The sequence below is a fragment of the Vogesella sp. XCS3 genome (assembly GCF_020616155.1).
Classification (GTDB): Bacteria; Pseudomonadota; Gammaproteobacteria; order Burkholderiales; family Chromobacteriaceae; genus Vogesella.
In genome coordinates, this window is the sequence record NZ_CP085530.1 from 2,193,754 (window position 1) to 2,247,857 (window position 54,104).

Here is a 54,104-nt window from a genome sequence, read left to right on the forward strand (position 1 = left end):
ACCCGCTTGTCGCCACCCATGCGGGCCAGCAACACCCCCACCACCAGGGCAGGCATTTCCATCACCGCCAGAAACACCGTCAGTTGCGGCTCGGCCTCTACCCCCTGGCGCGCCAGATACGCACTGGCGACGGCAAACGTCACCACACTGACCGAGCCATAATGCGCTGCCGTAGCCGCCGCATCCGCCCGCCCCAGGCGCCAGCGCAATACGGCAAAAGCGACCAAGGTCAAACCGGCGCCCAGCAAGATCACGGCCACCACTTGCCACAGCACTGCGCTGCCAGTGAGCTTGGATAAAGCCACCCCGCCCTTCAGGCCGATGGCGATCAGCAAGAACACCGACAAGGTCTCGTATAGTGCAGGGGGGAGTTTGAGATCAGACTTGGCCAGCGCCGCCAGCAAGCCCAACACAAAAAACAGCACAACAGGATCTAGCGTCATCTGAACACCTTGCTTGATGAAGAGGCCACATCATAGCGTATGTAAAAATTCCGCCAACCCTATGAGGAATAGGCCTTTTCTGTCATGCGGCCAACCCTGCGGCCCGACGCATTGCACCCTCGGGACTTAAGCGCGCAATGGCGTGGCATCAAAATCCGGGTTGCGGCGCGAAGTCAGTACATGGTCGCGCCAGGCACCGTTCAGAAACAGATAATCCTTGGCCTCGCCTTCAATCGTAAAACCCAGCTTGGCCAGCAAGCGTGCACTACGCTGGTTTTCCGGCTGATAGTTGGCCTGTACACGGTGCAGGCCCAGGTCGCGGAAGGCAAACTGCACCACAGCCTCGACTGCCTCGCTCATCATGCCCTGGCCCTGGTAAGCTTGGTCGATGTTGTAGCCCAGGTGGCAAGCCTGGAACACGCCGCGCACGATATTGCTCAGGCTCACCGTGCCAATCACCTGCCCGGGCTGCTTGTCGTGCATCACCAGAAACATGGCGCCACGGCCCAGCTTGAAATCCTCGATGCGCTCGCGCAGGCGCATGCCCCAGAACAGCTCGGTAAAGTACATATCGCCGTGGGTGGGGTCCCACGGGGCCAGGTGCTCGCGGTTGCGCAGCTGGTAGTCGCGGACGGCGCGGGCCCAGGCCGCTTCCGGCGGCAAAAGCTGTAAACGGGCGGTGCTGAGCGCGGGCTGGCTACGGGCCATATGAGCTACTCCCTTGGCAGATTCGATAAAAGCGCAAGTATGCCACCAGTGCGGCGGGCGGGGATGAAAAAGCCCGCACAAGGCGGGCCGGGCAAGCGTCTGGCTGGTGCCAGGGCTTACTGTGCGGTCAGGCGCTCCAGCGCCTCGCGGTATTTGGCCGCGGTTTTCTCGCGTACGTCCAGCGGTACCGCCGGGGCTGGCGGTGCCTTGTTCCAGCCGGAAGCTTCCAGCCAGTCGCGCACGAACTGCTTGTCGAACGACGGTGGCGTGGTGCCTTCGGCGTAGCTGTCGGCTGGCCAGAAACGGCTGGAGTCCGGCGTCAGCGCCTCGTCCATCAGCACCAGGGTGCCGTCGGCGTCCAGGCCGAACTCGAACTTGGTATCGCAGATAATGATGCCACGCTTGGCTGCGAAGGCCGCAGCGGTCTGGTACAGCATGATGGCGGTGTCACGCACCTTGGCCGCCAGCTCGGCACCCACGATGGCTTCGCACTGGGCAAAGGTAATGTTTTCGTCGTGGTCGCCTACCGCCGCCTTGGTGGACGGGGTAAAGATAGGCTCGGGCAGCTTGCTGGATTCCTGCAGGCCGGCCGGCAGCGCAATGCCGCACACGGTGCCGGACTTCTGGTATTCCTTCCAGCCGGAGCCGGCCAGATAGCCGCGTACGACGGCTTCGATCATCACCGGCTTCAGGCGCTTGGCCACCACGGCACGGCCAGCCACCAGCGGCAGCTCGGCAGCGGCGACGACGTCTTCTACCTGGTCACCGGTCAGGTGGTTGGGCACCACGTCTTTCAGGGTGTCGAACCAGAAATTGGAAATGGCAGTGAGGATCTGGCCCTTGCCCGGAATCGGGTCGTCCAGGATCACGTCGAATGCGGACAGGCGGTCGCTGGCCACCATCAGCATGCGCTGATCGTCGATCTCGTACAGGTCGCGTACTTTACCCGAGTAGATTTTTTTCAGGCTGGTCAGTTGGGTCATGAAACTTCCTTCACAAAGCAAAAAGCGACGCCTTGTGGGCGTCGCCTGTTTTCATTACAAGGTGTCTTTCAGCGCGCGCGCCTGTTCCAGCGCGTCGTCTACGTTGGCCGCCAGCACACAGTAGTGCGCCATCTTGCGGCCTGGCCGGGCTTGTTTCTTGCCGTAGCTGTGCAGATGGGCGTTGGGCGCTTCCATCAGCACGGCCCAGTTCGGCTCGCTGCCGTCCTCGCCCCACACATCGCCCAGCAGGTTCACCATCACCACCGGCGATAGCAGGTCGGTCTTGCCGGGTAGCAGGCCGCACATGGCACGCACTTGCTGCTGGTATTGGTCGGTGACACAGGCATCAATGGTGTAGTGGCCGGAGTTGTGCGGGCGCGGTGCCATTTCGTTGACCACCAGGCTATCGTCGCCCAGTACGAAAAACTCTACCGCCAGCACGCCTACATAGCCCAGCGCCTCGGCTAGCTGCACCGCGTACTGCTGCGCGCGTGCGGCCAACTCGGGGGCAATGCGCGCCGGTACGATGGATTCGTCCAGAATGCCGTTCTTGTGGATGTTTTCCGATACCGGAAACACGGACACTTGCGCCGCACTGGTACGGGTAACAATGGCCGACACTTCCAGCTTCAGGTCCAACATTTTTTCCAGCACACAGGCCTGGCCACCCAGGTTGGCGTAGGCGGCGCGGGCTTCGTCGGCGGTTTTCACGCGCACCTGGCCTTTGCCGTCGTAGCCCAGGCGGGCGGTCTTGAGAATGCCCGGCAGGTAGGGCGACAGCTCGACCTGGATGTCTTCTACACTCTCGATCGCCAGATAGGGCGCGGTCGGCAGGCCGGCTTTGCCTACCCAGCTCTTTTCGGCAATACGGTCCTGGGCAATGGCCACGCAATCGCCGGATGGCGATACGCGTGTGGTTTTGGCCAACAGGCGCATGGCATCGGCGTTGACGTTCTCGAACTCGGTGGTAACCGCAGCGCAGCTGCGCGCCAGGGTGGCCAGCGCGTCAGCGTCGTCAAACGCGGCGCACAGGTGCACGTCGGCAAACTCGGCTGCCGGAGCGTTGGCATCCGGGTCCAGCACGGTTACACGGTAGCCCATACGTTTGGCGGCGGTAACAAACATGCGGCCCAGCTGGCCACCGCCGAGAATGCCCAGCATGGCTGGCGGCAAAATGGCGGCCATTACTGCACCTCCGGCAGGCTCATGGCCAGCACGGTGTCTTCTTGTTGCTTGCGGAAGGCCTTCAGTTTGGCCGCCAGCTCGGGGTTACCATTGGCCAGCATGGCGATGGCAAACAGGCCAGCGTTGGCCGCACCGGCTTCGCCAATGGCAAAGGTAGCCACGGGAATGCCTTTGGGCATTTGCACGATGGACAGCAGCGAGTCTTCACCACGCAGGTACTTGGACGGCACAGGCACGCCCAGCACCGGGATATGGGTCTTGGCGGCCAGCATGCCCGGCAAGTGGGCGGCGCCACCGGCACCGGCGATGATGGCTTTCAGGCCACGCGCTTCGGCGGTTTCGGCGTACTGGAACAGAAGGTCGGGGGTACGGTGGGCGGAGACGACGCGGGTTTCGAAAGCGATGCCGAAGTCTTTCAGAACGCGCGCGGCGTTTTGCATGACTTCCCAGTCGCTATTACTACCCATCACGATGCCAACTTCGATCATGGAGGCTGATTCCGTCAAGAAGGGGAAAAAACGGAATTTTACCTGATTTGGCAAGGGCTTGCCGCCGGGATTTACCTTCCACGGAAGCATCTTCCCGGCAAGACAAAGCCGGCATCCCTGTGGGAAATGCCGGCTTTCGATAACCGAGTCTACGCGTTGGCCAGGCTATAGCGTAGCCAACTGTTGCTGGGCACGCTGCGCAGCCGGGGTGCCCGGGTATTGCTTGATGAGCTTGCGCAGTGTCAGGCGGGCCTGGTCTTTCTGCTCCAGCTGCAGCTGGTTACCCGCCATCAGGCGCAGGGTTTCGGCGGCTTTGGGGTGCTTGGGGTATTGCTCGGCAAAGCGGCGCTGGATATCGATGGCGGCGCTGTATTGCTTCAGCGCAGTGTGCGCCACACCCATCCAGTAAGTCGCCTCCAGGCCCTGTTCGCTACCCGGATAAGCATCGGCCACGGCTTTCAGCAAAGGCAGCGATTTGGCAAAGTCGCGGGCACGCAGCACTTCCAGCGCCCGCGCCAGTGCGGCATCGGCGGGGTTGGCCGCAGCCGGCTCGGTGGCCGGCGCCTCGGCTTGCGGCTGGCTGGCATCGCGCAGCTGCTTCTCCAGCTTACCCAGACGCAGGTCGATGTCGTTATACAGGTCGTTCTGGCGCTTTTGCGTTTCGGCTACCTGGTGCTGCAATACCTCGTTCTGCCCGCGCAGCGTAGACATTTCGCCTTTCAGCAGGGTGACCTGGTTCACCAGGTCCAGCAGGCGCTGGTTGGCCAGCTTGGCCTCGACATCCGACAAGCGGGCACTGGCCTGCTGGCTGGAGCTGGCCAGCTTGCTTTCCAGGTCCAGACGCGCCTGCTCCAGGTCGGTGGTGGTGGCGCATGCACCCAGTACGATGGGCAACAACAGGGGGAACAGTCGGTTACGCATGGCAGTTCGGGCTTTGCTAAATGGATAACCCGGAAAGGTTGACGCCTTCCCGGGTGCAGGTCAAGCCAGCCGGCCTAGACAGTGGCCGCTTGCTTACTGGTAAACGAAGTCTGCGCGGCGGTTCTGCGCATGATCGCCGTCGGTGTTACCGGTCGCACGGGGTTTTTCCATGCCGAAGCTCACGGCTTCTACCTGCTCCGGCTTCACGCCCAGCACTTCCAGCGACTGTTTCACGCTTTCGGCACGGCGCTGGCCTAGCGCCAGGTTGTACTCGCGGCTACCGCGTACGTCGGTATTACCCTGTACCAGTACGTGCCCTTTGTACTTGCCCAGATAGGCGGCATGCGCTTCGACTACGCCCTTGTATTCGTCCTTGATGGCGGACTGGTCGAAATCAAAGAACACGCTCTTGCCATTCACCCCCGCATACGCAGCGGCCTCGGCACCCACCGCGTCTACCTGCGGCAGCGTCTGGGCCGGGTTCAGGCTGCTGCCCGCGCTACCGGCGGTGCTGGCGCCGTTACCGGATACAACGGTGGCACCGGCCGTTTTGGCACCATCAGCCGGGTTGCTGGTACTGGCGCAGGCACTGAGCAAAACCGCAGCTGCGGCTACGACGAAGGGTAAGACTTTCATGCGACGCTCCTTGTTCTGGCTGGCCGGGTATAGCCAGTGAAATTAATGCGGGTAAATCCTAAAGACTTTTGAACAAAACCAAAGTTCCGGTGTAGCACGCATCAAGGGTTGAATGGCCCCCAGGCAGCGTCCTGCACCTGGCCCTCCAGCACCCCTAGCTTGACGCGTCCCGGGTGCTGGATAGAGGCGGCGTACAGCACGCTACGGCCGCCTTCGTCGCTGGCGTACAGCACCATTTTGCCGTTGGGGGCAAAGCTGGGCGACTCGTCAAAAGCACTATTGCTGATCATGCGTGCATCGCCGGTGGCGAGGTCTTGCAGCATCACCTTGAAGCGCCCGGCTTCGCGGCGCACGTAAGCCAGCTGGCGGCCATCCGGCGAGAAAGCCGGCGACACATTATAGCTACCCTGGTAAGTCACCCGACGGACGGTCTTGCTGCCATCCAGCGGCTGGATATAAATCTGCGGGCCGCCGCTGCGGTCGGATACAAACGCAATCTGGCGGCCATCCGGGCTGAACACCGGCTCGGTATCGATAGCGTCGCTGTAAGAAAAGCGGCTCAGCCCGGTGCCGTCGGCATTGATGATGTACACCTGCGAGTTACCACTTAGTGTCAGTACGATCGCCAGCTTGCGGCCGTCCGGGCTCCAGGTCGGTGCCGAGTTGCTGCCCTTGAAGTTGGCCAGCAGGCGGCGCTGGCCGGTGGCCAGGTCTTGCACGTAAATGACGGGTTTCTTGTTTTCGAACGAGACATAAGCCAGGCGGCTGCCATCCGGGCTCCAGGCCGGTGAGATGATGGGCTCGGCCGAGCGCAGCACGGTCTGGGCGCGGCGGCCATCCACGTCGGCCACTTGCAGGCGCGACTCTTTGCCCTTCTGCACCACAAAAGCAATGCGGCTGGCAAACAGGCTTTTGCTGCCCAGCAGCGCCTCGTAAACCATGTCGGCGATACGGTGCGCGACATCGCGCAGCTGCGAGCTGTGAACATCAAACTCGGCGGCCAGCTTCTGCTCGCGCGGGTTGACGGTTTCGGCCCAGAAAGTCAGGCGCAGCAGGCCACCATCGAGCTTGCTGACTTTACCGTACAACACGGCACGGCTGCCGTTCTGCTGCCATGGCGCAGGGTCGAAAGCCTGTGGCGAGGCCGGCAGCACGGTGCCACCAGGCGGCTCCAGCAAGCCGAACAAGCCGGTCATGGCCAGATCGCTTTTGACGGTTTGTGTTACCGCCTCGGGCAGCCATTCTTCATTTTGCATGGGCAGAATGGTAAGCGGGTAACGGCTGCTGCCGCCGCCCACGATATCCACGGTCAGGTCGGCACGCGCCAGCGGTGCGGCCAACATCATGGCCAGCAGCAATACGCGCCAGCAGTAAGCAATGAGTCGGTGCAAGGCATTACTCCTTGGGGCGGAAATTAAGGGTGATACGGCGATAGTCGGCAAAGTCGGCACCTTTGGGTAACGGCGGGAAGCGCCGCACTTCGGCCAGTGCCGCCAATACCGCCTGGTCCCACGCCGCCGAGCCGCTACTGCGCAGGATACGCGTGCTGCGAATTTCCAGTGTCGGCAAGATGATGACCTCCACCGATGCCTCCGGGTTACCCTTGATACCGTCGGGTATCACGATATATGGGCGCACACGGTTCTTGATCGCCTCGCCGTACTGCTGTTTCTGGTCTGGCTGGCCGTTGGCCGCACCGGTTTTGGCGCCGGTTTTGGCCCCAGCCTGGTTTACCTTGCCCTGCCCGGGGCCGGGTGGCAAGGCATCCAGCTCGGCCAGCAGGTCGTCTGTTTTCACCGCCGCCGGTTTGGGGTTGGCCGCAGGTTTGGCTGCCGCTTTGGCAGCCACCGTGGTAACGGGTTTCACTGGCGGTGTGGGTTCCGGTTTGATCAGCTCCGGCTTGGTCTTAGCGACCGGCGGTGCTTTCTCGGCCGGTTTGCTTTCCGGCTGCGGCAGTTTCCTGGCGGGTTTGCCAGCCAGGACTTTGACATCGGCAGCCGGGTTCTCCTGCACCGGGGCAGGTGGCGGAGGCGGTGCCTTCGCGGCCACTGTCGGTGCCGGGGTTGGTGAGGGGGCTGGCGTAGCTACCGGTGCCGCTACCTGGCCGGCATTACCGGCCCATAGCTCTAGCGCCAGCGGTGGCGGCGTCTTGATCTGCTCTGGCGCGGCAGATAGCCACAGGCATAGCAGGACAGCCACGTGCAAGAGGGCGGACAGCAACCATGAAGCCGCACCAGGTTGGCGGGAGGCAATCATCAGCTACCCTGCTGGCGTACCGTGAGCGCGACACGCTGGATACCGGCAGCGTGCAGCTTGTCGGCCACCTTGACCACTTCGCTGTACTTCAGGTCCTGGTGCGCAGTCACCACCACCGGGCGGCCATCCTTCAGGCGCGCCTGCACCATGGCGATGAGCTCGTCCAGGTTGGCCGCAGGGTCACGCTTGCCGCCTTCACCGACAAAATAGGCGCCGCTGGCTTCAATGCTGATTTCCAGTGGCGTGGTCTCTACCTGGGCGGCACGGCTAACGCTGGGGACATCGATCACACCCGGGGTGAACATGGGGGCGGTCACCATAAAGATCACCAGCAGTACCAGCATCACGTCGATGTAGGGCACCACATTCATCTGGTTCATCATGCGGCGCGGGCGGCGTTGCAACATGGGCTTATCCTGTTTCAATAACATGCCGATGTTAACACCGGCGGCGGACTAAAAGGCGTGATTGACAGACCAGCCCGGAAACAGCGGGTTCCTGGCCACTGCCGTTTACAAACGGCGCAGCAGCGTCATGCCGTCACCCATGGGCAGGATGCACAGGCTGACACGCGGGTCGGTCAGCAGCCTGGCGTTGAATTCGTGCATGACATGCACGCTGCGCGGATGATCGGGCTGCGGTGCCACTACCCGGCCATTGAGCAGGATGTTATCGATGGCAATAATCCCACCCGGGCGCACCAGCTGCAGACAGGTTTCGTAATAGGCCGGGTAATTCTGTTTGTCGGCATCGATGAACGCCAGATCAAAGCTGCCCGCCCCACCCTGTTCCAGCAGCATGGCCAGCGTTTGTACCGCTGGTTGCACATACAAGTCGATGCGATCGGCCACGCCGGCTTGCTGCCAGTAATCCCGCGCGATGGTGGTGAACTCCACGCTCATGTCGCAGCACACGGTACTGCCCTGCTCGCCCATGGCCAGGGCAACGGTCAAGGCGCTATAGCCGGTAAAGGTGCCGATTTCCAGATAGCGGCGCGCGCCGGTGAGGCCAACCAGCCAGCGCAGGAATTGGCCCTGCTCTGGGGCAATCTGCATTTTGGCCATGCGGTGGCCGGCGGTAAATTCGCGCAGGGCGCGCTGCACCGGGTGCTCGGTAACACCGATCTGCAGCAGGTAGCTCGCGACATCGTCGCTCATGGTCATGGTTTGTCTGGTCATGCTGATGCTCAAAAAACAAACGCCCTTGCGGGCGTTGGGGCAGCTGACAAAGCTGCCCGTCTGGTTTTACCAGGCCAGCTAGCACCAGAATGCATCTGTTTGCATTCCCGACGCAGGCAGCAAGGTTGTTTACAAGACAAACCCTGCATGCGGGGCAAGCAGGGTTCTCATCCAGGCAGCGTGCCCGGCGGGCGCTATTTTATGGTGCTGCCCGGCACACCGGCCAGCGGCTTACTCTGGCTGGTAAACGTAAGGCTTCTGCGGTACGCGGGATGCTTTCCAGCGGCGCAGATCGTCCAGGTCCAGCGTACGCTCCCACCAGGTCAGGCGCAGCTCGCGGCGCTCGGTATCGACTTGCGGGTTCTTTTCCAGAAAGCCGTTCATGAAGGCAGTAAATTCGGATTGATACATGTGCGTTCCCCGGTTGGCGATGGCGGCAATTGTACTGCAAAACCGGCAGCCCGGCATCAGCGTCCGGGCGTAAGGTGCTGCGCTGTATGATAAAGCGGCGTAATCGATGCACCGACCAAGGCACGCTCGAGCTCCGCCACGCCCTTCTCCATCTCGAAGCAGTGCCACAGCATACCGGCCTCATCGGGCCGCCCGCCCATTGCACCGGTCAGCCAGTACGATAAGCGCTGGCCATTGGTGGCCATGCCTGCCTCATCCTGCAACAGCACCAGCAATATATGGCCCTGACGCAAGCGCACCACGGTCAACCCGTCAAATGGTGCTTTGGCCAGCTGGTTTTCGAGCTGGAGCATGGCATTGGCCAAATGGAAACTACGACGGCGCACGCCTTGGCCATGCACCCACCAGACACGCATCACACTGCCTGGCGGCAAGGTTTGCAACTGGCGCTCCAGCGTAGCCAAGGCTCGCTGCGAGGACACAGGCGCCTGCTGCGTAGCCTGCTCCAGCCACTGCGCCTGCAGACGGCGTGCCTGCCGGGTTTGCCGCAACAAAGCACGGCTTTGCCGCCACGACTGCCAGCCCAACAGCCAGAGCAGCAACATGAAAGCCAGCAACACCATGCTGCGCCACGACAGCTGTGCCAAAGGCTGCCAGGCACGCCACAGGGTAAGATTCAACTCAACAGCACCACTACGCAGTGCTTGCTGGCTAAGCAGCTTACCCGCCCCGCTTGCTGCGGGCGGTGCCGCCGGATCGACTGACAACACGGCCTGCACGCCATCGCGGCCACTATCGGGTAGCAAGGCTTGTGGTTGCAGCCAGATAGCCAACGCCATCCCTTGTTGACCGGGCAAAATCAGCAATAGCTGCTCTGGCGAACGGCGCTGCCAGAGCAGCACCTGCGCCTGGCCACGCTTCAAGCCAGGCAAGGCCGGCACAAGCAGCGGCAATCTGGCCAGATCTTGCGTGGGCAGCAGAACACCACCCAGCTGGAAAGGGACAAAAGCCTGCACTTCCAGCAGCTTGCCCTGGGCAGGGTTGGCCGCCAGAAAGGCCACCATGCCCAGCTGGGGATAATGCCGGCGCAAACCGGCCAGGTAAGGCGCGAATTGCTCACTGCCCTCATTCCGGGTCAGCGCCAAGCTGCGCAATAACTGCCGAGCCTCTTGTTGCATGGCATCCAGCTGCGTGCGCAGCTGCCCAAGCTGCTGCTCTGCCTGCTCGTCCAGCACTTGCTGCGCTGCATGACGCTCGCCGGTTTCCAGCCATACCCAGCCAATGGCACCAAACAGCAGCCAGCAAGAAAACAGCCCCATAAACAACAGGGGCTGTATAGCGCGGCGCCAGGCATGGCTCACAGCAGGAATTCCCGCTTCTGATGCTGGTCAATCAAACTACGCCACGCCTGTAATAGTTTCTGGAATTTGTTGTTGGTCGGTGCCATTTCCCGCACGCGTTGCAGCAGTTCGTGCGCATGCTTGATATTGCTCTCGTGCCAGCCCTGGCGGTGGCACTGCGCAATGATGGCGTTAACCAGGTTGAGCATCAGCTGCACGTTCTCCGGCATTTCCTGCAATGCCTTCTGGAACAGCGCGATCGCCTTGTCGTGATCACCGGATTGCGCCTCGCGCACCGCCTGGTTGTTCAGGTCCACAATACCCTGCACATTGCTGGCGATCAGCTCGCGGCCAGCATCGCCGCGGCCAACCTGGTCAAACATGGTAGAGAGCTTTTGCAGCAGCTCTTCGTTATCGTGGTTGTTGCGCACCAAGCCACTGGCGACCTTGTCGCCCATATCATGCTGCCCCTGGCCATAGCAGGCGCGGGCGAACTCCAGGCGGTCGCTGTCTTTCAGTTTGGTGAGCTGCGGCATGCGCTCTTCGGCCGAACGCAGCAGTTTTTCTGCGGCCGCCTTGTTCCCGCTATGGCTCTGGATGGTGCTATCTACCACGTCTGCCATCCACTCGCCTTCCGGGTTGTGCTTGTAGTCCCGGCGCAGCGAAGCCAGCGTTTTGGCGGCCTCGGTTTTTTCGCTATTGGCCAGCTGTGTGCGCGCTAGCGTAGCGTAGTGTGCCGGGCTGCGGTGCCAGCTGGCTTTGGACAGCTCCAGCGTGGTGGTGTAAGCCTTCTTGGCCTGCTCCATATCGCCATTTTCCTCGGCCACCTGGCCTAATGCCTGGTGGCGGCGAATGGTGGCCGGCGACAGCTCGGTAGCGCGTTTGAGGGTTTGCTGCGCCTTGTCCAGGTCATGGTTGTCCTGGTACAGCTTGGCCAGCCAGTCGTAAGCCTCCATCACACGATCGTTTTCCACAATCACCTGCTGGAACAGCGCAATGGCTGGCTCGACCTTTTTGAGACCGGCCATGGATTTGGCCATGCCCACCTTGGCCCACGGGATTTCCTTGATCTTCAGCACCTGTTGGTACAGGTTGTGCGCCGAGTCGTAATCGCCGATTTTCATGCTCAGGCTGCCCTTGAGCTTCATGAAGTCCAGGCTGAATTCGTTGCGTTCGCTGATTTTCTTGCCGCACGCCTCAATGGCGGCCATGTAGTCATGGCTCATCAAGGCCTCGTCCACCACCTTGAACGCGTCGCGGCGGCGCATCGCCACTTCCAGCCGCTTGGCCAGCTCTTCGCCGGTAAACGGCTTCAGCAGATAGCCGTCTGGCGCCAGCTCGGCTGCGGACAGCACCTTGGCGGCGCGGCGCTCGCCGCTGACAATCATGAACACACAAGACTGCTTGAGCAGGTTGCGCTCCTTGGCCTCTTCGTACAGATACAGGCCATCGCTGCCGCCACCCAGGTCGTAATCGCACAGCACCACGTCAAAGTCGTAACGCATCAGCTTTACCAGCGCATCGCTGGCTTTACCGGCGTATTCCACTTTCTCGGCGCCGAAGGACTGCAGCGTCATGGACATGGCGCGCTGCATTTCCGGCACGCAATCCACCACCAGAAACTGCTTTTTGGCAAACGGGTTGGAGTAGTCCCGTCGGCCCGTGGCTTCCTTGGCACTGGTAATGGCGTTAAAGGTAGTCGATTGATTGGACAGCGAACTCATGTATTGCCCCGCTTTTGTTATGTTGGTGGCTTATAGAGACGTCAGTTTGTCAGCAGCGTAACGCAAATCCAGCCACTTGATGCCATGCTCGGCAAAATTGATCTGCAAGCGCACATCCTCACCCGCGCCTTCGGCATTAATCACCACCCCGGCACCAAACTTGGTATGGCTCAGCGACTGCCCGACACGCCAGCCGCCCTGCCGGGCTGCCGCTTTTTGCTGCACAAAGGCCGGCTCTGCCCAGCTGCTGCGACTGGCAACAGGCGCAGCTTTCACCGTAGCAGATAAAACCTGTAACAGCTCGGCCGGAATCTCATCTACAAAGCGCGAGCGTATCGGGTAACGGCTCTGCCCGTGCAGCATGCGGCTTTGCGCATTGGTGAGGTAGAGCCGCTGTCTGGCCCGGGTGATGGCCACGTACATCAGGCGGCGTTCTTCTTCCAGGCCTTTTGGATCATTGAAACTGTTTTCGTGCGGGAACAGCCCTTCTTCCAGACCACCCACAAATACGGCATTGAACTCCAGCCCTTTGGCCGCGTGCACGGTCATCAGCTGCAAGGCGTCTTCACCGGCATCGGCCTGATGGTCGCCCGCTTCCAGGCTGGCCTGGGTCAGGAACTCTACCACGGCCAGCTGCGGCTCTTGCGGCATGAAGCCGGTGGCGGCGTTGATCAGCTCGTCCAGGTTAGCCAGGCGCTCTTCGCCGTCTTTCTTGTCGGCCTCGTACATGGCACGCAGACCGGAGTCGTCGATGACCAGGCTCACTTGCTCGGCCAGGTTCAAGGGTTCGCAGCGCTGGCGCAGTTTTTCCACCAGCAGTACAAACTCGGCCAGCTTGCCGGCGGTACGCCCGCCACCTGCCCCGCACGCAGCCTGCCACAGGCTGACACCCTGCTCGCGGCTGGCGGTTTGCAGGTTTTCCAACGTGCGGGCACCAATGCCGCGCGCTGGCACGTTGATCACGCGCAGCAGCGCATTGTCGTCGTCCGGGTTGATGGCCAAACGCAGGTAGGCTAGCGCGTGCTTGATTTCCTGGCGCTCGAAAAAGCGCAGGCCGCCGTAAATACGATAAGCCACGCCAGCCTGTACCAGCACATGCTCCAGAATGCGCGACTGGGCGTTACTGCGGTACAGCACCGCCATATCGGACAAATCCCAGCCATCGCGCTTGAGCGCTTTGACTTCGTCCACGATGAATTGCGCTTCTTCGCCATCGGAATAGGCATCGAACAGGCGGATCTTGTCGCCAGGGCCGGCAGCGGTCCACAGCTGCTTGCCCAGGCGGCCGTCGTTGCGCTCGATCAGCGCGTTGGCCGCATCCAGAATGGTGCCGGCCGAGCGGTAGTTCTGCTCCAGCCGCACCGGGGCCGCTACACCGTAGTCGGCCAGCAGCGCGCGCATATTGCCTACTTCGGCGCCGCGGAAGGCGTAGATGGACTGGTCGTCATCCCCCACGGCAAACAGGGCGTTATCGGGGCCGGCCAGCAGCTTGAGCCAGGCGTACTGCAGGCGGTTGGTATCCTGGAATTCGTCCACCAGCAAAAAGCGGAAACGCGCGCGATAGTGCTCGCACAAGGCGGCATTGCGCGACAACAGCTCGTAACTGCGCAGCAGCAGCTCGGCAAAATCCACCACACCTTCGCGGTTGCACTGCGCGTCGTAGGCGGCGTACAGCTCGATCAGCTTTTTGGTATACGGGTCGTGGGCGCTCAGCTCGCCGGCACGCACGCCGGCTTCTTTCTGGCCGTTGATGAACTGCTGCACCTGCTTGGGCGGGAATTTTTCATCCGAAATATCCAGGCTTTTGAGCAGGCGCTTGATGGCGCTCTGCTGCTCGCCGCTATCCAGTATCTGGAAGGTCTGCGGCAGGCCGGTATCGCGGTAGTGCATGCGCAACAGGCGGTTGCACAGGCCGTGGAAGGTGCCGATCCACATGGTTTTCACGTTTACCGGCATCATGGCGGCCAAGCGTGTCTGCATTTCGCGCGCGGCTTTATTAGTAAACGTTACAGCCAGAATGCTGGCCGGGTTGGCCTGGCCGGTTTGCAGTAGCCAGGCAATGCGCGTGGTGAGCACCCGCGTTTTGCCACTGCCGGCGCCAGCCAGCACCAGGGCACTCTTGGCAGGCCAGGTTACGGCGGAAAGTTGTTCGGCGTTCAGGCCGGCGAGCAGGTCATTATTCATGGGGCGGGGTCAGGCAAATACGAAAGTAGCCATTCTACCAGCCAGCCGCCCTAGCCGCCGTGCGGGCTGCGCAGCAAGGTGGCGGCGATACGGGTGTCGGTAGCAGGTAGCGGCTGGCCTTCCAGCAAAGCCAGCACTTTAGCCAGGCTGGCAACGGCCAAGCCTTCCGAATCCTGCTGTACCGCATCAATGGCCAGCGGCAGGCAGTCCAGCAGCGCGTGGTGGTCGAAGGTCATCATGCTGCGCGGCGCGTCGTGCAGGCCATGCTGGCGCAGATAAGCCAGTACGCCTTCCAGCAGGGTAATGGAGGCGGTAAACAGCGCCTGCGGGTAGCGGCCGTTGGCCGCATGCCAGTCGCGCATCATGGCGTAGCCCGATTCGCGCAGGAAGTCGCGTTCGCATACCCAGCCCGGCTGCTCGGTGAGGCCGGCGTTGGCCACCGCCTGGCGGTAACCGGCCAGGCGGTCGCGGCTGGGGGATAGCGCGGCCTGGCCACCGAAGTACACCAGCTCGCTGATACCTGCGGCCAACCTGGGGGCCAGCAATTGCACCACGCTGTCGGTGGCGTCGGTCACCACCGAGGGGATGCCGCTGTCGTCCAGCCGGCGGTCAACAAACACCAGCGGCAGGCGGCGTGTCCATTTCTGGTAATGGCGGGCATCGCTGCTACAGGGCACCACCAGCATGCCGTCTACCTGGCGTGCTACCAGTTGGGTCATGCCGGCACTTTCGCGTTCGGGGTCTTCGTCGCTGGTCACCATCAGCAGCTGCAAGTCGCGGGCGCGGCACAGGTTTTCCAGCGCCTGCGCCAATGCGGCGTGGCTGGCGTTGGTCAGGTCGGGTATCACCAGGCCAATGGCCTGGCTGCGGCGGTTGCGCAGCGAACGCGCCGAGTGCGACGGGCTGAAATGCAGCTCGCGCGCCACTTGCTCTACCCGCTCCACGGTAGCCTGGGCGATGCGGTAACGCTCGGCGTGGCCATTGAGCACCATGCTGGCCGTGGTGCGGGACACGCCGGCAATGCGGGCAAGATCGTCAATGGTCAGGCGCTGAAACGTCATGAAAAACTCCTGCGATATGGCGGGGCAAAGAAAATCCCTGCCAGCCCGATGCCGGCAGGGACCCTGATTGTATTACAGCGGCTCCCCGCCATAGCGGGTTGGCCGCATGCGCAGCTTACTTCACCAGGTTTACTTCACCAGGTTCAGCGGCACCGGAATGAACTTGTCTACCGGCTGGCCGGCGATCAGTTTCTTGGCGGTCTGCACGCCGTACTGGCCAATCAGTTCCGGCTGCTGTTGTACGGTTGCGGCCAGAGTGCCACCTTTTACCGCAGCCACAGCGTCGGCGGTGGCGTCAAAACCCACTACCACCACGTTTTTCAAGCCGGCAGCCTGGATGGCTTTCACTGCGCCCAGCGCCATTTCATCGTTGTGCGCAAACACACCCTGGATGCCCTTGTTACCCTGGATGATGTTTTCCATCACCGACAGGCCCTTGGCGCGATCGAAGTCGGCCGGCTGTTTGGCCAGCAGTTTCACGTCGGCCTTGCCATCCACTACCTGGTGGAAGCCCTGGCCACGCTCGCGCGCTGCGGAGGAGCCGGCAATGCCTTCCAGCTCCACGATATTGCCCTTGCCACCCAGTTTTTCCAGCAGGAACTCGCCGGCCATCTTGCCGCCAGCCACGTTGTCGGAGGCAATATGGGCGCTCACGTCGGCACCGGTCACGCTACGGTCCAGCGATACCACCTTGATACCCTTGCTGGTGGCTTCTTTCACCACGTTGGCCACCGCGGCGGAGTCGGTCGGGTTAATCAGGATGACATTTACCTTCTTCTGGATCAGGTCTTCCACGCTGGCCTGTTGCTTGGCCGGGTCGTCCTGCGCATCCACGGTAATCAGGTTGATGCCTTCTTTCTTGGCTTCCGCTTCGGCGCCGTCACGCAGCGACACGAAGAACGGGTTGTTCAGCGTGGACACAGCCAGGCCAACGGTAGCGGTACTGGCCACTGCAGCCGGCTCGCTGGCGGCAGCTGGTGCACTGTCAGGGCCTTGCTTGGAGCAGGCGGCAATACCAAAAGCCAGCAGGCTGGCCAGCAGCGGGGTAATGATGCGATTCATGGTGCGACTCCCTGTTTTATTGAACTACACGTGTTGCCGCCGCCGGCCACCTGCCGGCGACCGGTTTACTTTTTACCTGCGCGGTCCAGCAGCACCGCCAGCAAGATGACTGCGCCCTTGATCACCTGCTGGTAGAACGACGACACGCCCAGCAGGTTGAGGCCGTTATTCAGTACGCCGATCAATAGCGCCCCCATCAGGGTGCCAAAGATCCAGCCGCGCCCGCCGGTCAGGCTGGTGCCGCCCAGCACTACCGCCGCGATGGCGTCCAGCTCGTAGCCGGTACCGGCGGTAGGCTGCGCCGAGTTCAGGCGCGAAGTCAGCACTACGCCAGCCATCGCCGACATGGCGCCAGACAAGGTATAGACCCAGATTTTGACGCGATCCACCTTTACGCCGGACAGGCGCGAGGCTTCCTCGTTACCGCCGGTGGCGTACACGTGGCGGCCGAACACGGTCTGTTTCAGCAGAAACCAGAAGCCGGCAAACATCAACAGCATCCACACCACCGGCACCGGCACCAGGCCGGCCACGTAGCCACCGCCCAGCATCTGGAAGAAATCGCTGTCCAGGCCGGTAATCGGGCTGCCACCGGAAAACACCAGCGACAGACCACGCAGAATGGTCATGGAAGCCAGCGTGGCAATAAATGGCGCCACCTTGCCCTTGCTGATGATCCAGCCGTTGGCAAAGCCCATGGCCGCGCCCGCGCCAATACCCAGCAGCGTGGCCAGCACCGGGTCCAGCCCGCTCTGGATCATCAGTGCAATACACACCGACGACAACGCCAGGATAGAACCCACAGACAGGTCGATACCGCCTAGCAGAATCACCAGCGTCATGCCAAAGGCGATCAGCGCGTTGATCGACACCTGGCGCATCACGTTCATCAGGTTGCCCACGGTAAGGAAATCCGGGCTCATGATGGCCAGCGCGCCGGAAACCACCAGCAGCGCAATAAAGGGGCCCAGCTTTTGCAGCGTGGCTTTTTGTTGTGCAGTCATGCTTTTAATCCTGTGTTGTGCGGGTGTCGTGACCGGCGGTACCGGTAGCGGCGGCCATGATGTCTTCCTGGCTGAGGTTGGCCGCATCGAACAGCGCGGTCTGGCGCCCCTCGTGCAGCACCAGGATACGGTTACTCATCGCCATCACCTCGGGCAGCTCGGATGACACCATCACGATGGCCACGCCAGCGGCGGCCAACTGGTTGATGATGTGGTAGATCTCGGCCTTGCCGCCCACGTCCACGCCGCGCGTGGGTTCGTCCAGCAGCAATACCTTGGGCGGGTTGGCCAGCCATTTGGCAAACACCACTTTTTGCTGGTTGCCGCCGGATAGCGACTTCACGTCCAGCTCGGCGTCGCGGGTACGGATGCGTAGCTGGCTGATCTGCTGCGCCACCGCTGCCTGCTCGGCCGCGCCGTTTACCACGCCCAGGCGGGCGTAGCTGTCCAGGTGCACTAGCGTGGCGTTTTCGCGTACCGACATGCCCAGCACCAGGCCCTGGCTCTTGCGGTCTTCGGTCACGAACGCCAGGCCGGCGGCAATGGCGGCGGCCGGGCTGCGCACGTCCAGCGGCGCACCGTCCAGCCACACCTCGCCGGCGGTACGCCGGTTGACGCCAAACAGCGTGTTGAGGATTTCGCTGCGCCCGGCGCCCATCAGGCCGGCAATGCCCAGCACCTCGCCGGCGCGGGCCTCGAAGCTGATGTCGTCGATGTGGCGGCCATCGGACAGGCCACGCACCGCCAAACGCACGGCGCCCGGCAGCACGTCGCGGCCGGGGAAGCGGTCGCCTATCTCGCGGCCAACCATCAGCTTCACCACTTCGTCGAAACCGGTGTCGGCGATCACGCGCTCGCCGACAAAGCAGCCATCGCGCAGCACGCTGATCTTGTCGCAGATGTGGAAGATCTCTTCCATGCGGTGCGACACGTACACAATGGCCACGCCGCGCGCTTTCAGCCCGCGCATCAGCGCAAACAGAGTGTCGATCTCGCGCGCCGACAGCGCGGCGGTGGGCTCGTCCATGATCAGCACGCGGGCGTCCATGGCCAATGCCTTGGCGATTTCCACCATCTGTTGCTGGCCGATGGACAGGCTGCCGGCTTCGGCATCCACATCGATCTGGCTGGCGCCCAGTGCGTCCAGCTGTGCCCGCGCCTGCTGGCGCATGGCAGCACGCTGGATCACGCCAAAGCGCGACGGCTCGCGGCCCAGAAACAGGTTTTCCATCACCGACAGCTGCGGAATCAGGTTCAGTTCCTGGTGGATGATGGCAATACCGGCGGCCTCCGCGTCGCGGGTGCTGCGGATCGCTACCGCCTGGCCGTCCACCTCGACGCTGCCGCTGTCCGGCTGGTACACGCCGCTGAGGATCTTCATCAGCGTGGACTTGCCGGCGCCGTTTTCGCCCATCAGCGCATGGATTTCGCCGCCGTGCAGGCTAAAGTCCACATTTTCCAGCACCCGCACCGGGCCAAAGGCCTTGCAGATGCCACGCATGCTTACCTTCATCGCCGCCTCCTAGAAAATCACGCCTGCGTACAGGATCACATTGGCGTACGGCGTAGCGTCGCCGGTGCGGATTACCGCCCGCGCCTGACGACAGTGCTGCTTGAACGCTTCGTGGCTGACAAACTCGGTAGCAATGCCCTGCGCCGGCAGCGCGCCGGCCAGCGCCGACACTGCCGGGTTATGGCTGTGGCACTCGCTGGCAAACAGCGCGCGCTCGCAGGCCATGTCGGCCAGTACGGTGTCCAGCACGCGGGCAAAGCCGGGCTCGCCCAGCGCCAGCGATACGTCGATGCATTCCACGCCCGGCGGCACCGGCAGGCCGCAATCGGCAATCACGATGCTGTCGGTGTGGCCCAGGCAAGCCAGCACGCGGGCGATATCACGGTTCAGATGACCCAGCTTTTTCATGCTGCGTGCTCCTGCAAAAAGGTGTCGAGTGCGGCCAAGGTCGGCATGCCGCCTTGTGCGCCAGGCTGCGTTACCGACAAGGCACCGGCTGCCGCGGCGCGGCGTACCGCTTCGGGCAGGCCCAGGTGCAGGAAGGTGGCCAGCGCGCCATTGAAAGTGTCACCAGCACCGGTAGTGTCTACCGGCGTTACGGCAAAGCCGGGCTGGTGCTGCAGTTGGCTGTCGGCATCGGCAAAGAAGGCGCCTTCGGCACCGTGCGTCATCACGATGCGGCCTGCGGCAGCGGCCACCAGCTCGCGCCACGGCTGCTGGCTGGCCAGCGTGGTGGCCAGCTCGAATTCGTTAGGGGTCAGTACGCTGACGCGGGCCAACAGCTCGGCCGGCAACGCCACGGCGGGTGCCGGGTTCAGCATGAACGGCTTGCCATGACGTGCGGCCAACATGGCGGCGTGCTCTACAGTGGCCAGCGGCACTTCCAGCTGCGCCAGCACCACGTCGGCGTCGGCAAAGGCCTGCTCGGCGGCGTCCAGCTGCGCCGGCTGCAGCTCATGGTTGGCGCCCGGCACCACGATGATAGCGTTGTCGCTACCGCACAGCGTGATGCTGGCCACGCCGGTGGCCACGTCCACCTCGCTGACCCAGCGCGTGTCCACGCCTTCGTTGGCCAGCACAGCTTTGAGTTCGGCACCAAACGCATCGCGGCCAACACAGCCGATCATGCTGACTTGCGCCCCCAGCCGGGCGGCTGCCACGGCCTGGTTGGCGCCCTTGCCGCCCGGATAGGTGGCAAAACCGCTGCCGCTGAGCGTTTCACCCAGCCGTGGCATGGTGGGGCTATTCACCACCATGTCCATATTGATACTGCCTATTACCAGCACACGCGTCATCGCGCTTGTCTCCTGCCTGCGGCCAACCCTGTGGCAAGCCGCGTTATCTGTTAGCTAACGTTTAGCTAAAACGTCATCAGCCAGCGCGAATGCTAGCGCACAGAGCCCGCGACAGGAAAGAGAAAAACGCAAAAAATGTAAGCCCTGCACTACACAAAAGCATCGAATATGCCATTGGTAATCAACAAAGTACCACACAGCCGCGCGTTAGCATGTTCAGCAGCATGAAGCGGCACCGCGCTGTAGTTGCAGTGCACAAATCCTGCCAGACCACAGCAGCAAGCTTGCCCAGTGGCCAGCACCGCAGTGCAACACGGACAGGTAGCAAAATGCAGCCGCCACAGAACAGCGATGCCGCAAAAAACAACACCCTCCGGCGATGTTCATCACCAGAGGGTGCGTTCAGACGGCCACTGACGGGCTTAAGGTTGGCGGGCCCAGTTAAACAAGGGGGCAAAGTCTGCCTGCAGGGTACGGGACATGCTGGCGGTCAGGTGGTTTTGGTCCTGATAGCGCACAACACCTGCCGCCGCGGCGTAACACGTCTGGGCATCGCAAAAACGGGCGATCGGGTCCCAGACACGTACATTGGTGTGGCGACTGGCGACCTGCTGCAAAATGGGCAGGATAGCCTCGCGCTGGCGATCGACATCAGCGCGGCGTGCATGGCAGGCAGACTCTCCACGGCGAGCCAGACACTCCGGCACAGACAAGGGCATTTCCGGCTCGGGTGCCAGCAATACCAGCTTGAGCTGGAGCACCGCCAACTGGCTGGCTAAGCGATCCAGCGAGGCGGCCATGACCTGCAAGGAATGCGCACGGTCGAGCTGGCCCACACCTGCCAGCATGGCACCGGACACTGCTACCTTGCCTTGGTCATCGGCGGGTGCCAGGCCGGTGATACTGGCACTGCCAGCTACCGGCAGCGCGGTATAGCCGTTCCAGCGCACATTCATCAGTACACCTTTCAGCCCACTACGTGATAACTGCCCCAGCTCTGCCATTACTGCACGCGAGTGGTTAAGACACCAGCTGCGCACTTTGCCCTCCCCCACTGGTACAGCATCCAGCAATGGCGGGCAACCATGATAAGCGCGCCGCAGAATAGCGACGCCCTGTGCCTGAGCCAACAGCTGATACATCGGCATGGCGTGGTCGGTATGCGAATCGCCCCAGGCCAGTAGCTGCAAAGGCGCGCCGGCAGGGCCGATGCGACAACTGGCCTGCGGCGAGAGCGGTACACCGCGTTCCGGCATGTCGCAACCGGGCGGTAGCTGAGCTTGGTCTTGCTTCACTTGCAAAATGCTTTGATAGCCTGGCCAAGGGTATTTTTTAGGGAGGTACATGGCAGCACTCCCTGCCAACCACACGAGCACCGACATGGCCAGCCCGACCCACAGGGTAGATTTGTCAGTAACAAACCAGCGCCAGCGGCGTTGCCTTATAGGCTGCTCTACCAGGCAGTAAGTGAGCCAGGCCAGCAATAGTGCCAACACCCCGCCCAACAAAAAGTCCCGCAGCAGATCACGCTGGCCTACATCGTAATAGCGCCCCAAGGCCAGCAAAGGCTGGTGCCACAAATACCAGCTGTACGATAGCAGCCCCACAGCCGTAAACAGTCGGCTACCCAGCAAACGCCCGGGAGCGTGGTGCGGGTCCAGCCCGCCAGCAGCCAACACCAGCAGCGTGCCGCATACGGGTAATAACACCACCCAGCCAGGGAACACCATGCTGTGCTCATCCAGCAGTACGATACTGCACAGCAAAACAGCCAGCCCGCCCCCCGCCAAAGCATTGGCATGCCATGCGCGACGGCTGTGGCGCAGCGGTAGCCAGGCCAGCAAACCACCCGCGGCAAACTCCCAGGCACGTGTTGGCATCAGGTAAAAAGCCTTGGGCATATCGCTATAAGACAAATACAGACACGCAGCAAAAGACAGCAACAGTACGGCCAACAAGGTTGGCCGCAAAGCCTTCACGCCGCCGCCCACACGGTAGGCACCCAGCATAAGCAGCGGCCACAGCAGGTAATACTGCTCTTCCACCGCCAGCGACCAGGTATGCAGCATAGGCTTCAGGTCGGTAGCAGTATTGAAGTAATCAAAAGCATGCTTCATGAAATGGTGGTTGGCCGACAAGGTCACCACCGCACGCGCTTCCCGGCCCAGCGTGTTGGCGGCATCCGGCAACAGCACCATATAGCCAGCCACCAGCGTCACTAGCGTCACCAGCACCAGCGCCGGCCCCAGGCGACGGATACGCCGGGCAAAGAAAGCGGCAAATCCGATCGTTCCGCCAGATAGCAGCTCCTGCCTTAGCAGGCCGCTAATCAGAAAGCCGCTCAGCACAAAAAAGATATCCACACCGACAAAGCCCCCTGGTAAACCGGGCACACCAATGTGGTAGGCAATCACGCTCAGTACCGCAATGGCCCGTAAGCCATCGATATCCGGGCGGTAAAACGCAGAAGAAGCAGGACGGGGAAAGGCCAGCATGCGGGAAACCAGTGTAGAAGGCGGGCTCTGCATCGTCGGCACATTCGCCGACACGCAACAAAACCCTACAAAAATGATGCAATTCTACACCAGGCTTTTACATATCAAGGCAAGCCCCTAGTGCCGATGCAGCAGCCCGCCATGCCCGGCGGTAGCGGTATCCGGCATGGCGCCTTTTTTGGCCCTGATGCGATCCCATACTTTTTCATGAAAGTAGTACGCCACGGTATTCACCAGTGGCTCGACCAGGGCCAGCAGGCTGGCAATGCCAAAGCTGCCGGTGAGCAGATAAGCCACGCTGAACGCCACGGTGAAATGACAGATGGCGAAGGTGATGGTCTTGATCATGATGCACTCCAACAGCTATTGAACTTGTTGTGATGATAGTTATTTTAATTTAATAGTAGAAATTGAATGTTACTAGCCACCCCATTAAGTAAAACAAATTCGATGGATTATGCCCAAACGGTGAACTCTGCCGCCGCCAGACTTTCTATCTTTAAATAGCCGCCAGCCAGACCCGGCACCAACAGGCCAGCTGCGCCCTGCCGCCCCGCCCGCAGACGCAGCCGTGCTGGCGACCACAAAACGACAATGGACAGGGAGAAAACATGCACGCTACCCCACTGATTACCACACTGGTCGGCGCACTGGTCACCGCCTTTTTGCTGGGTGCCGTGGCGCTCAAGCTGCGCCTGCCGCCACTCTTGGGTTATCTGGCTGCCGGCATTCTGGTCGGGCCCTTCACCCCGGGTTTTGTGGCTGATGGCCACCTGGCTGCCGAGCTGGCCGAGCTGGGGGTGATCCTGCTGATGTTCGGCGTCGGGCTGCACTTTTCCATCCAAGACCTGTGGGCGGTGCGGCGCATTGCACTACCCGGCGCGTTTGCGCAGATTGCCGTGGCCATCGCCCTGGGTTGTGGCCTGGGCGTGCTGCTGGGCTGGAGCGTGCCGCAAGGCCTGCTGTTTGGCATGGCGCTATCGGTAGCCAGCACTGTAGTGCTGCTCAAGGCGCTGGAAGAACATGACAAGCTGGAAACCCCGGCCGGCAAGGTAGCGGTAGGCTGGCTGGTCAGTGAAGACCTGGCCACTATTCTGGCGCTGGTGCTGATTCCGGCGCTGGCCGGCAGCGCTGCGGCCAACCTGGGCGACTCGCTGCAGGCCATCCTGATAACGCTGGGCAAAGTCGCCGCCTTTGTGGCGGTAATGATGCTGGTGGGGCAGAAGGCCATACCGTGGATGCTGGAGAAAATCGTCTACACCGGTAGCCGCGAAATGTTCCGCCTGGGCGTACTGGCCACGGCACTGGGGGTGGCCTACGGTGCCACCGCGCTGTTCGATGTGTCGTTTGCGCTGGGCGCCTTCTTTGCCGGCACGGTGCTGGCCGGCTCGCCGTTCAGCCACCGCGCGGCCGAAGAAGCCATGCCGCTGCGCGATGCGTTTTCGGTGCTGTTCTTCGTGGCGGCCGGCATGCTGTTCGACCCGCGCGTGCTGATTACCGATACTGCTGCCGTGCTGGCTACGCTGGCCATCATCATCGTGGGCAAAGGTCTGGCCGCCTGGCTACTGATGGCGCTGCTGCGCCAGCCACGCGGGGAGCGCTGGCTGCTGGCCGCCAGCCTGGCGCAGATCGGCGAGTTCTCGTTCATTCTGGCCAACCTGGGCCTGAGTCTGCAGCTGCTGCCCGAGCGTGGCCATGCGCTGATCATGGCCGGGGCGATATTGTCCATCCTGCTGAACCCGCTGCTGTTCCGCCTGGCATTGCGCCGCGCCGGCCCGCCCGCTGCTGCTGCCGGCGCGATGTGATAAACTCGCGCAAGCTATTCATTCGCCAGCAAAAACGCCCCCGCCAAACAGGTGGCCGGTGTGAGCTGGCCTTCTCTTTTTTGCAGATACCAGCATGAAAAAGGTTTACATCAAGACATTCGGCTGCCAGATGAACGAGTACGACTCGGACAAAATGGTAGACGTACTGGGCAGTACCGAGGGCATGATCAAGACGGAAAACCCGGAAGAAGCCGACGTGATCCTGTTCAATACCTGTAGCGTGCGCGAAAAAGCGCAAGAAAAGGTGTTTTCCGACCTGGGCCGTATCCGCCCGCTGAAAGAAGCCAACCCCAACCTGATTATTGGCGTGGGCGGCTGTGTGGCCAGCCAGGAAGGCGACACCATCGTGAAGCGCGCGCCGTATGTAGACGTCGTCTTCGGCCCGCAAACCCTGCACCGCCTGCCCGAGCTGATCAAGAGCCGCCAGCAAAGCGGCACCTCGCAGGTGGATATTTCCTTCCCCGAAATCGAAAAATTCGACCATATCCCGCCAGCTAAGGTAGACGGCGCTGCCGCCATGGTGTCGGTGATGGAAGGCTGTTCCAAATACTGCTCGTTCTGCGTGGTGCCCTACACCCGTGGCGAGGAAGTGTCGCGCCCGTTTGACGACGTGCTCACCGAAATCGCCAACCTGGCGCTGCAAGGCGTGAAAGAAATCACCCTGCTGGGCCAGAACGTGAACGCCTACCGCGGCGCCATGGCCGACGGCGAGATCGCCGACTTTGCCACCTTGCTGGAATACGTGCACGAGATCCCCGGCATCGAGCGCATGCGCTTTACCACCAGCCACCCGCGCGAATTCAGCCAGCGCATCATCGACTGCTACGCGCGCCTGCCCAAGCTGGTATCGCACCTGCACCTGCCGGTACAAAGCGGCTCCGACCGCGTACTCGCCGCCATGAAACGCGGCTACACCGCGCTGGAATACAAATCCATCATCCGCAAGCTGCGCGCCATCCGTCCTGACTTGTGCCTGTCGTCCGACTTTATCGTGGGCTTCCCCGGTGAAACCGAAGCCGAATTCGAGCAGACGCTCAAGCTGGTAAAAGACCTGGCTTTTGATTTCAGCTACGTGTTCATCTACAGCCCGCGCCCGGGCACGCCTGCGGCCAACCTCACGGACGATACCCCGCACAAGGAAAAAGTACGCCGCCTGGAAGCGCTGAACGAAGTAATCGAAGCGCGCGGTTTCGAGATCAACCAGAGCATGCTGGGCACTGTACAGCGCGTGCTGGTGCAAAACATCTCCAAAAAAGACCCCGGCATGCTGGCAGGCCGTACCGCCAACAACCGCGTGGTGAACTTTGTCGGCCAGCCACGGCTGATCAACCAGTTGGTAGACGTGGTGATTACCGAAGCCAACCCGCACTCGCTGGGCGGCGAAATCCTCACCACGGAAACCGTCTGAGCCAGGCCAGCCGGGCGGCGTACTGCCCGGCGCCTACCGGAGCCACCATGCCACGTACCCTGACGCTGATTGCCTGCTTGCTACTGGCCGCCTGTGCCAGCCTGAAGCAACCCGACCCCGCCACGCTGGACTGCGCCGGCCTGGCGCAAGCCGTGGCCGACACCAGCCTGGTGCTGAGCCGCGAGCGCACAAACTTGCGGGCGCCGGTTACACTGAACATCGGCCTGGGCGGCGCGGTAGGCAGCCACGGTAGCATCGGCGTGGGCTTTGGCCTGCCGGTAGGCACCCCGCGCGCCGACGACGACCGTATCCAGGCCCTGGAAGAAAGGCTGGCCCGCCTGCAAAGCCTGCAGCGCCAGCGCCAATGCCCGCCAACTACAGCAAAGCGTCCATGAGCGAACCTACCTGCACCCACAGCTTTACTCCTGTCGATAACGACCGCCTCGCCCGCCTGTGCGGCGCGCTGGACGAAAACCTCAAGCAGATCGAAACCGGGCTGGATGTGGTTATCCAGCGCCGCAGCGAGCAGTTCACCGTACGTGGCGAACACGCCGACGCGGCGCTGGCCCTGCTACTGCGCTTTTACGATATGGCCGAAAAGCGTGATCTGGGCATACGCGATATCCAGCTGAGCCTGGTAGAAGCGCGCCAGCACAACCCGCAAGGCGAGGACGACGACACCCCGCAGCTGGCTACCCGCCGCCGCGACCTCAAAGGCCGCACTCCGCGCCAGGGCGCCTATATCAAGGCCATTTTCGGCCACGACATTACCTTTGGCATCGGCCCGGCCGGCACCGGCAAAACCTATCTGGCGGTAGCCTGCGCGGTAGATGCCATGGAGCGCGACGCGGTGAAGCGCATCGTGCTGGTACGCCCCGCGGTGGAAGCCGGCGAGAAGCTGGGCTTTCTACCCGGCGACCTGGCGCAAAAAGTAGACCCCTACCTGCGTCCGCTGTACGACGCGCTGTACGACCTGATGGGCTTTGACAAAGTGGCGCGCCTGTTCGAAAAGAACCTGATCGAAATCGCCCCGCTAGCCTATATGCGCGGCCGTACGCTGAACAACGCCTTCATCATCCTGGACGAGGCGCAAAACACCACGCCCGAACAAATGAAGATGTTCCTCACCCGTATCGGCTTTGGCTCGCGCGCCGTGATTACCGGCGACGTGACCCAGATCGACCTGGCGCGCCACCAGAAAAGCGGCCTGGTCGAAGTAGAGCGCATCCTGGGCAAGGTGCGCGGCATCCATTTCCACCATTTCCAGAGCGACGACGTGGTGCGCCACCCGCTGGTGCAGAAGATCGTCGACGCTTACGACCACTATCAGGCAAGACAAGATGAAAAAAGCGAAACGTAACCCCTTCCTGCAAAGGTTGGCCGCACGGCTGGACCTGACCCTGGAAGACCGCCTGGAAAGCGAGCAGCCGCTGCCGGACGGCAAACAATGGCGCCGCTGGTGCCAGGCCGCCCTGCAGCGCCAGCACCGCCAGGCGCAGGTATCGCTGCTGGTGGTAGACGAGGCCGAAGGCCGCCAGCTGAACCACGACTACCGCGGCAAGGACTACGCCACCAATGTGCTGTCCTTCGCGCTGAACGAAGGCGACACCGTGGCGGGCATGCCACTGTTTGGCGACCTGGTGTTCTGTGCCCCGGTGGTTGCCCGCGAGGCCGCCGAACAAGGCAAGACGCTGGACGCGCACTACGCCCACCTCACCGTACACGGTATGCTGCACCTGCAAGGCTTTGACCACGAGCAGGACGACGAGGCCAACATCATGGAAGCGCTTGAAACCGCCATCCTCGCCAAGTTAGGCTATGACGACCCTTACGCCGCAGAGAAAACCTGACCCCACCTATGGACGACCCCAGTAAACCCGCCAGTTGGTTTGACCGCCTGCTGAACCGCTTTACCCACGAGCCGGAAGACCGCGAAGAGCTGCGCGAGCAGCTGCACGCCGCCTTCGAGCGCAACCTGATGGACGCCGAGGCGCTATCCATGATCGAAGGCGTGCTGTCGTTCTCGGAGCAAAGCGTGCGCGACGTGATGGTGCAGCGCAGCCAGATTACCGTGCTGAAGCTGGAAGACAGCATCGAGAAATGGCTGCCGCAGCTCATCGAAACCGGCCATTCGCGCTTTCCGGTGATCGGCGACGACAAGGACGACATCAAGGGCATCCTGCTGGCCAAAGACCTGCTGCACTACTTTCACCAGCCCGACGCCTTCGACGTGAAAAAGGTACTGCGCCCGGTGGTGTTCGTGCCGGAAAGCAAGCCGCTCAATGCCTTGCTGCGCGACTTTCGCGCCAGCAAAACGCATATGGCCATCGTGGTGGATGAATACGGCGGCGTGTCCGGCCTGGTGACCATCGAAGACGTGCTGGAAGAAATCGTGGGCGAGATCGACGACGAGCACGATCTGGAAGAGCAAGAAGACGATATCGTGCCGGTGCGCGGCGGCCGCTACCGCGTACGCGCCACCACCGCCATCGACGACTTCAACACCTTCTTCGACAGCACCCTGCCCGACGACGAAGTCGACACCGTCGGCGGCCTGGTGATGGCCAATCTGGGCTACGTACCCACCCGTGGCGAAGGCCTGCAGCTGGACGACTGGCACTTTACCGTGATCCGCGCCGACAGCCGCCGCCTGCACGCCCTGCTGGTAGAGCGGCGTGCCGCCAAGCCTAGCTGACATGCTGCGCCACGCACTCACCCTGCTGCTGGCCGCGCTGGCCGGCGCCAGCACCGTACTGGCCTTTGCCCCCTACCGCCTGTACTGGGTGGCGTTACTGGCGCTGGCAGCGCTGATCATGCTGGTACAACGTTGGCCGCAGCGCGCCTTTGGCCTGGCCTGGGTGTGGGGCGTGGCCGCCTACACCAGCCAGTTCTACTGGATCTACATCAGCCTGCACGATATCGGCGGCATGCCCTCGCTGCTGGCCGGCGGCATGACCCTGCTACTGCCCATGTACCTGGCGCTCTACCCTGGCCTGGCCGCCTGGCTGGCCGCCCGCATGCACCACCTGCCTGCCTTGCGCTGGCTAGTGGTATTCCCCGCGGCGTGGACGCTGGGCGAATGGCTGCGCAGCTGGGTGTTTACCGGCTTCCCCTGGGGCGCCATCGGCTATAGCCAGATTACCGAAAGCCCGCTCACCGGCCTGGCCCCGGTAGGCGGCATCCACGCCGTTACCCTAGCGGTGGCGCTAAGTGCTGGCGTGCTGGCCCTGCTCCCGCAGGCCGGCCTGCATCTTGCCAGGCGCGCTGCCCTTGGCGGCTTGCTGCTGGCGCTGTGGGGCGGCAGCGGCTGGCTGCAGCAACAAAGCTGGACCACACCCGCCGGCGCCCCCCTGCGCGTGGCCCTGCTGCAGGGCAATATCCCGCAGGCGCTGAAATGGGACCCGGCCACCTTCGACTTCACCCTGGCCACCTACTACCGCATGGTGGTGCAAGCGCCGCAGGCCGAGCTGACCCTGCTACCGGAAACCGCGCTGCCGGTGTTCCTGGATGACCTGCCCTCCGGCTACCTCACCATGATCAATGGCGTAGCCGACCGTAAAAAAACCGCACTGATCGCCGGTATCCCGCGCCGCACGCCGGATGGCCGTGGCTACCTGAACGCCGTTATCGCGCTAAACCAGCCCACGCAGGATTACTACGCCAAAAACCATCTGGTACCGTTTGGCGAATTCATCCCGCTGCCTGCTATCACCAGCTGGATTTACCAGTTTCTGCGCATGCCGCTGTCCGGCTTTACGCCAGGTGGCGCAGACCAGGCGCCGCTAACCATCGGCCAGCAAAAGGTTGCGTTCAACATCTGCTACGAAGACGGCTTTGGCGAAGAGCTGATCGGCCCGGCGGCCAACGCGACCGTATTGGCCAACGTCAGCAACCTGGCGTGGTTCGGCAAAAGCAACGCCATGAGCCAGCACCTGCAGCTGTCGCAGGCGCGGGCACTGGAAACCGGCCGCCCCATGCTGCGCGCCACCAATACCGGCATGACCGCCGCCATCGACCACCGTGGCGAGCTGATTGCCGCGGCCGCGCCCGATACCCGCCAGACGCTGCTGGCCACGGTACAAGGCCACAGCGGCCTGACACCGTATATGCGCCACGGCAACGCGCCGGTATTGCTGCTGTGCGCAGTGCTGCTGGTCATCGCAGGTAGCTGGGGGCTGTGGCACCGCCGCACGGCCCAAAGCAACGACCACGCAGCTGCGTGAAAACACAGTGGGCAGGGCCACAAGGCCTTTGCCCACTTTACTCACGACTAATGCATTATTTCCAAGCGCAATCAGTATCAATATTGCATACGCAAATCACATCATGCTTACATGATGATCCATCAGCTGCGTGTGTTGCCCTGCCAGCTGGAGACAAGCCGACAGCCCAAGGATGAATCATGGAAGAAGTGAGCCTGGTCGTTATGATTGAAGTGATCCCTGGGCAACGCGATGCCCAGCTTGATCTGTACAGAAAACTCAAGCCATTAGTTGACGCCGAGCCAGGGTGTTTGCAGTACACGCTATTCGCGGATGCTGCTGACGACAATAGATTTGTGCTGCTTGAAAAATGGGCAACTCAAAGTGCGCTTGATGCACACGATGCAACAGAGCATATGATCGCCGCCGATGCCCTTAGCCCTACTTTCCGGACAGGCCCTGCACGGGTGATCAAAATGACCGCCATCACAGCCTAAGCCTGCATTAGCCAGACGCCACTGCAGAGTCTGTAGCGATAGTCCAGCTAACCCTAGCGCCAAACAGTAAACATGCCAATCAAGAAAAAGGTTGGCCGCACGCCCTGTCACAGGCTATGCGGCCAACCTTTTTTACCTACCGTGGCGTGCAAGCCACGTCTCTGCACACGCCAGCAATCGATGCCGGCTAGAACTTACACCTGAAAACGCGACACCATGCTGCGCAGGCGCTGGGTCAGCTCGTTCAGCTCGCCAATGGCCTGCGACGACTGGCCGGAGGCGGCGGCGTTATTGGCCGCAGCCTGGGCGATTTGCTCCACATTGCGGGTGATCTCCTCGCTGGCGTGGCCTTGCTCGGCCAGCGCCTGCGAGATGTCTTTTACCACGCCCACCACGCCGTTGGCACTGTCGCGGATCTGGTGGATGGCCTCGCCACCCTGCTCGGCCAGGGCCAAGCCGGCTTTCACGCGGTTGACGGCTTCTTCCATATTGCTACGCGAGGCTTCGGAGCCCGCCTGGATTTCGTTGATCATGCCGGCGATTTCCTGCGTAGCCGCCGCGGTACGCTCGGACAGCTTGCGCACCTCGTCGGCCACCACGGCAAAGCCACGGCCCATTTCGCCAGCGCGTGCAGCCTCGATAGCGGCGTTGAGCGCCAGCAGGTTGGTCTGGTCGGCAATGTCCTTGATCACCTGCATGATGGTGGAGATGGTTTGCGTTTTGCTCACCAGGTTGCCAATGGTGCCCGCTGCCTGATCGACCGCGCTATTGATGCGCTGCATTTCGCTGACGGCACTGGCGATCACCTCCCCGCCCTGGTTGGACAGCTGGCCGGAGCTGGCCGATACGGTGCGGGCATGCTCGGCCAGCTCGGCAATCTGCTTGATGCTGGCGGTAAGCTGTTCGATGGACGCTGCCATTTCGGTGGCCGCGTGGCTTTGCTGGTCCGAGCTGCTGGCCACCGCCGCAGCACTACCGGCAATATTGCCAGCCATGCCGGACAGGGTGCTGCTGCTGCCGGCAATGCCGCCTACCAGCTCGCGCAGGTGCTGCTGCATATTGGCCACGGCGGCCAGCAGGCTGTCTTTATCGCCTGCGGCCAACGGTACCTGCACGTTCAGGTCGCCCTGGGCAATGCGGTGTACCACGTCCCGCGTCAGCGCCGGGTCGCCGCCCAGCTGTTGCATCACGCTACGGCGAATCAGATAGCCCACGGTCACCACCAGCGCCACGGCCAGCAGCACTTCGACGATCAGCACATAAGCCTGTGCCATAAAGCCAGCTTGTACATCGTCCAGATAGATGCCGGTACCCAGTACCCAACCCCAGCCTGCCGTGGTGGCAATATAGGAAATCTTGTCTTGCGGGGTATCAAAACCCGGCTTGTCCCACACGTAGGCCGCCAGGCCTTTGCCGCCGCCTTTTTGCAGCGCTTGCTCGAACAGCGGCTTCAGTGGCACGCCAGAGGCGTCTTTCACGGTATTCAGGTTTTTGCCTATCATGGCGGCTTTCGCGCCATGGGCTACCCAGTTCCACTCGCGATCAAAGGCAAAAAAGTACTCGCGTTCGTCGTAGCGCATGGCATTCAGCACCGAGGCGGCCTGCTTTTTGGCTTCGGCTTCGCTCAGCGCGCCACTACTGGCCTTGTCTTCGTAGGCCTTCACCACGGTCATGGCAGACTCCACCAGGTTGCGTACCTTTACCTGACGGTCTTCCAGCATGGTGGCGCGCTCATGCATCAGCGACAGCACGCCCAGCACACAGAGAATTACAGTGACCAGCACTACCTGAAGCTGCAACCTTCGCTTCAGTGACAAACCAGCGGATTTTTGCATTCCATCACTCCCGTGAAGCATTTTTATTAAATTCAGCCACATTATGTAGCGTATTTGTATCAAGCAATTTAAGCCGCATCAGACAGTTTGTCATTGGCTTCAACAAAAAAAACCCGGCCAAAGCCGGGTTGAAGCTGCGATACAAGGGTTATCCCCCTATCGTGGACAGAGCATTACTTCATGGTGGGCATGACAAATTCGGCAGTGAGCTTGTCTGGCCAGCGTGTGGTGATGGTTTTCATGCGGGTGTAAAAGCGCACGCCTTCCGGGCCGTGCATGTGATGATCGCCAAACAGCGATGCTTTCCAGCCGCCAAAGCTGTGGAAAGCCATGGGCACCGGGATAGGCACATTGACACCCACCATGCCCACCTGGATGCGGTGGCCGAACTCGCGCGCGGCCGCACCAGAGCGGGTAAAGATACTGGTACCGTTGGCGTACTGGTGGCTATTGATCAGCTGCACGGCGGTCTCAAAATCCGGCACCCGCACGATGGACAACACCGGGCCAAAGATTTCTTCGCGGTAGATGGTCATCTCGGGTGTCACGTTATCGAACAAGCTGGGGCCCAGGAAGAAGCCGTTTTCGTAGCCCGCGTGGCGGTAGCCGCGGCCATCCACCACCAGCTTGGCGCCTTCCTCTACGCCCTGGTCGATATAGCCCGCTACTTTCTGTTGGTGTACGCGTGTCACCAGCGGGCCCATTTCGGCGGTGGCGTCGTTGCCCACGCCGATTTTCAGCTCGCGGGCACGTGCGGCCAACTTCTCTACCAGCGCGTCGGCAATATCACCTACCGCCAGCGCTACCGAAATGGCCATGCAGCGCTCGCCCGCCGAGCCATAAGCGGCACCGATCAGCGCCTCTACCGTGCCGTCCAGGTCGGCATCCGGCATCACCACCATGTGGTTCTTGGCACCACCCAGCGCCTGCACGCGCTTGCCGTGACGGGCGCCGGTTTCATAGATGTATTGTGCAATCGGCGTGGAGCCGACAAAACTGATGGCCTGCACATCCGGGTGGGTCAGCAGGCCGTCTACTGCCTGCTTGTCGCCGTGCAATACGTTGAATACGCCGTCGGGCAGGCCGGCTTGCTTGAGCAGCTCGGCCAGGAACATGGCCGCGGACGGGTCGCGCTCGGACGGTTTCAGGATAAAGGTGTTACCGCAGGCCAGCGCCACCGGAATCATCCACAGTGGCACCATGGCCGGGAAGTTGAACGGGGTGATACCGGCTACCACACCCAGCGGCTGGCGCAGGCTGTGGCTATCGATACCGCTACCGACCTGCTCGGTAAACTCGCCCTTCAGCAGCTGCGGAATACCGCAGGCAAACTCGACAACCTCCAGGCCACGGGTCACTTCGCCCATGGCGTCCGACACCACCTTGCCGTGTTCTTGCGAGATGATCTCGGCCAGCTTTAGCGCATTGTCTTCCAGCAGGGCTTTGAACTTGAACATCACGCGGGCGCGCTTCAGCGGCGAGGTCTCGGCCCAGGCTGGAAAGGCGCGGCGGGCGGCGGCCACGGCGGCGTTGATATCGTCATCGCTGGCCAACGGTACGCGAGCAATCACTTCGCCCAGCGCAGGGTTGTATACATCGGCAAATCGGCTGCCCTGCCCGTTATGCAGCTCGCCGGCAATCAGGTGTGGGATGGTTTTCATGGTGTCAGCTTTATCAATGTCAGTTTCAGGCTACTGCGGCCAACGTTGGCCGCAGCGTGCCGTGGGTCAGTCGGCTTCGTGGATGGCTTCGCCAATGGTGGCAAACAGGCGGTCGATCTCGGCTTCGCTGATGATCAGCGGTGGCGACACGGCGATGATGTCGCCGGTAAAGCGCACCAGTACACCCTTTTCCCAGCACTTCAGGAACACATCCATGCCGCGCGCACCTGGCGCACCCGGGCGGCTATCCAGCTCGATACCGGCCACCAGACCCAGGTTACGGATGTCCTTGATATGGCGGGTGCCGCGCAGCGCGTGGGCTTTTTCTTCGAAGCGCGGCGCCAGGTTGGCCGCACGCTGGAACAAGCCTTCGTCACGATACAAGTCCAGCGTCGCCACCGAGGCAGCGCAGGCCAGCGGGTGGGCCGAATAGGTGTAGCCATGCGGGAACTCGATGGCACGCTCGGCGGCTGCCGCCATAAAGGCATCGTGAATGGCGGGTTTGACGATCAGCGCGCCCATCGGCACCACGCCGTTGGACAAGCCCTTGGCGCAGGTGATGATGTCCGGCAGTACGTCGAACTTGTTGGCAGCCCAGTCGGCCCCCAGGCGGCCAAAGCCGGTGATGACTTCATCAAAAATCAGCAGGATGCCGTACTTGTCGCAAATCTCGCGCAGGCGCTTCAGATAGCCTTTGGGCGGAATCAGCACGCCGGTAGAACCCGCCATCGGCTCCACGATCACGGCCGCAATGGTAGATGGGTCGTGCAGCGTCGTAATGCGCGCTTCCAATTCATCGGCGAACTCGGCACCGAACTCCGGCTCACCACGGGTGAAGGCGTTACGTGCCAGATCGTGCGTAGAACGGATATGGTCAGTCGTCGGCAGCGCAACAGGGAACAGCTTGCGGTTACCGGCAATGCCGCCGACCGAGATCCCACCAAAGTTCACCCCATGGTAGCCGCGCTCGCGGCCAACCAGCTTCACCCGGCCGGCATCACCACGCACACGGTGGTAGGCGATGGCCATTTTCAGTGCGGTATCGGCAGCCTCGGAGCCCGAGTTCACAAAAAACACTTTATCCAGACCGACCGGCGCCATCTCTGCCAGCTTCTCTGCCGCTTCGAATGCCTTGGGGTGGCCCATCTGGAACGGTGGTGCGTAGTCCAGCGTAGCTGCCTGGCGCTGGATAGCCTCGACAATAGGCTTCCGATTGTGGCCGGCATTGACACACCACAGCCCAGCGCAGCCGTCCAGGATGCTGCGACCGGCATCGTCCTGGTAGTACATGCCGTCTGCGCTGACTAGCATGCGCGGGTTGGCCTTGAAGTGGCGGTTTGCCGTAAACGGCATCCAGAATGCGTCCATTGCTTGGTGGTTCATTGCGGTGTCTCCTCTGCCTTATTGCAGCCTGATGACCTAAATGTAGGTGCCAAACCAGTACAGTTACAGGTACAGTTAGCACGCAAACACACCAAACCGTACTGGTAAAAAAATAGGTACAGTCATGAATCGCTATCAGGGCTATCTGGATCCGAACCAGCGCACCAAGGTAGAACAGCTAGTGCGCGGCATCCAGCAGGCTATCCGCGAGGCGCGCCTGACACCGGGCAGCAAGCTGCCGTCCATCCGCGCCTTTGCCAAAGATATTGGCGCCAGCCCGTTCACGGTAAGCGAGGCTTACGACAGGCTGGTGCAGGAAGGCTGGCTACTTTCCAGGGCAGGCTCCGGCTTTTACGCCCAGCGCAAGCAACAAAGCACCAGCCAGGCAGTGCGCAAGCAGCTCAGTGATCTGCCGCTGGATGGCGACTGGCTGCTTAGCGGGATCTATCAAGGGGAACAGCAAGGTATTCTGGCAGGCTGCGGCTGGCTACCCGCCAGCTGGTACGACGATCAGGCTCAGGTACGCGCCCTGCGTAAGATTGCGCGCGAGCAGATTAGCGAAATGACCTATGGCCACCCGCAAGGACTGTTGCTATTACGCGAGTTTCTGGCGGACAAACTCAGCCAGCAAGGCATGAGCTGCCACGCAGAAGATATCCTTCTCACCCAGGGCGCCACGCACGCACTCGATATCGTCTGCAGTACCCTGCGGCTGGACGGCACCGCCGTGCTGATCGACAACCCGGGCTACTGCAATCTGCTCTCTGCGCTACGCTTCCGGGAATGCCAGCTGCTGCCGGTAAACTGGACGCCGCACGGCCCCGACCTGCAACAACTGGAACAGCTGATACAAGCACACCGTCCGCGGGTGTTTTTTACCAATCCATGGCTGCACAACCCTACCGGTGCCAGCTATGCACCCCATATCGCGCACGGCGTGCTGCGATTGGCACAGCAGTACGATGTGTTGCTGGTAGAAGACAATGTCTCGGCCGACTTACTGGCTCAAGCGGGGCCTAGCCTGGCCGCTATGGATGGTTTGCGCCAGGTACTGCACATCGGCAGCTTCAGCAAGGCGCTGAGCCCAGCATTGCGCGTGGGTTACCTGCTGGCACCGGTGCGCTGGCAGGCTGCGTTGACACGCGCCAAAATGCTGGCCGCACTGACCTCGTCTACCCATACCGAGCGGCTAGCCTTCGAGCTGGCTAGTGACAGCAAGTACAAACGGCAGAACAGCCGGCTGGTAGAACGCATTGCCCAGAGCACCAGCAAAGCCATTGCCCGCTTTGAACAGCTAGGCTGGCAGGTGTTTCAGCCTAACAGTAAAAGCATGTTTATCTGGGCAAGGCCACCGCAGGGCGTGACTATCGACCAGGAAAGTGCACGGCAGCAGCAGATCTTTCTGGCACCGGGTGACTTGTTCAGCAGCGATGGCAGTAACACCCCTTACTTCCGCTTTAATGCGGCCTATCTGGATAACACCCAGTTCTGGCAATGGTTGGCCGCACAGCAATAGAAAAAGCCAGCGCAAGCGCTGGCTTTTTCTACAGAGGCTGTCGATTACTCGGCGGCTTCTTCTACTACCACTTCACCTTCCGGACGGTCTACCAGTTCTACCAGTGCCATCGGAGCGTTGTCGCCCTGACGGAAACCGTACTTCAGGATACGTACATAACCACCGTTACGGGCAGCGTAGCGCGGGCCCAGAACGTCGAACAGTTTTACAACCATTTCGCGGTCACGAGTACGGTCGAAAGCCAGACGACGGTTGGCCAGAGAAGGCTTCTTACCCAGGGTAATCAGCGGCTCGGCTACGCGACGCAGTTCTTTTGCTTTCGGCAGGGTAGTCACGATAACTTCGTGACGGAGCAACGAGTTCGCCATGTTGCGAAGCATCGCCAGGCGATGGCTGCTCGTGCGGTTCAGTTTACGATTGCTATTACGATGACGCATTGTAGTGTCCTTTTATCCCAAACTTACGGCTTCTCGAGGCCAGCCGGAGGCCAGTTTTCGAGCTTCATGCCGAGTGTCAGGCCTTTAGAAGCGAGAACTTCCTTGATCTCGTTCAGCGACTTACGACCAAGGTTCGGGGTCTTCAGCAGCTCGGTTTCCGTACGCTGAATCAGATCACCGATGTAGTAAATGTTCTCGGCCTTCAGACAATTGGCGGAACGAACAGTAAGTTCGAGATCATCGACCGGGCGCAACAAGATCGGATCGATCGGTGGCGCCTTCTCAACGACTTCCTCAACTGCTGTACCTTGCAAGTCTGCAAAGATCGACAGCTGATCTACCAGAATACGGGCCGCCAGGCGTACCGCTTCTTCCGGTTCGATCACACCGTTAGTCTCGATGTCCAGTACCAGACGGTCAAGGTCGGTACGTTGTTCTACACGGGCGCTTTCAACATTGAAGCTGACGCGGCGCACCGGGGAGAAGGAAGCATCAAGCTGGATAGTGCCAATCGCACGATTGTCATCGTGGTTGATACGGGCAGCTACCGGCTGGTAGCCACGACCTTTTTCAACCTTGATTTCCATATCGATTTTACCGCCAGCAGACAGATAGCAGATTACGTGATCAGGGTTGATCACTTCTACATCGTGCGGCAGTTCGATGTCACCAGCCAGGACAGGACCTTCACCTTCCTTTTTCAAGGAAAGAATCAGGCTGTCACGACCATGCAGCTTAAGCACTACGCCCTTCAGGTTCAGGAGGATGTCGACGACATCTTCCCGAACACCGTCAAGAGCGGAATACTCATGCAAAACGCCAGCGATTGTTACTTCGGTCGGAGCATAGCCCGGCATGGAAGAGAGCAGAATACGACGCAGAGCATTACCCAGAGTATGGGCATAGCCGCGTTCGAACGGCTCCATCGACACACGAGCATGTGTAGCCGAAACCGGCTGCACATCGATCAGTCGCGGTTTCAGAAATTCCGAAGCGCTGTTTTGCATAGTCATTCCTTAAGAGCTAGCGATTACTTGGAGTAGAATTCCACAACGAGTTGTTCGTTGATATCGCTAGACAACTCGGAACGCTCAGGAGCAGTTTTGAAGACACCTTCCATCTTTTTGGTGTCAACAGCTACCCATGCCGGGAAGCCAATCTGCTCAGCCAAAGCCAGACCTTCTTGAATACGAACCTGCTTCTTGGACTTTTCACGAACAGCAACCACATCACCAGCTTTAACCTGGTATGAAGGGATGTTCACTAGAGCGCCATTCACGGTGATCGCTTTGTGGCTTACCAGTTGGCGAGCTTCTGCACGAGTGGAACCGAAGCCCATGCGATAAACAACGTTATCCAGACGAGCTTCCAGGATCTTCAGCAGGTTTTCACCAGTGGAGCCTTGGCGACGTGCAGCTTCGGCGAAGTATTTACGGAACTGACGTTCCATAATGCCGTAGATGCGACGTACTTTTTGTTTTTCACGCAGTTGAACACCGAAGTCGGACAGACGGGTGTTCTTGGCGCCATGCTGGCCAGGTGCAGTATCCAGCTTGCACTTGGTATCCAGAGCACGACGAGCGCTCTTCAGGAAGAGGTCAGTCCCTTCGCGACGAGCGAGCTTACATTTAGGGCCGGTATAACGTGCCATTTCTCAGACTCTCCGAAATTAGATACGACGTTTCTTGGGAGGACGGCAGCCGTTGTGCGGGACTGGCGTCACGTCAGAGATGCTGGTCACTTTGAAACCCAGAGCATTCAGTGCACGCACGGAGGATTCACGGCCTGGACCGGGACCCTTGATGCGAACTTCCAGGTTTTTTACGCCGTATTCTTGGGCAACTTTACCAGCGTGCTCTGCTGCTACCTGAGCGGCAAAGGGTGTACTTTTACGCGAGCCTTTAAAGCCAGCACCGCCGGAGGTAGCCCAAGACAAAGCATTTCCTTGACGATCGGTGATGGTAATGATGGTGTTATTGAAGGAAGCGTGCACGTGCACGATACCGTCGCTAACAGACTTGCGTACTTTTTTGCGTACACGGACAGCTGTGTTTGCTTTAGCCATTATCTGTGTTCCTTAAAATTACTTCTTACCGGCGATAGCCTTGCGCGGACCTTTGCGGGTACGAGCATTGGTACGAGTGCGCTGACCACGGCACGGCAGACCACGACGATGACGGAAGCCACGATAGGAACCCATGTCCATCAAACGTTTGATGCTCATGGTGATTTCACGACGCAGATCACCTTCAACGGTGAACTTGGCGACTTCTACACGCAGAGACTCCATCTCGGCTTCGGTCAGATCCTTCACTTTCGAAGAAGGATTGATACCAGCGGAAGCACAAATGTGCTTAGCGCGGGTAGCACCAATGCCATAGATAGCCTGCAGGCCGATAACGGCATGCGCATGATTGGGGATGTTTACCCCTGCAATACGGGCCATTCTCTTTCCTTAAGCCTTAAGCTTGAAAAGGTTGCGATTGTAACACGACAAAACCAAGCTAACAAATGTTAGCCTTGTTTTTGTTTGTGACGCGGATCAGTGCAGATCACTCGAACAACACGGTTGCGACGAATGATTTTGCAGTTACGGCAAATTTTCTTTACCGAAGGTTGTACACGCATTTCAGTTCCTTTCTATCTGAAAAGAGCAAGTGCGATTACTTCGCACGGAACACGATACGGGCACGAGACAGGTCGTACGGTGTCATCTCCACCGTTACCTTGTCACCTGGCAGGATACGAATGTAGTGCATACGCATCTTGCCAGAGATGTAACCCAGAACGACGTGTCCATTTTCGAGCTTGACCCGGAAAGTTGCATTAGGCAACGTTTCCAGGACTTCACCCTGCATCTGGATAGTATCTTCTTTCGCCATAAAACCAGTTACCGTTTACCTTAACGATTACCGCCACTCTTGAAGTTTGCTTTCTTGAGCAGGCCTTCGTACTGATGGGAAAGAACATACGACTGTACTTGAGCCATGAAATCCATCGTTACCACCACCATGATCAGCAGAGAAGTACCGCCAAAGTAGAATGGAACGTTCCAGCTAAGGATCAGGAACTCAGGCATCAAGCAAACAAGTGTGATGTAGATCGCACCAATCAAAGTGAGGCGGAGAATGATCTTCTCGATATACCGCGAAGTCTGCTCGCCTGGGCGGATTCCGGGAATAAATGCCCCACTCTTCTTCAGGTTATCTGCCGTTTCCTTGGGATTGAATACCAAGGCGGTATAGAAGTAACAGAAGAAAATGATTGCCGCAGCGTACAGCAACACGTATACCGGCTGGCCAGGATGAAGCTTGTCTGCAATAGACTTCAGCACGCCAAGGCCTTCGGTATTACCGAACCAACCCAGCACCGTTGCAGGGAACAGGATAATGCTAGACGCAAAGATTGGCGGAATCACGCCAGCCATATTCAGCTTCAGCGGCATGTGGGTACTCTGACCCTGCACAACGCGGTTGCCTACCTGACGCTTGGCGTAGTTAACCAAAATTTTACGCTGGCCCCGTTCCACAAATACAACCAGATAGGTTACCGCAATCACTGCAACAAACAGCGCGATCACCAGCAGGATAGGCAAGGAACCTTGGCTAGTCAGCGTCAGGGTCTTACCAATCGCAGCAGGCACACCGGCAGCAATACCTGCGCAGATGATCAAGGAAATACCATTCCCCAAACCTCGTTCCGTGATTTGCTCACCGAGCCACATCAGGAACATAGTACCGGTTACCAATGAAACAACTGTCGTCACATAGAACTCCAGTTGCGGCACGATCACCAGACCAGGCTGTTTGAATAGCATTACCGCGATACCAAAGCTCTGGAAGCTAGCCAGTGCCAAGGTTGCATAACGTGTGTACTGAGTTATTTTGCGACGTCCCGCATCGCCCTCTTTCTTCAGTTGCTTAAGTGCCGGAACAATCTCCGACGCAAGCTGAAGAACGATAGAGGCAGAAATGTACGGCATAATGCCTAAGGCAAACACCGTAAATCTCTGCAAGGCGCCTCCCGAGAACATGTTAAACATGTCCAGGAGGCCCGTTTGCGACGACTGGAACAACTTCGCTAGTTCTGCAGGATTGATACCAGGCACCGGCACATGCGCACCAATACGGTAAACAATCAAAGCTCCGACCAAAAACAAGATACGGCGCTTAAGATCACCAAACTTGTTGGCGTTTCCAACTAGAGAAGTATTCGCCACGGATTACGCCTTATTCTACGAAACTGCCACCAGCAGCTTCGATCGCAGCTTTAGCACCAGCGGTAGCAGCAACGCCACGCAGGGTAAATGCACGATCAACGGAGCCGGACAGGATCAGTTTGGCGCCCAGTGCTTGCACAGGTACCAGACCAGCCTGTTTCAGAGACAGCAGATCCACCTCAGCAACTGGCAGCAGTGCCAGCTCGGACAGGCGAACTTCAGCCACATCACCAGCAGTCAGGGACTTGAAGCCACGCTTCGGCAGGCGACGTTGCAGTGGCATTTGACCACCTTCGAAGCCTACTTTGTGGAAGCCACCTGCACGGCTCTTCTGACCTTTATGGCCACGACCAGCGGTTTTACCCAGGCCGCTACCAATGCCACGACCTACACGACGCTTGGCGTGTTTGGCACCAGCGGCAGGCTTAATGGTATTCAGCAACATTTATCAGCCCTCGCTCTTAACCAGGTAGCTGATCTTGTTGATCATGCCACGGTTAGCTGCAGTGTCGATAACTTCAACGGTCTGATTGATTTTCTTCAGACCGAGACCACGTGCGCAAGCCTTGTGCGATTCAATACGACCAATCAGGCTCTTAACCAGAGTCACTTTGATGGTTTTGATATCACTCATGATCTGCCCCCAGAATCTGCTCTACGGTCAGACCACGCTTGGCTGCAATCTGAGCCGGAGTGTGAATCTTGCTCAGGCCGTCCAGAGTTGCACGAACCACGTTGTACGGGTTGGTGGAACCGTGGATTTTAGCCGAAACGTTGTGCACGCCCAAGGCTTCAAATACAGCACGCATCGGGCCGCCAGCCTTAACACCGGCACCTTCTTTAGCCGGCTGCATGAACACGGTGGTAGCACCGTGCTTGCCTACGACTGCGTGATGCAGGGTACCGTTTTTCAGCGGTACTTTAATCATGTTGCGACGTGCCTGTTCCATGCCTTTTTGTACAGCAGCAGGAACCTCTTTGGAACGGCCCTTACCCATGCCGATACCACCGTCGCCATCACCTACGACAGTCAGAGCCGAGAAGGCCATGATACGACCACCCTTCACCACTTTGGTGACACGGTTTACGCCGATCATTTTCTCGATCAGACCATCGCCACGATCTTCGATCTCGTGCTTAGCCATTCTTAACTCCGATTAGAATACAAGACCGTTTTCACGGGCAGCGTCAGCCAGGGCCTTGATACGACCATGGTATTTGAAGCCGGAACGATCAAATGCAACTTGGCTTACGCCAGCAGCTTTGGCTTTTTCGGCAATTGCTTTGCCAACCACAACAGCTGCAGCAACGTTGCCACCGTTTGCAAGGTTAGCGCGCACATCAGCTTCAAGACTGGAAGCACTAGCCAGAACACGGCTGCCAGTTTCGTCAATGACCTGAGCGTAAATGTGGCTATTAGTGCGGAATACGCACAGACGAGCCATCTTGAGCTCCGCAATACGTGCACGGGTTTTGCGTGCGCGGCGGAGTCGAGTCTGTTTCTTGTCCATTTCAGTGCCTCAATTACTTCTTCTTGGTCTCTTTCAGAACCACAACCTCATCAACGTAACGAACACCTTTGCCTTTGTACGGCTCTGGGGAACGATATGCGCGGATTTCGGCAGCAACCTGGCCAACGCGCTGTTTGTCAGCACCTTTGATCAGGATTTCGGTCTGAGTCGGTGTTTCGCACTTGATGCCAGCAGGCATCTGGTGAACTACCGGGTGGGAGAAACCGAGAGACAGGTTAAGAGCGTCACCTTGAGCTTGCGCACGGTAACCTACACCTACCAGTTGCAGTTTCTTCTCGAAGCCTTTGCTAACACCAAGTACCATGTTATTCAGCAGGGCACGCAGGGTGCCAGACATCGAACGGGCAAATTTGGTGTCATTGTTGGCCGCAAAAACCAGTTGGTTATCAACCAGTTTTACGTCAACGTCGGCACACAGCGGGGTGCTCAAAGAGCCCAGCGCGCCCTTTACGGTTACTTCAGCAGCGCCGAACTTAACTTCTACGCCTGCAGGAATAACCACGGGGTTTTTAGCTACGCGAGACATTACACCCTCCGATTAAGCCACGACGCACAGCAACTCACCGCCGATACCGGCAGCACGTGCTTTACGATCAGTCATTACGCCACGCGAAGTCGAAACGATGGTAACGCCCAAACCGTTCAGTACCTTCGGGATCTCGGTGGAACCTTTGTAAACACGCAGGCCAGGACGGGATACGCGTTCGATACGCTCAATTACCGGGCGGCCAACGTAGTACTTCAGCTCAACTTCCAGAACCGGCTTTTTATCAGCTTCGGTTACTGCGAAGTTTTCGATGTAGCCTTCATCCTTCAGAACCTGAGCGATTGCTACCTTCAGCTTCGACGATGGCATCGAAACGTTGGTTTTAGCAGCGCGCTGGCCGTTACGGATGCGAGTCAGCATATCGGAAATAGGATCTTGCATGCTCATTCTGTATCTCCTATTACCAGCTGGCTTTAACAACACCCGGGATTTCGCCTTTCATGGCGATTTCACGGAGTTTGTTACGAGCCAGACCGAATTTGCGGAAAACGCCACGCGGACGACCAGTCAGTGCGCAGCGACGACGCTGACGTACCGGGCTGGCATTACGCGGCAGCTGCTGCAGCTTCAGACGAGCAGCAAAGCGCTCTTCTTCAGACAAATTCGGGTTATTGATGATGGCGAGAAGCTGTTCACGCTTGCCGGCGTACTTAGCCACGAGCTTCGCGCGCTTCTCTTCACGATTAATCAGAGCAAGAGTTGCCATGTGCTTAGCCCTTAAACGGGAATTTGAACGCAGCCAGCAGTGCGCGGGCTTCTTCGTCAGTTTTCGCGGAGGTCGTGATAGTAATATTCATACCACGCAGAGCATCGATCTTGTCGTACTCGATTTCCGGGAAAATGATCTGTTCTTTAACGCCCATGTTGTAGTTACCGCGGCCGTCAAACGACTTGGCGGAAACACCACGGAAGTCACGAACGCGTGGCAGCGAGATAGTTACCAGGCGATCCAGGAACTCGTACATGCGTTCGCGACGCAGAGTTACCTTGCAACCTACCGGGTAGTTATCACGGATCTTAAAGCCGGCGATGGACTTGCGAGCAGCAGTAACAACTGGCTTCTGACCAGCAATCTTTTCCAGATCGCCAACCGCGTGGTCCATAACTTTCTTGTCAGCAACCGCTTCGCCAACACCCATGTTCAGGGTGATCTTTTCAATGCGCGGCACTTCCATAACGGACTTGTAGCCGAATTGTTTGATCAGCTCTGGAACAACGGTGCTTTTGTAGAAATCATACAAACGTGCCATTTTTGCTCCTTACGCGCCCACGATTTCGCCAGTGGACTTGAAGACACGTACTTTTTTGCCGTCATCAAGAACCTTAAAGCCAACACGGTCAGCTTTCTGGGTAGCCGCGTTGAAAATAGCGACATTGGAAACATCCAGAGGCATTGTTTTTTCAACAATACCGCCAGCCACACCGCGGATCGGGTTAGGCTTCTGGTGTTTTTTCACCAGGTTGATGCCTTCTACCAATACCTTGCCTTCGAGCACGCGCAGTACAGCACCACGTTTGCCTTTGTCTTTGCCGGTGATTACGACGACTTCGTCGCCTTTACGAATCTTACGCATGGGTTCTCTCCTTACAACACTTCAGGAGCCAGCGACACGATCTTCATGAAGCGCTCGGTACGCAGTTCACGCGTAACAGGCCCGAAGATACGAGTACCGATCGGCTCAAGCTTGTTGTTGAGCAGAACAGCCGCATTGCTGTCAAATTTAATCAGAGAGCCATCAGGACGACGTACGCCTTTAGCAGTGCGAACCACTACAGCGTTGTAAACGTCACCCTTCTTGACACGACCACGAGGAGCAGCATCCTTGATGCTCACCTTGATAATGTCACCCACGCCGGCATAGCGACGTTTGGAGCCGCCCAACACCTTGATGCACATTACAGAGCGCGCACCAGTGTTGTCTGCAACATCCAAAATGGACTGCATTTGAATCATGTTTGATTACCTTTCTATCCAACTTAATTCCGCCTCTTTCCTTCCGAACATGAAGGAAACGCCGCAAAATGCGGCGTGTCTAGCGGCCAGTCTTGGACCCCGTCAGGGATGATTTCGGAGGAACCCCCGAAAACAGCCATTATACAGAGGGGTTGCCCCCTCTGCAAGCATTACACTTGGCGAGCTTTCTCGACCAGTGCAGTGACAGCCCAAGTTTTTGTTTTCGAGAGCGGACGAGTCTCGCTGATGACTACGATGTCACCGGCGCGGAACTCGTTGTTCTCATCATGGGCGTGAAACTTCTTGGAACGACGAATAACTTTACCGTAGATTGGGTGCTTTACTTTGCGCTCAACCAGGACAGTTACTGTCTTATCCATTTTATCGCTGACTACTTTACCAGTCAGCGTACGAACCACTTTAGTGTCGCTCATATTATGCAGCCTTCTCTTTCAGAACGGTGCGGACACGCGCGATGTCACGACGCACTTTTTTCAGCTCGCTGTTTTTAGCCAGCTGCTGGGTTGCGTGTTGCATGCGCAGTGCGAACTGAGCTTTCAAAAGACCGAGCAGTTCGGCTTTGAGCTCATCAACGTTCTTGGCTCTCAGTTCAGTCGCTTTCATTACTGGCCCACCTGTTTAGTCACAAACACCGTCGGGATTGGCAGCTTGGCAGCAGCCAGACGGAACGCTTCACGAGCCAGTTCTTCAGCAACGCCGTCCATTTCGTACAGCATCTTACCTGGCTGAATTTCTGCCACGTAGTATTCAGGAGAACCTTTACCCCCACCCATACGAACTTCGGCTGGTTTGGAAGTAATTGGCTTGTCCGGGAATACACGGATCCAGATACGACCGCCACGTTTGATGTGACGAGTCATTGCACGACGTGCGGCTTCAATCTGGCGAGCAGTCAGACGACCACGGCCCAGAGCTTTCAGACCGAAGTCACCAAAGCTCACTTTGTTGCCACGGGTAGCAATACCAGTATTGCGACCTTTGTGCTGTTTACGGTATTTGAGTCTAGTTGGCTGCAGCATTACGAGCTCCTGCCTTTCTGGATTTCTTCTCAGGTGCTACCGGGGCTGCCTGAACCTGACCTGGCTTCATGTCACCCTTGTAGACCCATACCTTGATACCGATTACACCGTAGGTGGTGTGGGCTTCGGAAGTAGCGTAGTCCACATCAGCACGCAGAGTGTGCAGTGGAACACGGCCTTCGCGATACCACTCGCTACGAGCAATGTCGATACCGTTCAGACGGCCGGAGCTCATGATCTTGATGCCCTGAGCACCCATGCGCATTGCATTTTGCATGGAACGCTTCATGGCACGACGGAACATTACGCGTTTTTCCAGCTGGGAAGCGATACCATCGGCAATGATCTGCGCATCGATTTCCGGCTTGCGAACTTCTTCGATGTTCACATGCACAGGTACACCCATGCGACGCTGCAGTTCTTTTTTCAGAACTTCAATGTCTTCACCTTTTTTACCGATTACAACACCCGGACGGGCGCTGTGAATGGTAATACGGGCGGACTTGGCTGGACGCTCGATAACGATGCGGCCAACTGCAGCATGAGCGAGCTTCTTCTTCAGGAATTCACGAACTTCGATATCCTGCTTCAGCTGACCTGCAAAATCGTGCGAGTTTGCAAACCACTTGGAAGCCCAGTTTTTTGTTACTGCGAGACGGAAACCCGTCGGATGAATCTTCTGACCCATAGCTTACCCCTTAGTTGCCAACACTTAGCGTGATGTGGCAGGTCTGCTTCTCGATGCGGTTACCACGGCCTTTGGCACGTGCGGTAAAGCGCTTGAGGCTAGGACCCTTGTCAACATAGATGCTCGTCACTTTCAGAGTATCGATATCCGCGCCTTCGTTGTGCTCAGCGTTAGCAATAGCGGATTCCAGTACTTTCTTGATCAGTGCAGCACCCTTTTTCGGGCTGAAAGTCAGAATGTTCAGTGCCTGACCAACGGATTGACCGCGGATCAGATCTGCTACCAAGCGGCACTTCTGTGCCGAAAGGCGTGCATTATTCAGTTGTGCAGAAACTTTCATCGCATCACCTTATTTCTTCTTGGCCTTCTTATCAGCCGCATGGCCTTTGAAGGTACGAGTCAGCGAGAATTCACCAAGCTTGTGACCAACCATGTTCTCGGACACATAAACCGGCACGTGAGTGCGGCCGTTGTGTACGGCGATAGTCAGACCGATGAAGTCCGGCAGAATGGTCGAGCGACGGGACCAGGTCTTGATCGGGCGCTTGTCATTCGTCGCACGCACCGCATCCACTTTTTTCAGCAGGTGGAGATCAACGAACGGGCCTTTTTTAAGCGAACGTGCCATAAGTCAATTACCCCTTATTTCGAAAAGCGACGGCGTACGATCATATTGTCGGTACGCTTGTTGCGACGGGTACGGAAGCCCTTAGTTGGGGTACCCCATGGGCTTACTGGCACGCGACCTTCACCGGTACGGCCTTCACCACCACCGTGCGGGTGATCCACCGGGTTCATGGCAGTACCACGAACGGTCGGACGAATACCGCGCCAGCGGTTTGCACCGGCTTTACCAATCTTACGCAGGCTGTGCTCTTCGTTACCTACTTCGCCAACAGTGGCGCGGCAGTCAACGTGTACCTTGCGGATCTCGCCGGAGCGCAGACGCAGCTGGGCGTAAACGCCTTCGCGGGCCAGCAGCATAGCGGAAGAACCAGCGGAACGAGCGATCTGAGCACCTTTACCCGGCTGCAGTTCGATGCAGTGGATGGTGGTACCAACTGGAATGTTGCGGATAGGCAGTGCATTACCAGCTTTGATCGGAGCTTCGGCACCGGACATCAGCTCAGCACCTGGCTTAACGCCACGCGGAGCGATGATGTAACGACGCTCACCGTCGGCATAGCACAGCAGTGCGATGTGGGCGGTACGGTTCGGATCGTATTCGATACGCTCAACTTTAGCCGGGATCGCATCTTTGTTGCGACGGAAGTCTACGATACGGTAGTGCTTCTTGTGGCCACCACCCTTGTGACGGGTAGTGATGTGACCGTTGTTGTTACGGCCAGCAGTCGAAGTTTTCTTTTCAACCAGCGCAGCGAACGGAGCGCCTTTGTGCAGGTCTGGATGTACGACCTTAACAACGGCACGACGACCTGCGGAAGTCGGTTTAACTTTTACGAGAGGCATGCTCTATCTCCTTACTCCGCAACGGCCGGGGTGGCGGTCAGGTCAAGTTCTTGACCCGGAACCAGGCTTACATACGCCTTTTTCCAGTCCTTGCGGCGGCCAACGAAGCGACCAAAACGCTTGGTTTTGCCCTTAACGTTGACAGTGGAAACACCTTCAACCTTGACATTGAACAGCAGTTCAACGGCAGCCTTGATTTCCGGCTTAGTTGCATCGGTAGCAACGCGGAAAGCAACCTGCTGGTTTTTCTCGGCAACCAGTGTGCTCTTTTCAGACACGATCGGCGCCAGGATTACTTGCAGCAAACGTTCCTGGTTCATACCCACTGCTCCTCGAGTTGCTTCACGGCATCACGGGTGATTACCACTTTCTTGAAGCGTACCAGGCTGAACGGGTCAGCTTGCTGAGCTTCAATTACCAGCACGTTAGGCAGGTTACGGGAAGATAGATACAGATTCTCATCCAGCTCTTTGGTGATGATCAGTGCACGATCCAGACCCAGCGCTTTCACCTTGGCGGCGAACTCTTTGGTCTTCGGCGTAGCAACATTCAGCTCATCAACAATGATCAGGCGTTCGTCACGAACCAGCTGGGACAGAATGGTAGCCATACCTGCGCGGTATTGCTTACGGTTCACTTTGTGAGTGAAGTTTTCGTCCGGCTTGTTCGGGAAGGTGCGACCACCACCACGCCACAGCGGGGAGGAAGTCATACCGGCACGAGCACGGCCTGTACCTTTCTGGCGGAAAGGCTTTTTGGTCGAGTGTTTAACCTCGGCACGAGTCAACTGCGCACGGTTACCGCTACGGGCGTTAGCCAGGAAGGCAGTAACAACCTGATGTACCAGTGCTTCGTTGTAGTCACGTGCAAACAGTGCTTCAGAAGCTTGCAGGGCGTCTACTTGCTGACCCTGGGCATTGATCACTTTCAATTCCATTATGCACCTGCCTTCACGCTAGGACGCACCACTACGTCGCCGTTCTTGGCACCAGGCACTGCGCCTTTTACCAGAATCAGTTGACGCTCTACGTCGATACGAACGACTTCCAAGCACTGAACAGTGCTCTTCACATTACCGTACTGACCTGCCATGCGCTTACCCGGGAATACACGGCCCGGATCTTGCGCCTGACCGATAGAGCCAGGGGAATTGTGGGAAACCGAGTTACCGTGGGATGCACGGTTGGACGAGAAGTTGTGACGCTTGATGGCGCCAGAGAAGCCTTTACCTTTGGAGGTACCGGTAACATCTACCAGTTGGCCAACGGTGAAGATTTCAACGGACAGCGCATCACCAACATTCAGCGACGCCAGTGCTTCTGCAGTGAGGGTGAACTCACGCATAGTACGGGCGGCTTCAATGCCGGCCTTAGCGAAGTGACCGGCTTCTGCCTTGGTCACACGGTTGGCCTTGCGGGCACCTGCAGCAACTTGGACAGCTACGTAGCCATCGGTTTCTGCGTTTTTAATTTGCGATACGCGGTTTGCGGACATATCCAGCACAGTTACTGGGACGGTTGCGCCGTCTTCAGCAAAAATGCGGGTCATGCCGACTTTGCGACCGACTAGACCTAAAGTCATGGTTATTTCCTTTACAGGCGCCGATTACGATTGACCGGCTTGCTCAAAGAAAAGCGGACTCATCAAAATGATGAGTCCGCGACTTTATCACAGAAAAATCAATGCTTGCAAGCACTTAGCAAACAAACATTGTAAATCCGTAATTACTGAAGCTTGATTTCCACATCCACGCCAGCTGGCAGGTCCAGCTTCATCAGCGCATCAACGGTTTTATCAGTCGGATCAACGATGTCCATCAGGCGCAGGTGGGTGCGGATTTCCAGCTGATCGCGGGAAGTCTTGTTCACGTGCGGGGAACGCAGTACGTTGAAACGCTCGATTTTGGTCGGCAGCGGAACCGGGCCCTTAACAACGGCACCAGTGCGCTTGGCGGTTTCAACGATTTCCTGAGCAGAGCGATCGATCAGATTGTAATCAAAAGCTTTCAGACGGATACGGATTTTCTGGCTTTGCATGGTATTAACTCCGCGTCCGATTAGGCGATGATCTTAGCAACAACGCCGGCGCCAACAGTGCGGCCACCTTCACGGATCGCGAAACGCAGACCTTCTTCCATAGCGATCGGAGCGATCAGTTCTACGGTGATTTCTACGTTATCGCCTGGCATAACCATTTCCACGCCTTCGGACAGGCTAACAGCGCCAGTCACGTCAGTAGTACGGAAGTAGAACTGCGGGCGGTAGTTAGCGAAGAACGGAGTGTGACGGCCGCCTTCGTCTTTGCTCAGTACGTATACGGAAGCAGAGAACTTGGTGTGCGGGGTGATGGAACCCGGCTTGGCCAGAACCTGACCACGCTCAACGTCTTCACGCTTGGTGCCACGCAGCAGCACGCCAACGTTATCGCCAGCTTGACCTTGGTCCAGCAGCTTACGGAACATTTCCACGCCGGTGCAGGTGGTTTTTACGGTGGCTTTCAGGCCAACGATTTCCAGTTCTTCACCAACTTTAACGATACCGCGCTCTACACGACCGGTAACCACGGTGCCGCGGCCGGAGATGGAGAATACGTCTTCGATCGGCAGCAGGAACGGCTTGTCGATAGCACGTTCTGGAGTCGGGATGTAGGAATCCAGGGCATCAGCCAGACGGAAGATGGCTGGTTCGCCGTATTCGGATTGGTCGCCTTCCAGTGCCAGACGAGCGGAACCGGTAACGATCGGAGTGTCATCGCCTGGGAAGTCGTAGGAAGACAGCAGATCGCGCACTTCCATTTCAACCAGCTCCAGCAGCTCAGCGTCATCCACCAGGTCAGCCTTGTTCAGGAAGACGATGATGTAAGGAACGCCAACCTGACGGGACAGCAGGATGTGTTCGCGAGTCTGTGGCATTGGGCCGTCAGCTGCGGAGCAAACCAGAATAGCGCCGTCCATCTGGGCAGCACCGGTAATCATGTTTTTAACGTAGTCGGCGTGACCTGGGCAGTCTACGTGAGCGTAGTGACGTGCTTCGGTTTCGTATTCTACGTGAGCGGTGTTAATGGTAATACCGCGAGCTTTTTCTTCTGGCGCGCTGTCGATCTGGGAGTAGTCTTTAGCTTCGCCGCCGAATTTCTTGGACAGAATGGTGGTGATAGCAGCGGTCAGGGTAGTTTTACCGTGATCCACGTGACCGATGGTACCAACGTTTACGTGCGGCTTGGTCCGCGCAAACTTTTCTTTTGCCATTTTGCAAACTTCCTTAATTAAAGAACAAACAGTTCAAAGGTTGGCCGCATCTGCGGCCAACCTCAACGCGCAAATTACTTACGAGCAGTCATCACTGCTTCAGCGATGTGCTTCGGTGCTTCAGAGTAGTGCTTGAACTCCATGGAGTAAGTAGCACGACCCTGGGTAGCGGAACGCAGGTCGGTGGAGTAGCCGAACATCTCGGACAGAGGAACCTCTGCCTTGATCTTCTTGCCGCCCACGCCATCATCGTCCATACCTTGAACAATACCGCGACGACGGTTCAGGTCACCCATCACGTCACCCATGTATTCTTCAGGGGTCTCTACTTCAACGGCCATCATCGGCTCGAGGATGCAAGGACCGGCACGACGCATGGCTTCTTTGAATGCCAGCGAACCGGCCAATTCAAACGCGATCTGCGACGAGTCAACATCGTGGTAGGAACCGAAGGTCAGACGAACAGTTACGTCCACCACCGGGTAGCCAGCCAGAATACCGTTGTTCAGCGAGTTACGGATACCCTTATCAACGGAAGGGATGAATTCGCGAGGAATCACACCGCCTTTGATCTCGTCGATGAACTTGTAGCCTTGACCTTCGCCGGACGGTTCCAGAGTGATTGTACAATCACCGTACTGACCTTTACCGCCAGATTGCTTGGCGTGCTTACCTTGCACGTCAGCAACAGTCTTGGTGATGGTTTCGCGGTATGCCACTTGCGGCGCACCCACGTTGGCTTCAACACCAAATTCGCGACGCATACGGTCAACCAGAATTTCCAGGTGCAGTTCGCCCATACCGGAAATAATGGTTTGTGCCGATTCTTCATCGGTACGTACGCGGAAGGAAGGATCTTCCTTGGCCAGGCGGTTCAGGGCAACACCCATCTTCTCCTGGTCGGCCTTGGTTTTCGGCTCAACAGCTACGTGAATCACCGGCTCCGGGAACACCATGCGTTCCAGAATGATCGGGGAATCAACAGCACACAGGGTTTCACCAGTGGTTACTTCTTTCAGGCCGATACCTGCGGCGATATCGCCAGCACGTACTTCGGTGATTTCCTGACGGTCGTTAGCGTGCATCTGCACGATACGGCCCATGCGCTCTTTCTTGCCTTTAACCGAGTTCAGCAGGGTGTCGCCAGAGTTAACCACACCAGAGTAAACACGGAAGAAGGTCAGCTGACCTACGTACGGGTCGTTCATCAGCTTGAATGCCAGAGCGGAGAACGGGGCTTCATCAGAAGCTTCGCGAACGGTAGCGGTACCGTCTTCGTTCTCACCCGGTACTGGAGGTACGTCCAGCGGGCTAGGCAGCAGCTCAACAACCGCATCCAGCATACGCTGAACGCCTTTATTCTTGAACGCGGAGCCGCACAGCATCGGCTGGATTTCGCAACGCAGTGTACGCTGACGCAGACCATGAACGATTTCTTCTTCGGTCAGGGTCTCGCCTTCCAGGTACTTGTTCATGGTGTCTTCGTCGACTTCTGCCGCCGCTTCAACCATTTTCTCGCGCCACTCTTCAGCAACCGCTACCAGCTCGGCCGGGATCTCGCCGTATTCGAACTTCATACCCTGGGAAGCTTCATCCCAGATGATGGCCTTCATCTTCAGCAGATCTACCACGCCTTCGAAGCCGTCTTCAGCACCGATAGGCACAACGATAGGCACCGGGTTACCGCGCAGACGGGTTTTCACCTGTTCTACAGCACGGAAGAAGTTGGCACCTTGACGGTCCATCTTGTTCACG

66 protein-coding genes (2 of these 66 only partly in view) are annotated in these 54,104 nt (G+C 59.0%); 9 read left to right on the forward strand and 57 right to left on the reverse strand.

All coding sequences use genetic code 11. The annotated features are described in order from the left end of the window. From LCH97_RS10410 to LCH97_RS10525, 23 genes are all read right to left on the reverse strand, one after another. Positions 1 to 443: the 5' portion of a sodium-dependent bicarbonate transport family permease gene (locus LCH97_RS10410; RefSeq protein WP_227301658.1), read on the reverse strand. It extends 490 nt beyond the left edge of the window; 443 of the gene's 933 nt are visible here — the first part of the coding sequence; the start codon lies at positions 441 to 443; its stop codon lies off the left edge, out of view. Positions 444 to 569: 126 nt separating this feature from the next. Continuing rightward, positions 570 to 1,151, reverse strand: coding sequence for a GNAT family N-acetyltransferase (locus LCH97_RS10415; RefSeq protein ID WP_227301659.1), 582 nt, complete (start codon positions 1,149 to 1,151; stop codon positions 570 to 572). Between the two features lie 116 nt (positions 1,152 to 1,267). After that, positions 1,268 to 2,134 (reverse strand): phosphoribosylaminoimidazolesuccinocarboxamide synthase, encoded by an 867-nt coding sequence (locus LCH97_RS10420; RefSeq protein ID WP_227301660.1) that lies wholly within the window; start codon positions 2,132 to 2,134, stop codon positions 1,268 to 1,270. 54 nt (positions 2,135 to 2,188) lie between these two features. Continuing rightward, complete coding sequence (locus LCH97_RS10425) at positions 2,189 to 3,319, reverse strand: 5-(carboxyamino)imidazole ribonucleotide synthase (RefSeq protein ID WP_227301661.1); 1,131 nt, start codon at positions 3,317 to 3,319, stop codon at positions 2,189 to 2,191. Then, positions 3,319 to 3,807, reverse strand: coding sequence for a 5-(carboxyamino)imidazole ribonucleotide mutase (purE, locus tag LCH97_RS10430; protein WP_147686627.1), 489 nt, complete (start codon positions 3,805 to 3,807; stop codon positions 3,319 to 3,321). Before purE ends, LCH97_RS10425 begins: the two co-directional genes overlap by 1 nt. Positions 3,808 to 3,972: 165 nt before the next feature. After that, positions 3,973 to 4,728 carry a YbgF trimerization domain-containing protein gene (locus LCH97_RS10435; protein WP_227301662.1) on the reverse strand — a complete coding sequence of 252 codons (756 nt, stop codon included), beginning with the start codon at positions 4,726 to 4,728 and terminating at the stop codon, positions 3,973 to 3,975. Between the two features lie 93 nt (positions 4,729 to 4,821). Continuing rightward, positions 4,822 to 5,364 (reverse strand): OmpA family protein, encoded by a 543-nt coding sequence (locus tag LCH97_RS10440; RefSeq protein ID WP_227301663.1) that lies wholly within the window; start codon positions 5,362 to 5,364, stop codon positions 4,822 to 4,824. A gap of 101 nt (positions 5,365 to 5,465) precedes the next feature. Continuing rightward, the gene (gene tolB, locus LCH97_RS10445) at positions 5,466 to 6,755 is read right to left on the reverse strand and encodes a Tol-Pal system beta propeller repeat protein TolB (protein WP_227301664.1); all 1,290 of its coding nucleotides are present in this window, start codon (positions 6,753 to 6,755) and stop codon (positions 5,466 to 5,468) included. Between the two features lie 4 nt (positions 6,756 to 6,759). After that, positions 6,760 to 7,620: an energy transducer TonB gene (locus LCH97_RS18790; protein WP_304956709.1), complete on the reverse strand. Its 861-nt coding sequence runs from the start codon at positions 7,618 to 7,620 to the stop codon at positions 6,760 to 6,762. Then, positions 7,620 to 8,027, reverse strand: a complete 408-nt coding sequence (locus LCH97_RS10460) for a biopolymer transporter ExbD (protein ID WP_227301665.1) — start codon at positions 8,025 to 8,027, stop codon at positions 7,620 to 7,622. Before LCH97_RS10460 ends, LCH97_RS18790 begins: the two co-directional genes overlap by 1 nt. Before the next feature lie 105 nt (positions 8,028 to 8,132). Next, positions 8,133 to 8,798, reverse strand: coding sequence for a class I SAM-dependent methyltransferase (locus tag LCH97_RS10465; protein ID WP_227301666.1), 666 nt, complete (start codon positions 8,796 to 8,798; stop codon positions 8,133 to 8,135). A gap of 231 nt (positions 8,799 to 9,029) precedes the next feature. Next, the gene (locus LCH97_RS10470; protein WP_017507325.1) at positions 9,030 to 9,209 is read right to left on the reverse strand and encodes a DUF3460 family protein; all 180 of its coding nucleotides are present in this window, start codon (positions 9,207 to 9,209) and stop codon (positions 9,030 to 9,032) included. A gap of 56 nt (positions 9,210 to 9,265) precedes the next feature. Beyond that, positions 9,266 to 10,528 carry a hypothetical protein gene (locus LCH97_RS10475; protein ID WP_227301667.1) on the reverse strand — a complete coding sequence of 421 codons (1,263 nt, stop codon included), beginning with the start codon at positions 10,526 to 10,528 and terminating at the stop codon, positions 9,266 to 9,268. A gap of 38 nt (positions 10,529 to 10,566) precedes the next feature. Further along, a complete protein-coding gene (locus LCH97_RS10480; protein WP_227301668.1) occupies positions 10,567 to 12,273 on the reverse strand; it encodes a tetratricopeptide repeat protein in 1,707 nt (568 codons plus the stop codon). Between the two features lie 30 nt (positions 12,274 to 12,303). Then, on the reverse strand, positions 12,304 to 14,457 hold the full coding sequence (locus LCH97_RS10485) for a UvrD-helicase domain-containing protein (protein WP_227301669.1): 2,154 nt from the start codon (positions 14,455 to 14,457) through the stop codon (positions 12,304 to 12,306). 50 nt (positions 14,458 to 14,507) lie between these two features. After that, positions 14,508 to 15,518 (reverse strand): LacI family DNA-binding transcriptional regulator, encoded by a 1,011-nt coding sequence (locus LCH97_RS10490; protein WP_227301670.1) that lies wholly within the window; start codon positions 15,516 to 15,518, stop codon positions 14,508 to 14,510. Between the two features lie 129 nt (positions 15,519 to 15,647). Beyond that, positions 15,648 to 16,580 carry a ribose ABC transporter substrate-binding protein RbsB gene (gene rbsB, locus LCH97_RS10495; RefSeq protein WP_227301671.1) on the reverse strand — a complete coding sequence of 311 codons (933 nt, stop codon included), beginning with the start codon at positions 16,578 to 16,580 and terminating at the stop codon, positions 15,648 to 15,650. A gap of 65 nt (positions 16,581 to 16,645) precedes the next feature. Further along, complete coding sequence (locus tag LCH97_RS10500; RefSeq protein ID WP_227301672.1) at positions 16,646 to 17,584, reverse strand: ABC transporter permease; 939 nt, start codon at positions 17,582 to 17,584, stop codon at positions 16,646 to 16,648. A gap of 4 nt (positions 17,585 to 17,588) precedes the next feature. After that, complete coding sequence (locus LCH97_RS10505; RefSeq protein ID WP_227301673.1) at positions 17,589 to 19,097, reverse strand: sugar ABC transporter ATP-binding protein; 1,509 nt, start codon at positions 19,095 to 19,097, stop codon at positions 17,589 to 17,591. A gap of 9 nt (positions 19,098 to 19,106) precedes the next feature. Then, on the reverse strand, positions 19,107 to 19,505 hold the full coding sequence (rbsD, locus tag LCH97_RS10510) for a D-ribose pyranase (RefSeq protein ID WP_227301674.1): 399 nt from the start codon (positions 19,503 to 19,505) through the stop codon (positions 19,107 to 19,109). Then, a complete protein-coding gene (rbsK, locus tag LCH97_RS10515) occupies positions 19,502 to 20,392 on the reverse strand; it encodes a ribokinase (RefSeq protein WP_227301675.1) in 891 nt (296 codons plus the stop codon). Before rbsK ends, rbsD begins: the two co-directional genes overlap by 4 nt. A gap of 422 nt (positions 20,393 to 20,814) precedes the next feature. After that, on the reverse strand, positions 20,815 to 22,887 hold the full coding sequence (locus LCH97_RS10520) for an acyltransferase family protein (protein ID WP_227301676.1): 2,073 nt from the start codon (positions 22,885 to 22,887) through the stop codon (positions 20,815 to 20,817). 117 nt (positions 22,888 to 23,004) lie between these two features. After that, a complete protein-coding gene (locus tag LCH97_RS10525) occupies positions 23,005 to 23,235 on the reverse strand; it encodes a DUF2061 domain-containing protein (protein WP_227301677.1) in 231 nt (76 codons plus the stop codon). Between the two features lie 263 nt (positions 23,236 to 23,498). On the opposite strand from LCH97_RS10525, the gene LCH97_RS10530 reads away from it, so the two are divergent. The 8 genes from LCH97_RS10530 to LCH97_RS10565 all read left to right on the forward strand — a co-directional run bounded on the left by LCH97_RS10530 (position 23,499) and on the right by LCH97_RS10565 (position 30,820). Continuing rightward, the gene (locus LCH97_RS10530; protein ID WP_227301678.1) at positions 23,499 to 24,692 is read left to right on the forward strand and encodes a cation:proton antiporter; all 1,194 of its coding nucleotides are present in this window, start codon (positions 23,499 to 23,501) and stop codon (positions 24,690 to 24,692) included. Between the two features lie 94 nt (positions 24,693 to 24,786). Further along, a complete protein-coding gene (gene miaB, locus LCH97_RS10535) occupies positions 24,787 to 26,121 on the forward strand; it encodes a tRNA (N6-isopentenyl adenosine(37)-C2)-methylthiotransferase MiaB (RefSeq protein WP_227301679.1) in 1,335 nt (444 codons plus the stop codon). A gap of 47 nt (positions 26,122 to 26,168) precedes the next feature. Beyond that, entirely contained in the window at positions 26,169 to 26,516 is a 348-nt protein-coding gene (locus tag LCH97_RS10540; RefSeq protein ID WP_227301680.1) for a hypothetical protein, read from the forward strand. Further along, positions 26,513 to 27,481, forward strand: coding sequence for a PhoH family protein (locus tag LCH97_RS10545; RefSeq protein ID WP_227301681.1), 969 nt, complete (start codon positions 26,513 to 26,515; stop codon positions 27,479 to 27,481). The genes LCH97_RS10540 and LCH97_RS10545 overlap by 4 nt, the downstream gene beginning before the upstream one ends. After that, positions 27,462 to 27,971, forward strand: a complete 510-nt coding sequence (gene ybeY / locus LCH97_RS10550) for an rRNA maturation RNase YbeY (RefSeq protein ID WP_147686585.1) — start codon at positions 27,462 to 27,464, stop codon at positions 27,969 to 27,971. The genes LCH97_RS10545 and ybeY overlap by 20 nt, the downstream gene beginning before the upstream one ends. 8 nt (positions 27,972 to 27,979) lie before the next feature. Continuing rightward, on the forward strand, positions 27,980 to 28,816 hold the full coding sequence (locus LCH97_RS10555) for an HlyC/CorC family transporter (RefSeq protein ID WP_017507343.1): 837 nt from the start codon (positions 27,980 to 27,982) through the stop codon (positions 28,814 to 28,816). A gap of 1 nt (position 28,817) precedes the next feature. Further along, complete coding sequence (lnt, locus tag LCH97_RS10560) at positions 28,818 to 30,344, forward strand: apolipoprotein N-acyltransferase (protein WP_227301682.1); 1,527 nt, start codon at positions 28,818 to 28,820, stop codon at positions 30,342 to 30,344. A gap of 179 nt (positions 30,345 to 30,523) precedes the next feature. After that, entirely contained in the window at positions 30,524 to 30,820 is a 297-nt protein-coding gene (locus LCH97_RS10565; RefSeq protein WP_227301683.1) for a putative quinol monooxygenase, read from the forward strand. A gap of 194 nt (positions 30,821 to 31,014) precedes the next feature. Here the strand turns inward: LCH97_RS10565 and LCH97_RS10570 are convergent, their stop codons facing one another. From LCH97_RS10570 to LCH97_RS10580, 3 genes are all read right to left on the reverse strand, one after another. Then, on the reverse strand, positions 31,015 to 32,655 hold the full coding sequence (locus LCH97_RS10570) for a methyl-accepting chemotaxis protein (RefSeq protein WP_227301684.1): 1,641 nt from the start codon (positions 32,653 to 32,655) through the stop codon (positions 31,015 to 31,017). Positions 32,656 to 32,828: 173 nt separating this feature from the next. Then, entirely contained in the window at positions 32,829 to 34,316 is a 1,488-nt protein-coding gene (locus tag LCH97_RS10575) for a CoA-acylating methylmalonate-semialdehyde dehydrogenase (RefSeq protein ID WP_227301685.1), read from the reverse strand. 66 nt (positions 34,317 to 34,382) lie between these two features. Beyond that, a complete protein-coding gene (locus tag LCH97_RS10580; RefSeq protein WP_227301686.1) occupies positions 34,383 to 35,699 on the reverse strand; it encodes an aspartate aminotransferase family protein in 1,317 nt (438 codons plus the stop codon). Between the two features lie 124 nt (positions 35,700 to 35,823). On the opposite strand from LCH97_RS10580, the gene LCH97_RS10585 reads away from it, so the two are divergent. Further along, positions 35,824 to 37,215: a PLP-dependent aminotransferase family protein gene (locus LCH97_RS10585; protein ID WP_227301687.1), complete on the forward strand. Its 1,392-nt coding sequence runs from the start codon at positions 35,824 to 35,826 to the stop codon at positions 37,213 to 37,215. Between the two features lie 44 nt (positions 37,216 to 37,259). On the opposite strand, the gene rplQ is transcribed toward LCH97_RS10585, so the two are convergent. The 31 genes from rplQ to fusA all read right to left on the reverse strand — a co-directional run. Further along, positions 37,260 to 37,652, reverse strand: a complete 393-nt coding sequence (gene rplQ, locus LCH97_RS10590) for a 50S ribosomal protein L17 (protein ID WP_026107677.1) — start codon at positions 37,650 to 37,652, stop codon at positions 37,260 to 37,262. A gap of 23 nt (positions 37,653 to 37,675) precedes the next feature. Further along, the gene (gene rpoA, locus LCH97_RS10595; protein ID WP_026107678.1) at positions 37,676 to 38,659 is read right to left on the reverse strand and encodes a DNA-directed RNA polymerase subunit alpha; all 984 of its coding nucleotides are present in this window, start codon (positions 38,657 to 38,659) and stop codon (positions 37,676 to 37,678) included. Between the two features lie 23 nt (positions 38,660 to 38,682). After that, complete coding sequence (gene rpsD, locus LCH97_RS10600; RefSeq protein WP_147686575.1) at positions 38,683 to 39,303, reverse strand: 30S ribosomal protein S4; 621 nt, start codon at positions 39,301 to 39,303, stop codon at positions 38,683 to 38,685. A gap of 18 nt (positions 39,304 to 39,321) precedes the next feature. After that, complete coding sequence (gene rpsK, locus LCH97_RS10605) at positions 39,322 to 39,717, reverse strand: 30S ribosomal protein S11 (protein ID WP_017507353.1); 396 nt, start codon at positions 39,715 to 39,717, stop codon at positions 39,322 to 39,324. A gap of 18 nt (positions 39,718 to 39,735) precedes the next feature. Then, positions 39,736 to 40,098: a 30S ribosomal protein S13 gene (rpsM, locus tag LCH97_RS10610; protein WP_017507354.1), complete on the reverse strand. Its 363-nt coding sequence runs from the start codon at positions 40,096 to 40,098 to the stop codon at positions 39,736 to 39,738. Between the two features lie 68 nt (positions 40,099 to 40,166). After that, on the reverse strand, positions 40,167 to 40,280 hold the full coding sequence (gene rpmJ / locus LCH97_RS10615) for a 50S ribosomal protein L36 (protein ID WP_011137711.1): 114 nt from the start codon (positions 40,278 to 40,280) through the stop codon (positions 40,167 to 40,169). Positions 40,281 to 40,315: 35 nt separating this feature from the next. Further along, positions 40,316 to 40,534, reverse strand: coding sequence for a translation initiation factor IF-1 (gene infA, locus LCH97_RS10620; protein ID WP_017507355.1), 219 nt, complete (start codon positions 40,532 to 40,534; stop codon positions 40,316 to 40,318). Positions 40,535 to 40,554: 20 nt separating this feature from the next. Further along, complete coding sequence (secY, locus tag LCH97_RS10625; protein ID WP_227301688.1) at positions 40,555 to 41,871, reverse strand: preprotein translocase subunit SecY; 1,317 nt, start codon at positions 41,869 to 41,871, stop codon at positions 40,555 to 40,557. Positions 41,872 to 41,881: 10 nt separating this feature from the next. Next, complete coding sequence (rplO, locus tag LCH97_RS10630) at positions 41,882 to 42,316, reverse strand: 50S ribosomal protein L15 (protein WP_147686571.1); 435 nt, start codon at positions 42,314 to 42,316, stop codon at positions 41,882 to 41,884. 3 nt (positions 42,317 to 42,319) lie between these two features. Beyond that, complete coding sequence (rpmD, locus tag LCH97_RS10635; protein ID WP_017507358.1) at positions 42,320 to 42,505, reverse strand: 50S ribosomal protein L30; 186 nt, start codon at positions 42,503 to 42,505, stop codon at positions 42,320 to 42,322. Beyond that, positions 42,498 to 43,016, reverse strand: coding sequence for a 30S ribosomal protein S5 (rpsE, locus tag LCH97_RS10640; protein ID WP_017507359.1), 519 nt, complete (start codon positions 43,014 to 43,016; stop codon positions 42,498 to 42,500). Before rpsE ends, rpmD begins: the two co-directional genes overlap by 8 nt. A 12-nt stretch (positions 43,017 to 43,028) precedes the next feature. Beyond that, positions 43,029 to 43,382, reverse strand: a complete 354-nt coding sequence (gene rplR / locus LCH97_RS10645; RefSeq protein WP_227301689.1) for a 50S ribosomal protein L18 — start codon at positions 43,380 to 43,382, stop codon at positions 43,029 to 43,031. A 13-nt stretch (positions 43,383 to 43,395) separates the two neighbouring features. Further along, positions 43,396 to 43,929: a 50S ribosomal protein L6 gene (gene rplF, locus LCH97_RS10650; RefSeq protein ID WP_017507361.1), complete on the reverse strand. Its 534-nt coding sequence runs from the start codon at positions 43,927 to 43,929 to the stop codon at positions 43,396 to 43,398. 12 nt (positions 43,930 to 43,941) lie between these two features. Further along, a complete protein-coding gene (gene rpsH / locus LCH97_RS10655) occupies positions 43,942 to 44,337 on the reverse strand; it encodes a 30S ribosomal protein S8 (RefSeq protein ID WP_026107679.1) in 396 nt (131 codons plus the stop codon). A 13-nt stretch (positions 44,338 to 44,350) separates the two neighbouring features. Continuing rightward, on the reverse strand, positions 44,351 to 44,656 hold the full coding sequence (gene rpsN / locus LCH97_RS10660) for a 30S ribosomal protein S14 (protein ID WP_026107680.1): 306 nt from the start codon (positions 44,654 to 44,656) through the stop codon (positions 44,351 to 44,353). A gap of 4 nt (positions 44,657 to 44,660) precedes the next feature. Further along, positions 44,661 to 45,200, reverse strand: coding sequence for a 50S ribosomal protein L5 (gene rplE, locus LCH97_RS10665; protein WP_017507364.1), 540 nt, complete (start codon positions 45,198 to 45,200; stop codon positions 44,661 to 44,663). Positions 45,201 to 45,209: 9 nt separating this feature from the next. Further along, positions 45,210 to 45,524 (reverse strand): 50S ribosomal protein L24, encoded by a 315-nt coding sequence (rplX, locus tag LCH97_RS10670; RefSeq protein ID WP_017507365.1) that lies wholly within the window; start codon positions 45,522 to 45,524, stop codon positions 45,210 to 45,212. 11 nt (positions 45,525 to 45,535) lie between these two features. After that, positions 45,536 to 45,904, reverse strand: coding sequence for a 50S ribosomal protein L14 (rplN, locus tag LCH97_RS10675; RefSeq protein ID WP_017507366.1), 369 nt, complete (start codon positions 45,902 to 45,904; stop codon positions 45,536 to 45,538). A 170-nt stretch (positions 45,905 to 46,074) separates the two neighbouring features. Continuing rightward, entirely contained in the window at positions 46,075 to 46,338 is a 264-nt protein-coding gene (rpsQ, locus tag LCH97_RS10680; RefSeq protein ID WP_017507367.1) for a 30S ribosomal protein S17, read from the reverse strand. Between the two features lies 1 nt (position 46,339). Further along, positions 46,340 to 46,528 (reverse strand): 50S ribosomal protein L29, encoded by a 189-nt coding sequence (rpmC, locus tag LCH97_RS10685; RefSeq protein ID WP_017507368.1) that lies wholly within the window; start codon positions 46,526 to 46,528, stop codon positions 46,340 to 46,342. Continuing rightward, positions 46,528 to 46,944, reverse strand: a complete 417-nt coding sequence (gene rplP, locus LCH97_RS10690; protein ID WP_017507369.1) for a 50S ribosomal protein L16 — start codon at positions 46,942 to 46,944, stop codon at positions 46,528 to 46,530. Before rplP ends, rpmC begins: the two co-directional genes overlap by 1 nt. Next, positions 46,928 to 47,632, reverse strand: a complete 705-nt coding sequence (rpsC, locus tag LCH97_RS10695; RefSeq protein WP_017507370.1) for a 30S ribosomal protein S3 — start codon at positions 47,630 to 47,632, stop codon at positions 46,928 to 46,930. The genes rplP and rpsC overlap by 17 nt, the downstream gene beginning before the upstream one ends. A 10-nt stretch (positions 47,633 to 47,642) precedes the next feature. Beyond that, positions 47,643 to 47,972 carry a 50S ribosomal protein L22 gene (gene rplV / locus LCH97_RS10700; protein ID WP_017507371.1) on the reverse strand — a complete coding sequence of 110 codons (330 nt, stop codon included), beginning with the start codon at positions 47,970 to 47,972 and terminating at the stop codon, positions 47,643 to 47,645. A gap of 9 nt (positions 47,973 to 47,981) precedes the next feature. Beyond that, a complete protein-coding gene (gene rpsS / locus LCH97_RS10705) occupies positions 47,982 to 48,260 on the reverse strand; it encodes a 30S ribosomal protein S19 (protein WP_017507372.1) in 279 nt (92 codons plus the stop codon). Between the two features lie 14 nt (positions 48,261 to 48,274). Then, entirely contained in the window at positions 48,275 to 49,102 is an 828-nt protein-coding gene (gene rplB / locus LCH97_RS10710) for a 50S ribosomal protein L2 (protein ID WP_017507373.1), read from the reverse strand. Between the two features lie 11 nt (positions 49,103 to 49,113). After that, entirely contained in the window at positions 49,114 to 49,422 is a 309-nt protein-coding gene (gene rplW / locus LCH97_RS10715) for a 50S ribosomal protein L23 (RefSeq protein WP_017507374.1), read from the reverse strand. After that, on the reverse strand, positions 49,419 to 50,039 hold the full coding sequence (gene rplD / locus LCH97_RS10720) for a 50S ribosomal protein L4 (RefSeq protein ID WP_017507375.1): 621 nt from the start codon (positions 50,037 to 50,039) through the stop codon (positions 49,419 to 49,421). The genes rplW and rplD overlap by 4 nt, the downstream gene beginning before the upstream one ends. After that, the gene (gene rplC / locus LCH97_RS10725; protein ID WP_020480219.1) at positions 50,039 to 50,683 is read right to left on the reverse strand and encodes a 50S ribosomal protein L3; all 645 of its coding nucleotides are present in this window, start codon (positions 50,681 to 50,683) and stop codon (positions 50,039 to 50,041) included. Before rplC ends, rplD begins: the two co-directional genes overlap by 1 nt. Before the next feature lie 143 nt (positions 50,684 to 50,826). Then, complete coding sequence (gene rpsJ, locus LCH97_RS10730; protein WP_017507377.1) at positions 50,827 to 51,138, reverse strand: 30S ribosomal protein S10; 312 nt, start codon at positions 51,136 to 51,138, stop codon at positions 50,827 to 50,829. 20 nt (positions 51,139 to 51,158) lie between these two features. Continuing rightward, the gene (gene tuf / locus LCH97_RS10735) at positions 51,159 to 52,349 is read right to left on the reverse strand and encodes an elongation factor Tu (protein WP_017507378.1); all 1,191 of its coding nucleotides are present in this window, start codon (positions 52,347 to 52,349) and stop codon (positions 51,159 to 51,161) included. Between the two features lie 74 nt (positions 52,350 to 52,423). Continuing rightward, a protein-coding gene (gene fusA, locus LCH97_RS10740) for an elongation factor G (RefSeq protein ID WP_227301691.1) crosses the window boundary here: on the reverse strand, positions 52,424 to 54,104 show its 3' portion. It continues 419 nt past the right edge of the window; only the last 1,681 of its 2,100 coding nucleotides appear in the window; its start codon lies beyond the right edge, outside the window; its stop codon occupies positions 52,424 to 52,426.

Bases quoted from the DNA above. Each gene is read 5' to 3' on its own strand.
- LCH97_RS10415 (WP_227301659.1), bottom strand. From the start codon at position 1,151: ATGGCCCGTAGCCAGCCCGCGCTCAGCACCGCCCGTTTACAGCTTTTG.
- LCH97_RS10420 (WP_227301660.1), bottom strand. From the start codon at position 2,134: ATGACCCAACTGACCAGCCTGAAAAAAATCTACTCGGGTAAAGTACGC.
- LCH97_RS10425 (WP_227301661.1), bottom strand. From the start codon at position 3,319: ATGGCCGCCATTTTGCCGCCAGCCATGCTGGGCATTCTCGGCGGTGGC.
- purE (WP_147686627.1), bottom strand. From the start codon at position 3,807: ATGATCGAAGTTGGCATCGTGATGGGTAGTAATAGCGACTGGGAAGTC.
- LCH97_RS10435 (WP_227301662.1), bottom strand. From the start codon at position 4,728: ATGCGTAACCGACTGTTCCCCCTGTTGTTGCCCATCGTACTGGGTGCA.
- LCH97_RS10440 (WP_227301663.1), bottom strand. From the start codon at position 5,364: ATGAAAGTCTTACCCTTCGTCGTAGCCGCAGCTGCGGTTTTGCTCAGT.
- LCH97_RS18790 (WP_304956709.1), bottom strand. From the start codon at position 7,620: ATGATTGCCTCCCGCCAACCTGGTGCGGCTTCATGGTTGCTGTCCGCC.
- LCH97_RS10460 (WP_227301665.1), bottom strand. From the start codon at position 8,027: ATGTTGCAACGCCGCCCGCGCCGCATGATGAACCAGATGAATGTGGTG.
- LCH97_RS10465 (WP_227301666.1), bottom strand. From the start codon at position 8,798: ATGACCAGACAAACCATGACCATGAGCGACGATGTCGCGAGCTACCTG.
- LCH97_RS10470 (WP_017507325.1), bottom strand. From the start codon at position 9,209: ATGTATCAATCCGAATTTACTGCCTTCATGAACGGCTTTCTGGAAAAG.
- LCH97_RS10475 (WP_227301667.1), bottom strand. From the start codon at position 10,528: ATGGGGCTGTTTTCTTGCTGGCTGCTGTTTGGTGCCATTGGCTGGGTA.
- LCH97_RS10480 (WP_227301668.1), bottom strand. From the start codon at position 12,273: ATGAGTTCGCTGTCCAATCAATCGACTACCTTTAACGCCATTACCAGT.
- LCH97_RS10485 (WP_227301669.1), bottom strand. From the start codon at position 14,457: ATGAATAATGACCTGCTCGCCGGCCTGAACGCCGAACAACTTTCCGCC.
- LCH97_RS10490 (WP_227301670.1), bottom strand. From the start codon at position 15,518: ATGACGTTTCAGCGCCTGACCATTGACGATCTTGCCCGCATTGCCGGC.
- rbsB (WP_227301671.1), bottom strand. From the start codon at position 16,580: ATGAATCGCATCATTACCCCGCTGCTGGCCAGCCTGCTGGCTTTTGGT.
- LCH97_RS10500 (WP_227301672.1), bottom strand. From the start codon at position 17,584: ATGACTGCACAACAAAAAGCCACGCTGCAAAAGCTGGGCCCCTTTATT.
- LCH97_RS10505 (WP_227301673.1), bottom strand. From the start codon at position 19,097: ATGAAGGTAAGCATGCGTGGCATCTGCAAGGCCTTTGGCCCGGTGCGG.
- rbsD (WP_227301674.1), bottom strand. From the start codon at position 19,505: ATGAAAAAGCTGGGTCATCTGAACCGTGATATCGCCCGCGTGCTGGCT.
- rbsK (WP_227301675.1), bottom strand. From the start codon at position 20,392: ATGACGCGTGTGCTGGTAATAGGCAGTATCAATATGGACATGGTGGTG.
- LCH97_RS10520 (WP_227301676.1), bottom strand. From the start codon at position 22,887: ATGCTGGCCTTTCCCCGTCCTGCTTCTTCTGCGTTTTACCGCCCGGAT.
- LCH97_RS10525 (WP_227301677.1), bottom strand. From the start codon at position 23,235: ATGATCAAGACCATCACCTTCGCCATCTGTCATTTCACCGTGGCGTTC.
- LCH97_RS10530 (WP_227301678.1), top strand. From the start codon at position 23,499: ATGCACGCTACCCCACTGATTACCACACTGGTCGGCGCACTGGTCACC.
- miaB (WP_227301679.1), top strand. From the start codon at position 24,787: ATGAAAAAGGTTTACATCAAGACATTCGGCTGCCAGATGAACGAGTAC.
- LCH97_RS10540 (WP_227301680.1), top strand. From the start codon at position 26,169: ATGCCACGTACCCTGACGCTGATTGCCTGCTTGCTACTGGCCGCCTGT.
- LCH97_RS10545 (WP_227301681.1), top strand. From the start codon at position 26,513: ATGAGCGAACCTACCTGCACCCACAGCTTTACTCCTGTCGATAACGAC.
- ybeY (WP_147686585.1), top strand. From the start codon at position 27,462: ATGAAAAAAGCGAAACGTAACCCCTTCCTGCAAAGGTTGGCCGCACGG.
- LCH97_RS10555 (WP_017507343.1), top strand. From the start codon at position 27,980: ATGGACGACCCCAGTAAACCCGCCAGTTGGTTTGACCGCCTGCTGAAC.
- lnt (WP_227301682.1), top strand. From the start codon at position 28,818: ATGCTGCGCCACGCACTCACCCTGCTGCTGGCCGCGCTGGCCGGCGCC.
- LCH97_RS10565 (WP_227301683.1), top strand. From the start codon at position 30,524: ATGGAAGAAGTGAGCCTGGTCGTTATGATTGAAGTGATCCCTGGGCAA.
- LCH97_RS10570 (WP_227301684.1), bottom strand. From the start codon at position 32,655: ATGCAAAAATCCGCTGGTTTGTCACTGAAGCGAAGGTTGCAGCTTCAG.
- LCH97_RS10575 (WP_227301685.1), bottom strand. From the start codon at position 34,316: ATGAAAACCATCCCACACCTGATTGCCGGCGAGCTGCATAACGGGCAG.
- LCH97_RS10580 (WP_227301686.1), bottom strand. From the start codon at position 35,699: ATGAACCACCAAGCAATGGACGCATTCTGGATGCCGTTTACGGCAAAC.
- LCH97_RS10585 (WP_227301687.1), top strand. From the start codon at position 35,824: ATGAATCGCTATCAGGGCTATCTGGATCCGAACCAGCGCACCAAGGTA.
- rplQ (WP_026107677.1), bottom strand. From the start codon at position 37,652: ATGCGTCATCGTAATAGCAATCGTAAACTGAACCGCACGAGCAGCCAT.
- rpoA (WP_026107678.1), bottom strand. From the start codon at position 38,659: ATGCAAAACAGCGCTTCGGAATTTCTGAAACCGCGACTGATCGATGTG.
- rpsD (WP_147686575.1), bottom strand. From the start codon at position 39,303: ATGGCACGTTATACCGGCCCTAAATGTAAGCTCGCTCGTCGCGAAGGG.
- rpsK (WP_017507353.1), bottom strand. From the start codon at position 39,717: ATGGCTAAAGCAAACACAGCTGTCCGTGTACGCAAAAAAGTACGCAAG.
- rpsM (WP_017507354.1), bottom strand. From the start codon at position 40,098: ATGGCCCGTATTGCAGGGGTAAACATCCCCAATCATGCGCATGCCGTT.
- rpmJ (WP_011137711.1), bottom strand. From the start codon at position 40,280: ATGCGTGTACAACCTTCGGTAAAGAAAATTTGCCGTAACTGCAAAATC.
- infA (WP_017507355.1), bottom strand. From the start codon at position 40,534: ATGGCGAAAGAAGATACTATCCAGATGCAGGGTGAAGTCCTGGAAACG.
- rplO (WP_147686571.1), bottom strand. From the start codon at position 42,316: ATGTTGCTGAATACCATTAAGCCTGCCGCTGGTGCCAAACACGCCAAG.
- rpmD (WP_017507358.1), bottom strand. From the start codon at position 42,505: ATGAGTGATATCAAAACCATCAAAGTGACTCTGGTTAAGAGCCTGATT.
- rpsE (WP_017507359.1), bottom strand. From the start codon at position 43,016: ATGGCTAAGCACGAGATCGAAGATCGTGGCGATGGTCTGATCGAGAAA.
- rplR (WP_227301689.1), bottom strand. From the start codon at position 43,382: ATGGACAAGAAACAGACTCGACTCCGCCGCGCACGCAAAACCCGTGCA.
- rplF (WP_017507361.1), bottom strand. From the start codon at position 43,929: ATGTCTCGCGTAGCTAAAAACCCCGTGGTTATTCCTGCAGGCGTAGAA.
- rpsH (WP_026107679.1), bottom strand. From the start codon at position 44,337: ATGAGCATGCAAGATCCTATTTCCGATATGCTGACTCGCATCCGTAAC.
- rpsN (WP_026107680.1), bottom strand. From the start codon at position 44,656: ATGGCAACTCTTGCTCTGATTAATCGTGAAGAGAAGCGCGCGAAGCTC.
- rplE (WP_017507364.1), bottom strand. From the start codon at position 45,200: ATGGCACGTTTGTATGATTTCTACAAAAGCACCGTTGTTCCAGAGCTG.
- rplX (WP_017507365.1), bottom strand. From the start codon at position 45,524: ATGCGTAAGATTCGTAAAGGCGACGAAGTCGTCGTAATCACCGGCAAA.
- rplN (WP_017507366.1), bottom strand. From the start codon at position 45,904: ATGATTCAAATGCAGTCCATTTTGGATGTTGCAGACAACACTGGTGCG.
- rpsQ (WP_017507367.1), bottom strand. From the start codon at position 46,338: ATGAGCGACACTAAAGTGGTTCGTACGCTGACTGGTAAAGTAGTCAGC.
- rpmC (WP_017507368.1), bottom strand. From the start codon at position 46,528: ATGAAAGCGACTGAACTGAGAGCCAAGAACGTTGATGAGCTCAAAGCC.
- rplP (WP_017507369.1), bottom strand. From the start codon at position 46,944: ATGCTGCAGCCAACTAGACTCAAATACCGTAAACAGCACAAAGGTCGC.
- rpsC (WP_017507370.1), bottom strand. From the start codon at position 47,632: ATGGGTCAGAAGATTCATCCGACGGGTTTCCGTCTCGCAGTAACAAAA.
- rplV (WP_017507371.1), bottom strand. From the start codon at position 47,972: ATGAAAGTTTCTGCACAACTGAATAATGCACGCCTTTCGGCACAGAAG.
- rpsS (WP_017507372.1), bottom strand. From the start codon at position 48,260: ATGGCACGTTCGCTTAAAAAAGGCCCGTTCGTTGATCTCCACCTGCTG.
- rplB (WP_017507373.1), bottom strand. From the start codon at position 49,102: ATGCCTCTCGTAAAAGTTAAACCGACTTCCGCAGGTCGTCGTGCCGTT.
- rplW (WP_017507374.1), bottom strand. From the start codon at position 49,422: ATGAACCAGGAACGTTTGCTGCAAGTAATCCTGGCGCCGATCGTGTCT.
- rplD (WP_017507375.1), bottom strand. From the start codon at position 50,039: ATGGAATTGAAAGTGATCAATGCCCAGGGTCAGCAAGTAGACGCCCTG.
- rplC (WP_020480219.1), bottom strand. From the start codon at position 50,683: ATGACTTTAGGTCTAGTCGGTCGCAAAGTCGGCATGACCCGCATTTTT.
- rpsJ (WP_017507377.1), bottom strand. From the start codon at position 51,138: ATGCAAAGCCAGAAAATCCGTATCCGTCTGAAAGCTTTTGATTACAAT.
- tuf (WP_017507378.1), bottom strand. From the start codon at position 52,349: ATGGCAAAAGAAAAGTTTGCGCGGACCAAGCCGCACGTAAACGTTGGT.